This window comes from Photobacterium rosenbergii (genome assembly GCF_003026455.1).
Taxonomy (GTDB): Bacteria; Pseudomonadota; Gammaproteobacteria; order Enterobacterales; family Vibrionaceae; genus Photobacterium; species Photobacterium rosenbergii.
The window spans coordinates 1-57,671 of sequence record NZ_PYMB01000020.1; the positions used below are offsets into that span (position 1 = coordinate 1).

A 57,671-nucleotide genomic window follows, 5' to 3' on the forward strand; every position below is an offset into this window, starting at 1 on the left:
ACTCCGGGTCAGCGCAATATCGTTAAAGTGTCTGACATCATGAAGCTAGAGAAAGCGGGCTACAAGGTAGATGTTGATGCCAAAGGCAATGCGCAAGTATTGGATAAAGACGGTAACGTTGCAGGTGTTGTGACTAAGAACGGCAAAGGCGGCTATAGCTTTGTAGATGCCAAAACAGGTGAGCGCGGCGGCTTTGTTATTGCAGACGATACAGTTAAGCCTATTGACCCGGATACACCGAATAACGGTAAGAAGCCAACCCCGATTAAGCCGGACGACAAGAATGGTAATGGGGGCTCAAACCTGACTCCGGGTCAGCGCAATATCGTTAAGGCATCTGAAATCAAGAAACTTGCTGAAGCTGGTTACTCTGCAAAGATTGACGCTAAAGGCAATGCTCAAGTGTTTGATAAGAGTGGAAAGCTTGCTGGTGTTGTGGTTAACGATGGTAAAGGTGGTTACCAAGCAGTAGATACAAATACAGGTGAGCGAGGCAATTTCACTATCGTTGATGATACAAACAGCGATGTGCCTAATCCGAACCCAATAATTGATGACAAAGAGATTATTACACCAATCGTTGATGAAATTGAGCAAATCCGTGATGTAGCAAATCGCACTGTAGAAGACATTTACAGCAATGGCTCTGCAGTAGCCGCTAAATCAGTTGCTAACGAAAACCGCATCAACAAGCTAGAAGATAGCTTCAAAGATATGGCAGCCCGTCAGGATAAGTTCGAAGACAAATTAAACAAAATGGACAAGAAAATGGACGGCGTTATGGCGGGTACCCATGCGGTAACTAACGCCCGTCCAATGGTTGCGGGTGGTCAAACTGCCTTTGGTGTTGGTACTGGTTTCGCTGGTTCAGCACAAGCGGTAGCGGTAGGTGTTGCCCACAATTTCAAAGACTCTGCATGGTCAGTTTCTGCAACTACTAACGTTTCTACCGGTAGCGGCGTGAAGACCCAGGTATCGGGCGGCGTTGGCGCACACTACGTGTTCTAAGCATTCCCACATCCTGTTTAAGGCTGCTACAGGCAAAAGAGGCAGCCCATTTACCAGTAACTTAGTCATGGGGTGACTCGTTACTGTTAAGTGTCTCCACACTTACCAGTTGATGCCTGGTTAAAAGCATCACACCAAGTTCGCTAGGCTTGGTGGATGGTTATAGAAAAGTAGCCGGTCCCTAGCCACCGGCTTAAAGCTCAAGGCTAGGGCACTTAATTAATGGATAGTGGCAGATTCCAGACTCCATTAGATAAGTGTTGTCCCTATGCGACGCTGAACGGGCGGGGCCCCGTATAAACAGCCTCCTGGTCGAGCAATCTGCCAGCTGCAACTCACCCGCTGGTATATCGGGCAATATATACCGAATGTTCATGTTATGTATTGTGTTGATACTACTTTTCTAGGTATGTCTTTGACTGTTCGGCCACTCTATTATTTAGAGTGGCTTTTTTTTTAATCGAACTATATGATCCATCGCGTATAGTGATTAAGGGTTAAATCATGACAAAAGACATCAAGGCACATGAGACTGCAAGCGGCCTGGCGTGGGTTGCAACACGACTTCTCAACAATAAGATTCAACTTGCAATCTCTGAGCGTTATAACGAAATCAACGTTGAACAATTAACTATGCTGATGGAGTTGGCATACGAAGATGGGATCAGGCCAACCACTTTGGCTAAGCGTATGACACGCAGCAAAGGGACTATCTCTAGCCTTATTCGTCATGCGACCAAAAATGGCTATATTGCTTCAGCGCCGGATCCAGCAAACAAAAATGCCAAGCGTATTCACTTGACGATCAAAGGCAAGGAAGTTCACGATGAGTTGATGCCGATTCTGATGGATATATTGATTGGTTCTACCGAAGGCATTGATCCTGCCGATTTGGAAGCCACCCAGCGAGTGATGACCAAAATCATCAAAACCGAGTATCCCGAGTACTTCGAATATTAAAAAGAAGGTCGCCACTTAGGCGGCCTTTTTTTCACCCTTTTCACTGCTATTGACATGCCCCTTTTTGTTGCCCGCCTTTTCCAACATATTGTTTTTTGCCGAATACGGCTCTTGTTATGAGTCTAAAGCCAATGCTCTCGAGTTTGGTGTTATCTAATAGCTCCCATTAGGCCTTATTGAACAATTGATTTGTTGATATGATTACTGTCAATATGTTTAATATTGAATTTAAGTAATTAACACTTTGAGGAGTACCTATGGCTCATTTATCAATGCCTGCCTTAATTGCCATGTTTTCCGCTGCCTGTACGACAACGGATTCATTTTCCGTGATGTCCGTTAATGAGCCGGAATGCATACAGAAAACAGTGAAGATGCCTTGTGATAGACAGCCTATAGACGCGTACCTTGATGAAGCGACCGGGGAGGCGGTTTTGGTAGGGGAACGCAATGATGATTCAAATGGTTAGCGGAGAAGGCTGTATACATCCTGAATTTTGGTTCGATATGAAGCCTTTTCTATTGATAAGGTTTAATGTTGAATCTATTATCTCCGCAACAACATGAGTGACGGATGTAGAAGATATGTTCAAACAATCAAAATTTGCTGCAGTGATGACAATTACCGCTTTGGGGATGGCTTCCATGCTGGCTCCGGTTCAAGCTGCCGAGCAAGACCCTAACCCCGCCGATCTGACCCAAACCAACACCTTTGTGTGGATGAGTGCAGATAACAAAGGCAATACCAAGGTAAATCTCGGCCTTGCCGGGCAATACAGTGAGGGGAACACCTTCCTCGGCCTTATCGAGCATGGTGTGAAGTTCCAGAACAACTTCAAGGGGACCGATGGGCAAAACTCCCGCCTGCGCTACTTCCAGGTTTTGGATACCGGTTCGAGTCTGGCACCCAAAGCCGGTGCCAGTGTGGACTACATGAAAGGCTGGAAGCACAAAGGTGTGGAGAGTGACATTGTGGCACTGGGCGGTATTGCCAAAGTGAATACCCCGATGGACGCATTAACCATTTATCCCAACCTGGCTTATGTGACGGGTGACATTAAAGCGGGTGGGGTAAAGAAAAGCGTGAGTGGTTATCAGGCCAATCTGTTTGCTTCTCTGGCGCTGAGTGAAAGTGGGAACTACGCCATCTTCCAGCCGCAGTGGATGGACACCAATATCGGTTCGAAGTTTGAAATGAAGACCGGTTTCGGCGCGCCGGTGACAGACAGCGGCAAGCTTTGGATGAATGTCGACCATGTATTCACCAGTGTGGATCTGAAAGGTGTCAATGGCGGTATGGGCCGTGATAACGACAACAAATTTGAAGTCGGTATTTCTTACTATTTTTGATAATTGCAGGATAGTCACTATGAATAGCCACCGAACACGGTGGCTTTTTTGTGCTTGGCGTTTAAATATGGCCAGCAGTGGCATTAACTTAATCTAGATTAAGTTTTGCTGTCAGGATCCCCGTTATTATCGGCCCCCGCTTTTTGCTGTACCGAACGATATTTGTAGAGGATTGGACTTGAGCACTTTGTTTACTGAAACCCGCATTGGCAAGATGACGCTAAAAAACCGCTTCATGCGCAGTGCGACGTGGGAAAATATGGCAACCGAAGATGGCCATATGACAGACAAGCTATACGCTATCTATGAAGAGCTTGCCCAAGGTGAAGTCGGCCTGATCGTGACCGGTTATGCAAACATTGTTGAAGAAGAGAAGCCCAATGCCGGGATGATGGGGATCTACAATGACTCCTTTATTGATGAGTATCAGAAACTGACCGAACTGGTACACCGGAATGATTCCAAAATCGTAATGCAACTGGCCTATGGTGGCACCAAAACCACTTTTGACCTTGGCGAAAGGGTCATCTTCGCACCAAGCGAAGTGCCGGAAAAAGGCACCCAAACCTTGGGCAAGGCGATGACCAAAGAAGAAATTGATTACATCGTCAAGGCATTTGCCGAGGCCAGTTTGCGGGCACAGAAGTCAGGTTTTGATGGGGTTGAAATCCATGCTGCCCACACTTACCTGATCAACCAGTTCCTCAGTCCCTACTACAACCGTCGCGAAGACGAGTACGGCGGCAGTCTGGAAAACCGCATGCGCTTTTTGATGGAGATCTACGCCGAAACCAGAAAGTTGGTCGGCGACGATTTCCCTATTCTGGTAAAGCTGACGGCGACTGAGTTTTTTGACGGTGGTGTGAGCTTTGACGAGACCCGCATTGTTTGCCAGAAACTCGCTGAGGTTGGGGTGGATGCCATCATCATCTCGGGCAATATCCACGGCAAGGCAAACACCATGGTTGGCCAGTCATTCGATGGCTATACCATCCAAGAAGAAGGTTACTTTCACGAATATGGCCATGTTATCAGCCAGGAAGTTAACGTGCCTGTTATTACCGTTGGTGGCCTGACGGATATTGCTGCGATAGAGAAAATTGCTGATAGCACAGGTATTCAATACTTCGCACTATCACGCCCATTGCTGTCCGAACCACATTTGATCAAGCGATGGAAGGAAGGGGATAGAACGCCAGTTGAGTGTGAGCGCTGCTCGAAGTGCCGCACCAAACGCGGAAATTTCTGCGTAGTGAACAAGGAAAGAAAAACCCAGCTTGCGCAAATGTAATTTGAGCGGGTTTGAATCTTGTTGAACGTAAAGCCAGCAAAATGTTGCTGGCTTTTTTGATCTTGCTTGCTGCCGTGGAATACTGACCTTGCCATGACCCTATACGTGCAGGAATGGTGTATTGATGACTTTAATAAAAAGCGCCGGTAAACGTAGGCGTGAAACACTTTTTAATTGTTGTGCTAACAATTGAAGGGTAGACAGTAAAGAGTAGTGAATGATGATAAAAACAAAAGCCAAATTACTTTCGGTGGCATTGGCTGCCGCATTGCTTGGGGGCTGCGCCAGTTACAGCATTTCAGAGCAGGACATGACCAATTACCTGCAAGACTCGGTTAGCCTGGACCAATCGGTCGGGGTGGAAAATGTCATGTATGCCGAAGTGGCGGTAGATGATTTGGAAGTCAAAATTGGCCGGGCCGATGCCGACAGGGTGTCAGTATTTGCCAGTACCAATGCCCAAGTGCAGATGCTTAGTATGAAGAATGTGGGATTAGATCTAGACGTAGAGTTCAGTGCTGTACCTGAATATGACAAAGACACGGGTGAAGTTTATTTGAAATCGCTGCGGCTTGAGCGCTTTGACGAGAGTAGCCAGCAGCTAACCCCTGAGGTTAAGAAGTTATTGAAGCCTGCGGTGTCGATGATCGGCTATGCTTTATCCAAACAGCCGGTTTATAAGTTGGATAGCTCAAAGGTACAGGAAGCCTTGATCAAATCGGCCGAGCCGAACCTGGTTATCAAAAACAACAAGCTGGTTATCGAACTGTTTGATTAAGCTCAACTTTGTGCTGAGGCATGAAGAGAAAAGGATTAGCGACAAAGCTAATCCTTTTTTTTTGATTCCAACTTTAATCACTTCACTAAAACATATCCGTTTGTGTCTCGCACGCTATGACTATTATCGCAATCGTTGTTTGGGCTTTCAGCTAGGCATTTTTGAGTGGCTGACAAATCAAGCTGTACGCTATTGCGCGACTTTATGTGTGTCGCAATAGCTGAGCCTAGCAATATTACCGAAATAGCTAGAAAAGGCTTAACAAATCGTTGTGAAAATACCATGCGTGTTTTTCCTTGTTTTTTTTAAAATTTCAAATTTCCTTTGGATATATTATAAGACAAATTGATGGATTAAGTTGAGTTCGATCAATTTTTATTATGCTGGTTATTGTTGTGCTACTAGGTGTTTATTCTTTTCATGAAAGGATGTGTGGAATTAGCTTGGTATTATGGGCCAGTAAGTGCCATGTGATGCTGTCGTTACTGACTGAGGCAAACAGGTTTGTCGCAATTACCTGTCAAACAGCCTTCTTGCCATAATCTGTAGGTTGGCATCGTACATTGCTGGATACTTCATCGTGTTCTATTTCTCTGTCGACCAGTTTGCGGATGGTAAACCGGGCAATATCAAGTTCTTGGTTGAGTTGGATGAGCTTGTAGTGGACAGCCTCATACTGCCTACGGACTTTTCGGTAGCGTTTGGAAAGGAAAAAGACGGCACTTAGCACCGCAGTGTTCGTCAGTATTATGATACCAATCATGAGTCCCAGCATGGTGTTACCCCTTAGTTTTATTTATTGATACAAATTTGTCTATTTGAGGGCATCCATGCCAATTATCGTCGTTAACGATAACCTTTTGGTTTGTTGTTGAACCTGCTTTCAGGTACCTATTTATCTAATAGTGCTATTACAGTGGAGGCGATATCCTCTTCACTCTTATGTGCTTGGAACAGAACGACATACTTGCTGTTGATGACCAGTGAAGGGACAGCATTGACTTCATAGGCCGTGCTGATGTGCTTGGCCCTGTCTACCTCTGCCTTGATTGCCTTGACGTTTCGTTTTGCCGTTTTTGCATCATCGCCCTTGCTGTAACGCTTGATTGTCTTCATGGCTTCATTGAGCCTGACTTCAGCACTACCGCCACTTTGCATCGCATCAAATAAATCTGCTGTGAAGGCGTCGAGCTTGTCCGGCGTAACCATTAATCGTCCCGTATAGTATAGGGAAGCTTGCATTTCAGTCGGACGGTTGTAGACAACATGGACTTTGTCTATCGGTTGTTCGATGCGTTTGGCTAACCGGGCAAAGATCTGCTCCAGCGAATGACAGGCATGGCAGCCGAGTGCAAAAATCTCGGTGACGGGTGCCAGTTTAATATCACCCGTGGTATCTACCGTTTCGTAGTGGATCCCCTCTATCGGTTTGGTTGCGGCATTGACCTGGGCAGCAAGAAGCATCCAGAACACCATGGTTATCAGGCTGTTTGTTTTCACGGTTGTACCCCTCCTATTTCGTGGTGGTGATTATACATATTTAGGTTTGATGTAAAACCTAAATATTTTGTGGTGTTTTTTTGCTCTTTGTTAAGGTGAATAGTTTGGCCCTGGATAGTGTTAATCTGGCGCGAATTTCCTTAAGATCAGAGATTAGGGATAGATGAGGATGTGTGGCTGAAGATGGGGTTATCGTTCGCTGGCAAAAGCATTATTGCCATTTGTGCAGTGCCGGGGTTGTTAGCTGATGCTTTTGCATCAGGACAACCAAAAGAAATCACGCTTTGGCGCCATCAGACGGGGACTAGCGAGATGCGTGCCAGCGCAGATCAGGTAGCTCGTTTTAACCAGTCCCAGCAGCAATGGAAAGTGGTGGTTGAGTCACTGCCGCAGGCGTCATACACCGAGTCAATTACCGCAGCAGCCCTGGCCCGTCAGCTGCCCTGTATTTTGGGGGTCGATCAACCGACCGTTCCCAACTTTGCTTGGTCTGGTTTTCTGCAGCCTTTATTCCCTTTGTTGGCTCCATCTACTTATCAAGGTCTCAGTGTTGGCGGTCGCGGGATGTATCAAAATCAGCTGTATTCCGTTGGCCCCTTTGATGTTGCATTGACGCTTTTTACCCGCTATTCCATCTTGGAGCGTTTTCAAATCCGGGTGCCTAGCTTGTCTTCGCCTTGGACAAAAGAAGAGTTTGATTCCGCTTTACAGAAGCTGAAAGCGTCAGGGGAGTTTTCATACCCGCTGGATATCAATGCCGCATGGGGGGATGAGTGGCCAAGTTATGGTTGGGCGCCATTAATGCAGAGCTTTGGAGCTGATCTGATTGACCGCGCAACCTATGTTGAAGCAGAGGGCATCTTGAACTCACCTGAAGCGGTTGAGTTTGCTGATTGGCTCTCCCAGCTGGTTGAATTTGGCATGATTGATCGCCGCCCGGCAGATAGCCAAGGATTTATTAATGGCCGTACGGCGATTCACTATACCGGCAGCTGGTCAGTCAGGGATTATCAGCAGGCGTTTGGTGAGGATCTGGCTATTTTACCAGTGCCGGATATGGGGCAAGGACCGGTGATTGGCGGTGGCTCTTGGCAATGGGCGATAACCACCAGTTGTAAGGTACCCGACGGGGCTGCAGCCTTCATTGATTTCGTGATGCAACCGGAAGAAATTGCCCTTTTTTCCAAGACTACGGGCTTCATACCGACAAAATCCTCTGCTGCCGAGCTGACTGCGAACTACAACATAGAAGGCCAGTGGCGAGTATTTTACGAGTTTACAAAGCGATATACTGTAAACAGGCCGGCGACACCCGCGTATGCCATAATTTCAGCTTCTTTTGCCAAAGCAATGCGCGATACCTTAGATGGCGGCGAGCCGCAGGAAGAGTTGGATATGGCGGTCGATAATATTGAACGCAGTATTTACAACAACCGTGGCTTTGGCTTTTCACTGCCTCAGGAATAATGACGGATTAGAAGATTAGTAAGACATGTTGCTCAAAGGAATGACATTAGAAAAAAGACAGCGAGCTTGGGGCTGGATGATGGGGGGACCGGCGTTTTTTGGCCTGACTTTCTTTGTCATTCTGCCTTTTATCATGGCAATTGCCATGACCTTTACTAACCAGCGCCTGCTGTCTCCGTATCCGACCGAGTTTGTTGGCATGCAAAACTATGAGCGACTGCTGGGGATCAATTACGTTGTCCTTTCACCCTTGGAAGATAAGGCTGGTGAGCTGATTTTGGATGAGGATGATGAGCCAATATACCCCCGGCTACGGACGGTGCTGAGAGCCGATTATCCCAAACTGCGTTACTACTACGAACTTGCCAGTATTAAAGTCTGGGATGACAAAGAATTTGTTTTGCTGGCACGCGACCCCGTTTTTTGGCGCTCGTTATGGAATACCCTAAGTTTTGTTTTGCTGGTGGTACCGCTGCAAGGGTGTGTGGCCCTAGGGCTGGCGCTGCTGGTGAACCAAGGGCTCAAAGGGACACTTTTTTTCCGGACGGTATTTTTTGCTCCGGTCGTAACCTCTATGGTGGTGGTATCGATTGTCTGGACCTTCCTCTACCATAAGGACTTGGGCGCAATAAATGTCTATTTGCACTGGTTTTCGTTAGGGCTTTTGGGCCCTGTGGACTGGCTGGGCGATAAAGCCTGGGCAATGCCCTCTATAGTCATGATGTCGGCATGGCAAGGGGCCGGTGTACAGATGCTGATTTTCCTTGCCGGGTTGCAATCGATCCCCAAAGAGCTTTATGAAGCGGCCAGTATTGATGGTGCCAACCGCTGGCAGCGCTTTCGATATATTACCTTGCCGGGTCTCAAGAACACTTTGGTGTTTATTGTTATTTCAACCACCATTGCGGCATTTGGTTTGTTTACCCAGGTCGATGTCATGACTCAGGGCGGTCCGCAGGATTCAACTTCAACCGTAATGTATCACGCGATTACCCAGGGGTACCGGCAGATGGATATCGCCTACGGGGCGACCATTAGTGTGGTGTACTTTGTTGTTATCTTCGTTATTGCCCTATTGCAGAAGCGTTTTATGAGCCGGAGGCAGAAGTAATTATGGCTTTACGTTTGCATTTCAATAACCGGTACCAGCGACTCATGATGTACGCGCTGATGCTTTTCCTCGCTTATATCTTCGCTTTTCCTCTGCTGTTTATGCTGGTGTCATCGTTCAAGCCGGATGCGCAGATTTTCAAAGATCTCTATTCGCTGCGGGCGATATTGCCAAGCGGCGAATTGTCCTTGGATAACTATCATGCGGTGTTTGAGAAAAGTAATATTGTACGCTTCTTCTACAACTCGATGTTCATTACCGGCGTCAGTGTGCTGCTGGGGTTATTGATTAACTCTATGGCGGCGTTTGCCTTGGCGAGGCTGCGCTGGAAGGGGCAGGCGTGGATATTGGCCGGCATCATCGCTTTGCTGATTGTCCCTTTCGAAGCCATCGTGATCCCGCTATTGATGCTGGTGGCTAAATTGCCATGGATAGAGTGGCATGATGGGCAACTGATCCTTGCCCAGTCGTGGCTCAATAGCTACCACGTACAGATTTTGCCCGGTGTCGCCAACGCGTTTTCCATCTTCCTGTTCTACCAGTTCTTCAAAGATATCCCGAAGGATTTCGATGAAGCTGCAGCCGTCGATGGCGCGAGCCCATTGCAGATTTATTGGTGGATCATCGTGCCGATGTCGAAGCCGGTATTTGCGACGGTGGCGATATTGCAGTTCCTGACCAACTGGAACCAGTACCTGTGGCCGGTCATGGTGGTACAGAGTGAAGATGTCAGGCCGGTGATGGTGGGTATGCAGCAGTTCTTTGGCGTTGATACCTCATGGGGCGAGGTTATGGCATACGCTACCTTGATCACGCTTCCGGTATTAGTGGTGTTTTTGTTGTTCCAACGCCGGTTTGTCCAGTCGATGGCAGGCGCGGGGATCAAAGGCTGATACCTTCTAATATGGTGAAAGGCGGGGAGTAACGTTGGACATAGTTGCAGGCTGAATGTTTCACATAAAACCATATAAATATTCGATTAGACGGTTTTTTGACGGCTGGTAATATGCGCTGAAGGAATTTTGACGCATATGATAAAGGTCTGAAATGAAAGGAAGTAAAGGGTTTACGCTAATCGAACTTGTGGTGGTTATCGTAATCTTGGGGATATTATCGGTAACGGCTGCACCGCGTTTCCTGAACCTGCAGTCTGATGCGCGTATCGCGACGTTGCAAGGGGCAAAAGGGGCTGTGGAAGGTGCCAATGGCATTGTGTACGGCAAGGCTGCGATTCAGGGGCTGGAGTCGAATCCCACCGGAGAGCTTGATTTAGGTGGAGATGAACCTGTTGCTTTGGTTTACGGTAATCTGAAAATGAAAAAGTCTTATCTAGAGCAAGCGATGAATACCGATATGATCATCGAAGATGAAGTTGATACCTCTGGTGGGGAAGATAAGGTTTTCGGAGTTCTAATTTATAATCCACCAAAGCGAACCAAAGCAACTGATGTTCAATGCTATTTATCAGTTCGAAATACTAATGAGACAGGGGAGTTGAATTTCTTTTTAGAAGATTCTGAGTGTTGATCTCGCTTGTTGTATTGAGTTTAGAGGCCACCCAGTGGCCTTTTTTGATCCCTTAACAGAACGTAAAGGCGAAATGGCGCAGAAAACCGGTAAGAGCTCTTTACTAGCAACCATTTTAGGAAAGTGAGTTTTCAAAATATCTTCCTAGGCCAAGCTTGACCTTGATGGGCACATCATTATGATTGCCCCCAGACCAATACCCAAACCCATTATTACGGAGGTGCACAATATGACTAAGCTGACTAGCAAGCATTCATGCGTCTTCGTTACCAAAATTGCTTACCTCAAGCAGCCCCAAATCGCTTAGTGCAGGCAGTAAATAATACTCACTTATTTACTGCCGAAGAATGATGCGAGACCATGCCCAACACTATGCGCACTCTAGCTTGCCGATAAAAAGATAATGCAAGTAGTTTGCTGTGGCTTACTCCGCTCTTCCGTCGGCTTTCAGTTTTTCTTTTTATGAGAACGAAACGATGATGAATAACAAGCACTGGACGAAAATGGAAATGCTCCATGAAACCGTCAACAACAAGAATATTTCCATCAAGGGCACCCATAGCTATTACAGTGATGCCTACGACAATGGTTTCGAGCGTTCAGTGGTGCGCTACCTCCATGGTGATGAGCAGACCTGTCACCGCGAGCCGCGTTGGGAAATCGACAAGCTACATATAGGCGATTACGTCTGCATCGGTGCCGAAGCGGTCATTCTGATGGGGGGCAACCATACCCACCGCGCCGATTGGTTTTCGCTCTACCCATTTATGGACAAGATAGACGAAGCCTACCAAGCCAAGGGCGATACCTGTCTTGGTGATGGCTGCTGGATTGGTATGCGTGCGATGATCATGCCGGGGGTTACCATTGGCGAAGGGGCGGTTGTCGCTGCCAATAGCGTGATCACCAAAGATGTCGAGCCGTATTCCATTGTTGGCGGCAGTCCGGCGAAAACTATTCGTAAACGTTTTTCTCAAAAGACGATCGAACGCTTGCTAGCCCTGAAAATCTACGATTGGCCCGAGAGCAAGTTCGAGGCCCTTAGAGCAGTGATATGCAGCGACGATATTGATGCATTGGAACTTGCTCACCGCAATTACCCAAGCTGATCAGCGGATAGCAGCCTTTAGGGGCTTCTATAGGCTGCTATTTACTTCTGTTGCGTCGTTATTTTCATCAGTAACTTAATAAACCAAATTTAATTTTGGGGTTTCTTTTATTTACGTAAAGGCGAAAGCGTGATGTAAGTACCTAAAAGTTGGTAAAAAGTTAAGTTGTTAATGTTGTTTTGTGTGATTTCGAGGCGTAAAGTGTCCAGCAGTTTGAGAAAATTGACCTTGAGTATTTACGTAAACTTTACGAAAATAGTTAAGTGATTTGTTATGGGGAAGAAAATGAACGTCATGGAACCAGTCGAAATTCCAAAAGCGACCATCAAAGAAGCGGCAGAAAGAGCTGGCGTTTCGATTGCATCGGTTAGCCGGGCTTTGAACAACAAGCCGGGAATTAGCGAAAAAACACGTAAACGCATTTTAGATATCTGCGCTGAGCTTAACTACATCCCGAATACCTCGGCGAGGGAATTGACCGCTGGGCATAGCAATACCATTGCTATTTCTATGGGCCCGCATGACTTCGTGGCCTCGCGATACCTAGGTATGCTTTGGCCTGCATTATCTTCAGCTATCCGTAAGAAGGGCCAGAACCTATTACCGGTTGAGCAAGATACCGATATCAGCCAGATCACAGGGGCTATTTTGCTCGGGGTCGAAGATAATGACGCCCGTGCCAAGTACCTGAAAGAGACTGGGGTTCCTTTTGTTTCAATAGGTTGCAGTGATGGCGTGTTCTGGGTTGCCCCTGATGATTTCAATGGTGCCCGTCAAGCAACCGAGCATTTATTGGAGCGAGGACGCAAGCAAATCGCTTTTGTTACCCCGACGGTTTACGGTGGCGGTTACCAATTCCGCTACCAGGGTTATATGTCGGCAATGGCGAGCAAGGGCCTGCCGGTGAGGGAAATCCGCACAACTAGCCAGCCACTGGGGGAGATTGCCGCTTACCGTTACTTCCTCAATATGGACGAAAAACAGCTGGAATCCCTAGATGGTTTCGTTTGTGAATGTGACGAGACGGCGATTGGTTTGATTGCGGCATTGAGGGATAGGGGCTATCAAGTCCCGCAAGACTTCTCTGTCGTCGGTTACGATGGGTTGCCTGGTGTTTCGAAAGACCTGACGACCATTGTTCAGGACCCGCACGATATTGCCGATAAGGTTTCCGAATTGCTTGAATCGGCGATTGCCGGTGAAATGCCCCGTGGTGCCGTGATCCCTGTCACGTTAAAAGTCGGCGAAACCAGCTGATTTAGTCAAATCTATACCTTCCCCAAATAAATCAACGTAAAAGCGTGACGAAAGTCGCGCTTTTTTTATCTCTACAGCAAATTCCTCCTGCCTATTACGTTTTTGTGATCGCGTTAACGTAAGCGTTTACGTTAAGATCGTAAACTCACCTCAGATTTTACGGATTGGACGAAAAGGTGAGGACAACAATGAAGAAAAAAGCATTGGCGTTATCTCTGCTGTTAGCGGGCATGGCTTCCCACACAATGGCTGCAACTGAAGTGACGATTGCGGGTTGGGGCGGCAATGATGTCGTTGCCATGAACAAACTGGTGAATGATGTCCTGGTTGAGGACTTCAAGGCGGCGGGTATTGCTATCAAATACATGCCGGTTGAAAGTGACTTCGGGCAGTACATCATCAATGGTTTGTCTGCGGGTACGGCGCCGGATGCGTTTTACATTGATGTCTTGATGGCTCAGGCATTGGTGAACTCTGGCAAGGTTGCCGCAAACGACAAGAGCCTGGATAAGGTCTCAGAGCAAATCCTTCCTAACCTGAACCTAGCGTTCACCCTAGAAGATAAGCAGTATGGTGTTGCTAAAGATTTCAATACCTTAGCGCTGCAATTCAACAAAGATATCTTCGATGATGCCGGTGTTGACTACCCAACTAACAAAGACTCCTGGGCTGATCTGCTGACTAAGCTAAAAGCTATCAAAACAGAGCTGGGTGATGAAGTCTCTGGTATCTGTGTGATGCCTGACTACGCACGTTTCGCACCATTTGCGCTATCAACCGGCTGGAAGCCATTTAACGAAAATGGCCAAACCATTTTGGATGATGATTTCCGTCGTGCATTTGAGTTCTACACTTCGCTTAAATCCGAGGGCGTAGGCATCCTGGCCTCTGATATCGGCCAAAGCTGGGGTGGCGGTTGTCTGGGTACCGAAGAGACGGCTGTTGCCATCGAAGGTAACTGGATTAGCGGCTACTTGCGCGATAAAGCGCCGAACATGCAGTACGGCTCAACGATGATGCCAATTGACAGTAAGACTGGCGAGCGTGGCAACCTGCTGTTTACGGTGGCATGGGGTATCAATGGTGACGGTGCCAATGTTGAAGCGACCCGCAAAGCTGTCGATATTCTGACGAGCCAAAAAGCGCAGAACTGGGTGCTGGATTCGGGCCTTGCCCTGCCAAGCCGTGCAGACCTGTCAGAGGCAGAATACTTTGCCCAGCCTGATCAGGAAAACCAGCTAGCGAAAACCATTTTCGATGGTGCTTCAAGCGGTAACGTGATGCCATTTGCCTTCGGTCAGCATGGCTCGAACTGGATGCAACCAGTGAACGAAGCCCTGAATGCCGTATTGCTTGAGCAAATGACCGCTGATGAAGCGATCAAGATGGCTCAGGCGAAATACGACGCCATGACTGGCAAGTAAGCGAGGTTTGCAATGAATTCCCTTCGCTTACGCGAACAGGTTTACGGGTGGCTCCTAGCTGGGCCATTCGTTCTGACCCTGGTTGTTTTCTTCTTATATGCCTTGGTTCGTACCGTTTACTTCAGTTTTACGGAATACGATCTGTTTTCTGAGGCGGTCTGGGTTGGCCTGAACAACTTTGTTGCCCTGTTCAAGGATGATTTGTTCTTGTTGGCACTGGGTAACACCGTGGCTTTCTCGGTGATAGTGACGGTTATCCAGACGGTATTGGCATTGGGTTTGGCGATTTTGGTCAATTCCAAAATTCGCGGTAAGTCTTTCTTCCGTACTGCCTTTTACCTGCCGAGTATTTTGTCGAGTGCTGCCGTTACCCTGATTTTCATTTGGTTCTACCAAAAGAACGGTTACCTCAATGGCTTTTTGACTTCGGTTGCCGCCAACTCCCCGTACCTGACGTGTTTTGTAATCACTGCCGTTATTTGTCAGCTGGTGCTGGTATGGCGTGACCGCATCCGTGGCTTGCCGGCAAGCTGGTTTGACCCTGCATGGGCCATCCTGTCTTGCATGATTGCTGCTGTGATCACCCTGGTTGGCTCTATGACCGGTTTGGTTGAAGCTTCTAGCCATGTGGTGGAAGTGAACTGGCTCAACACCCGTGAAGATGTGGGCCCGATGCCGCTGACACTATGGGCGATTGTTATCCAGAACATCTACACCACGATCCCGACTTTCATGCTGCTGTTTTTAGCTGGCTTGCAGGGGATCCCTGAGGAATTGTACGAAGCAACCCGCATCGACGGTGCGAAGAAGTGGCAACAGCACTGGCACATTACGATTCCACAGCTAGCTCCGGTGACCTTTGTCGTTATCACCTTCGGCATCATCGGTACGCTGCAGATGTTTGACCAGGTTGCGCTGCTAGGAGCTGCTGCACCGCTGGAGTCTCGCATTACCCTGGCTTACTACGTTTACCACAATGCTTTCCCACCGGGCGGTACACCGCAAATCGGTATGGCAAGTGCTGCATCACTGGTACTGGCGTTCATTACCCTGGTCGTGGTTTACATTCAGAAAATTTTCGGTGTGAAGGAGAAAGCAGATGTCTGATTTGGCACTGGCACAACCGGCTGAAAAACCTGCGGTTAGCATGGAGCAAATCAGTAAGTTCCACGCCCGCCGCCGCTGGGCCAAGGTGGCCTGGGTTTACGGTTCGCTGATGATGATTGCGACCGTGATGCTGGGTACGTTTGTGGTCGCTTTCATGGCTAGCCTCAAAGATGACCCGTTGGAGCAGCCGTTTAAATTCAACTTTGCCCAAGTACAGCCTGCCAACTGGTCAGCGGCTTACCAGTTGGGTAATGACGGCAACAATGCACCTTGGTTCGGTGGTTTTGCTCCGGGTGCGGATATTACTTTCCAAGTGACTTATGCGGTCGAAGCAGGTGACGAACTCGCTATCCCGGTGATTGATGTACCTCGCCGCCGTCCGGGTACCGGTATGGCTGCGGCTATTACCACTGAGTTTGCGGCAGATTACGCCGTAGTCTCTGAGCCTAAGCTGATTGGCGAAGCCAGCGACGTGACTTTTGTCGAGCAGCGCGGCAAGCGTGAAATCACCCGCCAGGGCAACAGCGCGACATGGGAATTCACTGTCCGCTACGAAGGTGATGGTCCGGTAGTCGATACCCTGCCACTTAACATCACCGCCCCTCGTGGCCAGGTACTGGTGGATAGCACCCTGTCACCGAATCGTATGGAGCGTCGTGGCCGCGTGGCCGCATGGGACAACCTCGCACCGGGTGTGATTGGTTATGTGTTCAAAAGCTACGTAAGGGTTTACACCGAGTCAGTCAGCCTTGAAACCGGCAAGAGCCTGTTTATGAGCTGGACCATGAACTCATTCTTCATCGCCTTCGGCAAGGTACTGCTGACCCTGTTCTTTGCATGTACAGCCGGTTACGCCCTGGCGCGATTGAAGTTTACCGGTGCGCGCTTTGTGTTTGCGTTCATGCTGCTGAGCATGATGGTACCGGGTCAGGTGACCTTCATTTCGAACTACCTGATCTACCGTGACATTGGCTTGCTCAACACCCCATGGGCTGTGATAACCGCCATTGTCGCCTCGGGGCAGGTACTGATTATGAAGCAGTTCTTCGAGAGTGTACCCAAGGAGTTGGAAGAGGCCGCGATTGTCGACGGTGCCAACCCAGCCACTATTTTGTTCCGCATTTTCATGCCATTGGCGAAGCCGGCCATCATGTCGGTCACCATCCTGGGCTTCCAGGGCGCATGGAATGATTTCTTCTGGCCGCTGGTGGTTATCAACAGCCCGACAGATGCCTACACGCTTCCTGTTGGTCTATTGAGCCTACGTAACGCTTACGGTGTTGCAGGCGACTGGAACCTGATCCTGGCCGGGGCCTTCCTGTCCACGATCCCTGTACTGATTGTTTTCATTATTTTCCAACGTTACTTCGTTGGTAACGATATTTCTTCCGCTGTTAAAGGTTAATTAGGAAATTTTACGATGTTTATGAACTACAACGCTGGTCAAGGCGAACTGAAAAACTGGATCGTTGAGGAAACCGCGTTTGACTCAGCATTCCAAGGCAAATGTGAAGTTGTTATGAGCCAAGGTAACGGCTACATGGGTGCGCGTAGTGCAACGGAAGAAAAATACGTTGGCCAGACCCGCAACCTGTTCGTTGCCGGTACGTACAACAAGTTCGATGAAGAAGAAGTGACTGAACTGCCAAACGCAGCTGACATGAGTGCGATTGAAATCTTCATCGACGGTCGCCGCTTCCACCTTGAAGCGGGCAAAGTGAGCAACTACTCACGTCGTTTGAACGTTAAAAACGGTGAGCTGACTCGTGAGTTCACATGGAAAAATACCGAAGGCAAGAGCTTCGAGATGCGCTTCCGTCGCTTCTTCTCGCAGGCCAACCTTCACCTGATGGCATTTGATGTGCAGGTTAAAGCCCTGGACAGCGATGCGAAAATTGAAATCCGCTCGGGTGTTGATGCCCAGCTTTCTAACTCTGGTGCCCAGCACTTCCACGAAGGCGAAAAACGTATTTACGACAAGCGTTTCATCGAGCTTCTGCAGCACACCACTGAAAGCAAGGTAGATTTCGTCTTCCTGACGTCACACCGCTACTTCGTAAACGGTCAAGAGACTGAAATCGACCCATCGCTAGCTATGGACCGCCGTAAAGTATGGGTAAACATCAACTACGACCTGGAAGCGGGTGAAACGTTCGGTACCGAAAAAGTGGGTGTGGTACACACATCTCGCGACAAGCAGTTCGATGTTGAAGGCTACGAGCTACAGTCACTGCGTGACCACGCGCTGACTAACCTTAAGACCAACGCTGACCGCAGCTTCGATGAGCTACTTGAAGAAAGTGCGGCTGAGTGGGACAAGCGCTGGGCAGGCATGAACATCACTATCGGTGGTTCTGACTTTGACCAGTTGGCAATCCGTTTTGCCCAGTACCAGCTAAACATCTTTACCCCAATGCACGACTCTCGCTTCGGTATCGGCGCGAAAGGTCTGTCTGGCGAAGGCTACAAAGGCCACTCGTTCTGGGATACAGAAGTATTCATGCTGCCGTTCTTCATCTACACCATGCCAGAAGTTGCTCGCAGCCTGCTTGAGTACCGTTTCAAGACCCTAGATGGTGCGCGTAAGAAAGCGAAAGACAACGGCTATATTGGTGCTCAGTTCCCATGGGAATCAGCACTAACTGGTGAAGAAGTAACGCCTGTATGGGGTGCTGTCGACATCATCACAGGTAAATCAACCAAGATCTGGTCTGGCTTTATCGAACAGCACATCACTTGTGACATCACTTACGCCCTATGGCAGTACTACCAGATCACTGGTGACCAGAAGTTCATGGATGACATGGGCTACGAGATCATGTTCGATACCGCGACTTTCTGGACGAGCCGTCTGGAGTGGTTGGAAGACCGCAACATGTGGGGTATTTGTAACGTCATCGGTCCTGATGAGTACAAAGAGCACATTGATAACAACGCCTTCACCAACTACATGGCGGTGGAAAACATCAAGCTGGCGATCCGCTACTACGAAGATCTTGAGCAGTCTAACCCTGAGCTACTGGCGAAACTGTCTGACAAGCTGAACCTAGTAGAAGCACGCAAGATGTGGCTTGAGCGCGTAGATAACGTTTACCTGCCACAACCGCGCCCTGAAGATAAGGTAATCCCGCAGGATGACACTTACCTACAGAAAGAAATCATTGACCTGACCAAGTACAAAGAGCAGCCATTCGTTGGTGGTCTGTTCCAGGACTACAACCTTGAGCAGGTTAACGAGATGCAGGTTTCCAAGCAGGCCGACATCATGGTGCTGTTCCTGCAGCAGGAAGACAAGTTCGACCTGGAAACCAAGCTGGCGAACTGGAACTACTACGAGCCGAAGACACTGCATGACTCATCATTGAGCCTATCTACCCACTCGGTATTGGCATCGGATGTAGGTAACGCAGAGCTTTCTTACGACCTATACCAGCAAGCTGCTGGCATCGATATCGGCCAGAACATGAAGAGTTCTGATCACGGTATCCACGCGGCGTCTATCGGCGGTATGTGGCAGTGTGTGGTGTACGGCTTCGGTGGTGTTCGTATGCTGGGCGGCAAGCTTCGCATCAACCCTAACCTGCCTAAGCAGTGGGATAGCCTGAACTTCCCAATCTACTGGAAAGGTGAGCGTCTGGAAGTCACTGTCGACCAGGAAACAGTACAAATCGCCCGTCCTGAATTCACAGGTCAGGCACTGGAAATCGAAGTGGCCGGTGAGCCACGTGTTATCGAGTCAACTGAGGTAACTTTCAATGTGTAAGGCATTTATTTTCGACCTGGACGGTGTGATCACCGATACCGCTGAGCTTCACTACCAAGCCTGGCAGCGTATGGCCGACGAAGAAGGTTACTACTTCGACCGTGAAATCAATGAACAGCTGCGCGGCGTTTCTCGCCGTGCATCACTGGAAATTATCCTTAATGGCCGTGAGATCAGCGAGGAAAAAATCGCTGACCTGATGGAACGTAAGAACAACTACTACGTTGAGCTGCTTAGCACTATTACCGCAGAGGATGTCCTGCCGGGTATCGAGCAGTTCCTGCTTGAGCTTAATGCGCGCGGTATCAAGGTTGCGCTGGCATCGGCGAGCAAGAATGCCCGCCCAATCCTGCACCGCTTAGGCCTGACACCATTGTTCGATGCAATTGGTGATGGCTGGTCGGTGAACCGCTCAAAGCCTGCACCGGATGTATTCATCCACGCAGCGGGCCAGGTGGGTGTTAACGCCGATGAGTGTATCGTAGTGGAAGATGCTGAAGCCGGTGTTGATGCTGCGAAAGAAGCGGGCATGAAGGTTGTTGGCATCGGGCCGAAAGAGCGTGTTGGCCATGCGGACTGGGTCTGTTCAGACACCAGCAAGCTAGTGGTATCGCAGATTTTGGCGTAACGAGTAGGGATTCAGAGGTAAAAAAATGGCGCGTTTAGAACTTAAGAACATCAACAAAATCTATCCTGATGGTGCCCACATCATCAAGGATGCCAACCTGGTAATCGAAGATGGCGAATTTACGGTTTTCGTCGGCCCATCAGGCTGTGGTAAATCGACCATGCTGCGAATGGTGGCAGGCCTTGAGGAAATATCATCAGGCGATATGCTGATCGACGGTGACGTGGTCAACACCCTATCACCGACAGATCGCGGTATCGGCATGGTGTTCCAGTCTTACGCGCTATATCCGCACATGACAGTGTTCGAGAACATTGCCTTCGGCCTTAAATTGGCGAAGAAGCCAAAAGAGGAAATCGAGCAGGCTGTGAAGAATGTGGCTGAGATGCTGGAGCTGACCAAGCTGCTTACCCAGCGTCCGAGCCAGCTTTCCGGTGGCCAGCGCCAGCGTGTGGCGATTGGCCGTGCCATTGTCCGTGACCCGAAGGTGTTCTTGCTTGATGAGCCACTGTCTAACTTGGATGCGGCGCTGCGTGTTCGTATGCGTCTGCAACTGGCGGATTACCACAAGAAACTTAAATCGACCGTGATTTACGTAACCCACGATCAGGTGGAAGCCATGACGTTGGCTGACAAAATCGTGGTACTGAAAGACGGTTTGGTTGAGCAGGTGGGTTCACCACTGGATCTTTACTACTTCCCGAAAACCCTGTTTGTCGCAGGCTTCATCGGTTCACCGAAGATGAACCTGATCCCGGCAACACTCAAGCATGCCACAGAGGATCGCGCCACTGTTGAAGTCGGCGATTACACCTTTGAGGCCGAAGTGAATGCCGAGGCGGCAACACAAGGCGCTTTGATGACATTGGGTATTCGTCCGGAAGATATTCACCTGGCTGAGAGCGGGGTTGGTGTTCGCGTTGAGGGTATGGAACGCCTTGGCACCGAGTCTTTGCTTTACACCACACTGCTGCGCGGTGGGCAGGAGGTTCTGGTACGTGTACCGGGCACCGTGCATGTAGAAGTGGGCCAGCACCTGAATATTCATATTCCAGCGGAAAAATGCCATTTGTTTGACAGCAAGGGCAAGGCATTTGCCCGTAGCTTTACGCTAGACGATTTAATTACCTTACCACCACAAGTTCGTCAGGCCAGCTAATTAGGTTCTGACGAAGAGCGTCTGAAAGTCAAAATAAAAAGCCCGCTTGGCGGCGGGCTTAATATCCAACGTCTGAGTTAACTCATTGACGTTTAAGTATTCCTCAACCTGTTGGCGCAGGTTGAAAAAATTGTCCTGACAGCATGCGAGTCTGTTTGCAGGACAACAATACTCTGCCCGTTGGCGCGGGCAAAACATCTACTGTACGCAAAATTATAATAGGGAAATATTATGAATAAAACAGTCGTGGCAATGAGCTTGGCACTCATTTTCTCTGGACAAGCCTTAGCGGAAACTGAACAGGAAGCAGAAAACCAATCAACGCTAGTCCGTTTGGAGAACGAGGCTTCTAAAGCAGAGCTGCTGACGGCGACTAACGCACCGGCGAAAGAAGAGGGTCGCCTCCATGGTACGTTAGGCACCAACATTGAAGTAGAACGAGTGATCCGTGATGACGGTGTAAACGAAGGTAAACTGAAATATACCTTGGCACAGGGTAGCTTCCGTCATGACGACCTTCCTGGCTGGGACTTTGGTTTCTACTCTGCACGCGAAGAGCTGTTCAACGGTAACTTGAAACACGCTGATTATGACCGTGGTGTTAACTCAATCCAGGAAATCTGGGCAAACCGCAGTTACGGTCAAGCATGGGGTAGCGTTGGCTGGGGGGTTAAACTAGCCGGTGAATCCATCGATAAGCGTACTACGCCAGAAGTTAAAGTGTTCGGTAACTACAACATTACTGATCGCCTAGATATTCATGGTTATGCGATGTACCACGTGGAATATAACCGTGGTAGCAGTGAGTTCCCATACTGGGAAATCGAACCGGGTTTCGGCTATAAAATTGCCGACAACATGGGTGCATGGCTGAATTTCCGTTACCAGGAAGGTACACTTAAACCAAAATCAGGTGATAACTTTGTTGAAACAGAGACCATCATCAAGCCGGGTATTTGGTACAGCTGGGGCGACTTGAGTGCCTCACTCTGGGGTGAGTTCGGTAAATTCGAAAAAGAAAATGACCAGACAGGTGCCCATGAGTGGTCGGAAGACTACTGGAAGCTAGGTATTTCAGCTAACTATGCACTAAACAGCAGCTGGCGTGTCTTTGGTGAAGTGAGCTATAAAGACATCAAGTTCGAAGATAACAGTAATTCAGAGTTCGATGGTTACATCCCGCTATTTATTGCCGGTATTAACTACAGCTTCTAATTTTCCTTCGTTTACTATCGATGTATCCAGGCCGTTTTCGCGGCCTGGAATAACAAAATCAATAAATATAATAAGTTACTATTAAATTTATTAAGAAAACAATAATAAGCCATGTGTATTGGACGTAAATTGAACCTTACGGCAAGCTGAACTTTACGCGAATATGCATGGATTTACGTATATCACACATCTTTTTATTCGCTACACTCATTGTGTAGGCAATAATGCCGCTATATACGGATGTGAGGTATAGGATGAAAAAACTATTATTGGCGTTAGTTTTAGTGGTACCAGCATTTGGGGTTTTGGCTTCATCAACAAGCTCTCCTTCAAGCTCATCTTCAAATAATGGCAGCCTCTCCGGTAGGCATTCAGAGTCTTATCAAGTTTGCTATATCGATGGCAAAGCTATCATGCTTCAACAAAACATGTGTTATGCCAAAGGCGGCAGTCTAGTAAAACCAAATTAATTAGGTTTAAATTTTCCTTTTAAAAATGCACTTATAATGCAAGCGATATTAAATTAAGCAGGCTTTTTATTTTATATAAAAAGTCTGTTTGACTATTATTTCAATTGTAATGTAAGACACTTCTTCATAGCATTATTGCCTATTGCCTATTGCCTATTGCCTATTGCCTATTGCCTATTGCCTATTGCCTATTGCCTATTGCCTATTGCCTATTGCCTATTGCCTATTGCCTATTGCCTATTGCCTATTTAAACCATAAATTAAAGACTCAACCTAAGGAATAGGGTAACGGCAGTGTTAGACATGAAAGAACTCCCCTCGATAAGAGCACTTCGGACTTTTGTTGCTGTAGCCAATCATTTGAGCTTTTCCAAAGCCGCCAGAGAACTATCCCTTACCCAAGGGGCCGTCAGTAAGCAAATTGCTCAATTAGAACAGCAACTTGGTCAGCCTTTGTTTGAACGCCACCTTAATGGTATCCGGTTATCCAGTGTTGGGTTGCGGTATTTACCCCAGATAGCGGAATCGCTCGAAGCCTTGCAAAACGCCACAGCCAGTCTGCGTCAGTTGGAACAGGTTGATGAAGTACTGACGGTCAATGTGACCCCATCCTTCGCTAGCCTTTGGCTAATTCCGAAGATAAATAGTTTTGCTAAAGCTTTCCCTCATCTTCAAGTCCAACTGAAGACCGGGGATGGGATGGTCAATGACATTAGCACTGACAACGACATCATCATTCGCTGTCTCCCCCTTGCTAACCATTACGAAAATGCCACTCTTTTGTGTCGTGAAAACCTTCGGCTGGTGGCATCCGCCAAGTTGTTACAGCAAAGGCCAATCCGACACCTTGATGATTTAGCTGATCATCTTTACCTGCCTCAGGTTACCCGGCCACAGTTGTGGGAGCAGTTCAAAACCCATCACGGCATTGACTTCCCAATGGCTTTCTATGGTGTTGGGTTTGAGCATTTCTATCTGTCGTTAGAGGCGGTAAGAAACCAGTTGGGCTTGGCATTGCTACCTGACTTTATGGTCGATGATTTAATTGCTGAACAAACATTATTTAACCCACTCAACTCTTTTCTGAACAGCCATTATGGTTATTACACGATTGTGCCCCATTATAAGCGCCATACCCGCAAGGTATGTGTTTTTACCCAGTGGTTGACCGAAATGATGGTCAATAGCCAAGATCAAATTTCCGAGCATTAATTATCTCGTAAATCCTTATTCGTGATCTTATCAGCAAATATTCTCTTTGATTGTGTTTACACTGACTTTTGATTAATGAGTCGACCTTTATGCTGATTTAATCAAAATAAAAAGAATAAATGAATAATATTTCATTGTTTCAATAGGTGTTATCACCATAGGAGAGATACGATGACAAAAATGTCTATTACGCTTCTAAGTGCTGCCGTAATGTCTGCACTTAGCATGAGTGCCAATGCTTGTACGGGATTGATTGTCGGTAAAGGCGCGTCGGTTGACGGCAGTATTATGATTGCCCGTAACGAGGACTTTGGCATAAATAACTGGAACAAGCACCTCGCTTACCGCCCTGAACAGATCAACGAAGCGGGCGATTGGACCTTAGGCAATGGGCTGGTTGTGCCAATGCCGACCCAGTTCTATGCCTATTCGGCCATTCCTGACTGGGACGCCCTGACGGTCGACAAAGACGGCAAGTATTACGAAGAGCGCGGTATCAACCAGTACAATGTGGCTGTTTCAGCCACCACCAGTGCCGAGGTCAATGACAAAGCAGCCAAGGCTGACCCATTGGTAAAACCCGGCATCATCGAAGCGGTGATCCCAACCCTTATTTTGCCGCAGGTGAAAACAGCCAAGGAAGGGGTTGAACTGCTAGGTCAGTATATTGAAGAGTACGGCGCCGGAGAAGGTAACAGCTTGTATATTGCCGATGTCAATGAAGCTTGGTTGTTTGAAATCGGTTCTGGGCACCACTGGATTGCCGTTAAAGTGCCAGATGATAGCTATGCGATGATTGCTAATGGCTTGCGTATCCATGGAGTCGATTTGGATGCGCCGGATGTGATGCACTCAAAAGGGCTGCTGGACTTCGTCAAGCAGCACAAGTTGCTGGAAAAGCCAGACGCCAACTCATTCAACTTTGCCAAGGCCTTCGGGGTGATTGGCGATGTCTACAACGTGGACCGCGAATGGTTAGGGCAGTCGATGCTGACGCCTTCGCAGGTGCAGGATACCCGCGAGCAGCAATATCCGTTGTTCATGAAGCCTGATGATAAGATTTCGGTCGGCGATGTGGCTAGCGTTTTGGGTTCAACCTATGAAGGCACCAAGTTGGCTGACAAAGGAGAGCGACCTATCCGGGTAGAACGCCAACTTGAGTCGCATATTATTCAGCTTCGCCCTGATATGCCTGAAGAGTTCCAGGGCATCATCTGGCAGAGCTATGGTGTATTGTCTGAATCTGTGTTGGTGCCGCTATACACTAGCTTGCAAGAGTACCCAACACCTTACACGGTTGGTACCGATACCTACAGTGATGACTCGGCTTACTGGCAGTTCCGAAGCCTGACGGCACTGGCAACTGCCAATCCGGACAAGTACCTGCCAATGCTAAAAGCGACCTGGGACAAGGAAGAGAGCAAGCTTTACAAGCAAGTGAGCAATATGGATATGCTGCTCAAAGATATGTACAACCAGGATAAGGCGACCGCAGTCGAAATGGCATCGGATTTCTCTTACGGCCAGTTGCAGCGCACCTTGAGCATGGCAACGGAGATCCGCTACAAGATGATGACGGACCTGACCAAGAGCACCGAGAAAAAATATAGCGAAGAAGAGTTCAAGAAGATCATGAGTCTTTAACTAATCATTGTTTGGTGTAGGTCTGCTGCACTAAACCTTATTTTTTCTGAAATGTTTGCCATCAATAAAAAGAGCGCGTATGCGCTCTTTTTAGTTCAAGTATGACTTGCAGATAACTCAGTTACATCAAGCCGACTTCTTTGTAGTATTTTGCTGCACCTGGGTGAAGCGGAGCAGAAAGACCGTCTCGGATCATCTCTTCTTTCTTCAGGTGGGCAAAGGCTGGATGAAGTTTCTTGAAGTCATCGAAGTTTTCAAATACTGATTTGACGATGCTGTATACCACGTCATCTGGTACTGAGGTTGAAGAGACAAAGGTGGCACCGACACCGAAGGTGGTGACGTCAATAGCGTTGCCTTTGTACATACCACCTGGAACTGTTGCGACACGGTAGAAGCTGTTGTCTTCAATCAGCTTATTCACCTTGTCGCCGGCGACAGTAATGATTTTGCTATCACAAGATGTTGTGGCTTCTTTGATGGCACCGCTTGGATGGCCAACGGTGTAGATCATCGCATCGATTTTGTTGTCACAAAGGGCTTTTGATTGCTCTGAGGCTTTTAGCTCAGAGGCTAACTTGAAGTCCTTCATTGACCAGTCATACCTGTCCATCAGCACTTCCATGGTACCGCGCTGGCCGGAGCCAGGGTTACCTATGTTGACGCGCTTGCCTTTGAGATCTTCGAAGGTTTTGATCCCCGAATCGGCACGGGCAACGATGGTGAACGGTTCTGGGTGGATGGAGAACACAGCACGCAAATCTTTGTATGCCCCGTTGTCGGCAAACTTGCTGGTACCATTGTAGGCATGGTATTGCCAGTCAGATTGGGCGATACCCAGATCGAGCTCACCGGCACGGATAGTATTGATGTTGTAGATAGAACCGCCGGTACTTTCGACCGAACAGCGGATGTTGTGATCTTGTCTGTCTTTATTGACCAAGCGGCAGATTGCCCCACCTGTTGGATAATACACCCCAGTAACCCCACCTGTACCGATGGTAACAAAACGGTTTTCGGCGAAAGATAGCGTCGAGGTACCCAGTAAAACGGCGGCACCGGTGTAGGCAAGAAGCTTGTTGATAGATCCCATAGAAGTCCCTTTTGATGAGTTTTACGCAAAAAGCAAAGCCAATGGATACTGCTGCTGGCTAAGCAGTGAGGAGCTGGCGAAAATGGTTAGCATCAAGGGTTGCGAGACCTAAATGCTTGGCGGTTTCGGCAAGGTAAGCCACTTGTTCTGCGTTAGTTGAGGCTACTGTACCTTGATGATTAACATGGTTATTTTCAAAGCCAACCCGAATATCTCCACCCATAATCATAGACGCTGTCAGGCAAAGGTGTTCATATTTTCCAAAAGCACAAACTGCCCAACGTTTATCATGATTAAACAATCGCTGTTGCAAGAAAGGTGAGAGGTCTCGCGGTGAGGCGGTTTGGTGTTGGTCGTAGCGACCAAGCACTAGCAATATATGGTGGTTATAGGCAGGTAATAGTCCTTTTTCCAACAACGAAAAGTATCGTTCGAGATCTTGCGGGCTGTAGAGAATATATTGGGCGATGATCCCCTGCTCGGCGATACCATGGAAAAAGCCGCTCGCTGTATCAAGGTAGGCCGTATCTGAATATTGGCTTTCGGGGATTAATTCACTGAGGGCCAAGGAGGCCGCTTCCGGTATTACTTCGTTGATTAAAGCCATTTGTTGGCTAGGGGAATACTGCCCGACGGCCTCTGTGGTTAACTGGACAATAATGCTGTCACCCACTTGTTCTTTCAGGGCGTGGTAAAGGTGGAGGTTATCGTCGACTTTCAGAGAGTGCTTGCCATTTTGGTCCCTGGCATGGAGGTGTACCATCGCCGCCCCCGCATCGCGGCAGGCGATAACCTCATCAATGATTTCCTGCCGAAGCATCGGCAGGGCAGGGTGATCGGCTTTGGTTTTCCTAGCCCCGTTGGGGGCCACAATAATGGCTGCTTGACCGACTGACTGTATTGGCTGCATTTTTATTCCTTATCAAGCTGAGAGTTTCTACAATTCCCAGTTCCCAGTTCCCAGTTCCCAGTTCCTAGCTCCATAGAGAAGATGCTTGCAACAGGGAGGTATGTAATTTGCTGACCAGTTCATCTAGCTGGTGCTCTTCAATAATAAAAGGCGGCGCAAGCAGTATGTGATGACCCGCTTTTCCATCTAGCGTGCCTGACATGGGATAGCACATCAGCCCGTTGCACATGGCGGCTGACTTTATGGCCTTGTGAGCCTGTGAATGGCTAGGCAGCGGAGTTTTCGATTGTTTGTCAGCGACTAATTCTATGCCGATAAACAGCCCCTTGCCCCGGATATCCCCGATGTAAGGTAACTCCCCGAAGCTCTTGTTGAGTTTGGCCATGAGTTGGCTACCACGGAGTTTGACGTTGTCGAGTAGGCTGTCATCGACGATGGTATCAACGGTTGCGAGGGCCGCGGCACATGCCATCGGATGGCCCATAAATGTATGGCCATGCTGGAAAAAACCGCTACCTTCGGCGATAGCTTGATAGATCTTGTCGTGGACGATGGCTGCGCCGATAGGCTGGTAGCCAGCGCCAAGCCCTTTGGCAACAGTAACAATGTCAGGCACAATGCCTTCTTGTTCATAGGCGAAAAAGGTGCCGGTACGCCCTATCCCGCACATCACCTCATCAAGGATCAGCAATACATCATAGGTATCGCAAATCTCCCTGATCCGTTTGAAATAGCCTGCCGTTGCCGGAAGGGCACCAGCGGTAGCACCTACTACAGGTTCGGCAATGAATGCCATCACGTTTTCGGCACCCAGCTCGAGGATCTTATGCTCTAGCTCATTGGCAACTCTGAGGCTGTAGTCCAGTTCTGTTTCTCCCTGTTGCTGGTCACGGTAGGCATAGCAAGGAGCAATATGGTGGGCAGCCGAGAGTATCGGCCTGAAAGGTTCACGCCGCCACTCATTACCACCTACCGAAAGTGCGCCGAGGGTATTACCGTGATAGCTCTGTCGCCGGGCGATGAATTGGCTTTTCGTTGGTTTACCCTTTTCGACAAAGTACTGCCGCGCCAATTTCAGGGCCGCTTCCACCGCTTCTGAGCCGCCGCTGACAAAGTAGGTGTGGTTCAAAGCGCCGGGTGCAATTTCTGCCAGTCGTTTGGCCAGTTGCTCACTGCTGTTGCTGGTGAAAAAACCGGAATGGGCATAGGGAATGGCTTCTAGTTGTTGGCAAATGGCTGATTTTATCCTTTGGTGGTTGTGGCCCAAATTTGATACTGCTGCGCCGCCGCAACCATCGAGGTATTGCTTTCCCTCGCTATCAGTTAGGTAGATCCCTTGCCCGCTAACCACTGTGGGGAGGGATGTATGGCAATGGCGATGGAAAACATGGCTCATTATTAGATTCCTTGCATATAGGTGATGGCTAGATTGTTGTGCTAACCCACGCCCTGAGCAAACGAATAAAAGTGTAGGGGTATGAGTAAAAGGAATAGGGTGGGGATAACGGCTGGTTTCGCTAAAAAATGAGGGTTGTTTTCGTAATTTTTACGTCAATGTGGATTGAGTGGACGAAAGAATAGTGAATTTATTCGCTTTAACAACAGAGAAAATAACTAAAATCAGCATCTTTAGCGTTTTGTTGATACTCTTGTTTTCTTTAATGTGATCGAGTTAACGTAAGCGTTTACGTTAATGGTGCATAATCCGCTGCATTGAGATGGATTGATACGGAAGAAGAGCAAGACATGGCAGAGGCTTACCGCCCTAAACTTCATATGACGCCGGATCAGGGATGGATGAACGATCCGAACGGTTTGGTTTTTTTCAACGGGCACTATCACCAATTTTACCAGTATTACCCACATGACACGGTGTGGGGACCGATGCATTGGGGGCACAAAATCAGCCAGGATTTGATCAACTGGCAGGAGTTGCCGCCGGCACTCTATCCTGATGAGTCGGGGATGTGTTTCTCTGGCAGTGCGATTGTTGATTGGAACAACACATCTGGTTTGTTCGAAAATGGTAAGCCGGGCTTGTTGGCCTTCTATACCTCATTTATCCAGCCGGAAGTGACTTTGGCTGATGGCCGCAAGGTTGAAGATCCTATCCAGCAACAGTCTCTGGCATATAGTCAGGATGGGATGACATGGAAAAAGTACCAGGACGGTGAGCCAATCATCCCTGCCCGAGGCAACCCTGACTTCCGTGATCCAAAGGTTATTTGGCACCCAGCCAGCCAAGCCTGGGTGATGGTGGTGTCTTGCGGTCAGCATATTGAATTCTACCGCTCCAGCAATTTGCTCGACTGGCAGTTGGTCAGTGAGTTCGGCTACCGCCATGGCGCCCACAGCAAAGGGCCGTGGGAGTGCCCCGACTTGTTCGAACTTCAAATAGAAGGCAGCGATGAGACCCGCTGGGTATTGGTTGTTGGTATTGGTGAAGGTGCCCATTGTGGTGGTGCAGGTACCCAATACTTTATCGGTGATTTCGACGGTAAGACCTTTACTAACCATAACCATCCAGAAGAAATCCTATGGCTCGACTTTGGCCGTGACTATTACGCGACCCAGTCATTTTCTGATCTTCCGAGCGAAGATGGTCGCCGGATCGTCAGTACCTGGATGAGCAATCATCAATACTCTCTGGAATTGCCAACACAGGCTTTCCGTAGCTCGATGGCAATGCCGCGTGAACTTTTCTTGTTTGAGAGCAAAGCTGGCTTGCGGGTCGGACAGCGTTTTGTCCGTGAACTCGACAGTGTGCTGGGCTGTGAAACGAAGATTGAGGGCGAACTCTCTGCCTTTGAGGGGATAAGCAAGGAGGGGAAAAGCTCGGTGATGAAGTGTGAGTTTGCGGCTGCGCTATCTCAAGGCCAAACCCTCTCACTGGCGCTGTTTGAAGATAGTGATATCGAGTTCCAGTTCAAGTACCTCGAGGCAGGGCTTGAGGTCCGCTCGTTGCGAAAAGGGCAATTCGGTCATGCGCGTATTGATGAGCACTACCCCCATGATTACTCAGTCGTTCTTCCTGTCGGTCCTGAGTTTTCACTCTCTGTCTTAGTGGACAACGGCTCGGTCGAATTGTTGATCAACGGCGGTGAGTTTAGCTTTACCAATTTGGCCTTCGCCAGCAATACCGACGCGATGTATGCAATCAGTGTTGATAACGGCGAGTTACCTATCTTGAAAAGTGCCATCAAAATGTTAGTGCAAGGAGAGCAGGCATGCTAACGCTTCAACAGGCTGAAAAAGCCCTAGCCCAGGTGCTCGATTCTATCGAACTGCCGAAATTGACCAAGAAAGACGAGCAGGCTTTTTTAAAACGTCTGGATGAACACTTCCCGGCCTTGGTGATCAAGCTGCACCAACTATACGGTGAGCGTTATGATTTTTTTCTCCACTTACAACAGTTGGTGGTGGTATTGGCCAAGGCGTTTGCTGCCCGCAAGCGAAAGTGGAAGAACCTGGATGAACGCCGCCTTAAATCACCGGCATGGTATCGCGACGAGAAAATGCTCGGAATGGCGGTATATGTTGACCTGTTTGCTGGCGATCTGAAAAAGCTCAAAGCCAAGATCCCATATCTAAAATCAATGGGGATCACCTACCTGCATTTAATGCCTTTGTATAAGGCCCCGGAAGGCGACAGTGACGGCGGCTATGCCGTGTCTGATTATCGTTTGGTCGACCCGAAGCTGGGTTCAGAAAAAGACTTGGTTGCCCTTGCCGATGCTTTGTCAGCAGAAGGGAGCAGCTTGGTACTGGATTTTGTATTCAACCATACCTCAGACGAGCACCGCTGGGCGGAAGCGGCAAAAGCTGGCGATCCTGAATTCAAAGACTTCTACTACTTCTTCGAAGACAAGCAAGAAGTGGATGACTATAACCAGACCTGCCGTGAGATTTTCCCGACAGTGCGGCGCGGAAGCTTTACTTTCCTCGAGCCTCAGCAAGAGTGGGTATGGACAACGTTCAACAGTTTCCAGTGGGATCTGAATTATGCCAATCCGGCTGTGTTCAATGCCATTACCGATGAGATGTTGTTCCTCGCTAATATTGGTTGTGAGGGGCTACGCTTGGATGCATTGGCGTTTATCTGGAAGGAAAAGTGGACCCAGTGCGAGAGCCTGCCAAAAGCCCATACTTTGATTCAGGCATTCAATAGCTGTCTGCAAATTGTCGCGCCTGCGGTGTTGTTCAAGTCGGAAGCGATCGTTCATCCAGATGAAGTGGCGCAATACATCGGCAAAGATGAGTGTCAGCTGTCCTACAACCCGCTAATGATGGCTTTGATGTGGGAGAGTTTGGCTACCCGAGAAACCAAATTGCTGACCGCATCAATGAAGAAGAGCTTTGATATATCTCCAGACTGTAGCTGGGTCAACTATATTCGTTGCCACGACGATATTGGCTGGACATTTGATGACACCATCGCTGATCAGTTGGGTATCAACGGCTTCGATCACCGTCGCTTCCTCAACCAGTTCTACACGGGGCGTTTTGATGGCTCGTTTGCCGAAGGGGTGCCGTTCCAGGAAAACCCGACTACCGGTGATTGCAGGGTCTGTGGTTCGCTGGCATCACTTGCTGGCCTCGAGCGTGGCCTAGAACAAGATGACAACCAGTTGATTGAACTGGCACTCAAGCGCATTCGCTTGCTCAATAGTATCAACCTGAGTATTGGTGGTATCCCGCTGATTTACCAAGGCGATGAGCTGGGTATTCTCAACGATCACAGCTACCTGGAAGATAGCAGCAAAGCCGATGATGCCCGTTGGGTAAACCGGCCTGCAGTTACCGATGACGCGATTGGCAAAGCGCAACTGCCGGGGTCATTCGAGGCGTCGGTCAACCAGTCGCTAAAAGCAATGATCAAGCTTCGTCAGAACCATGAAGTATTTGGTGCTTCCCGAACCGAGATTCTGGAAACCTATAATCCACACTTGTTTGCTTATGCCCGCCTGAATGACAACGGCCAGAAAATGCTGGCTATCTGTAACTTCAGCGAGCAAGAGCAACAGGTTCCGTTTTCAATCACCGATATTTTAGCCACTGCATCTGTGCTAGATATTTTGAATCACTCCCCTTTGCAACCTACGGATCAGATTACGCTGGGGGCGTATGACGTGAAATGGTTGGTACCTGCCTAACTGGTAAATAGGGATACCCCGTAACATTGTGTTCTTTGGCCGGTATGCGTTGAGTGACTCGCTTCCGGCCTTTTTTTATTTATGCGACGGCCAATGCTTTATCTTGGGAGATGAATGATAAATCCAAGCTGTTGGCAACACTTTCGTTGGTCACCTTGCCATGGATGACATTCAGACCATTCTTGAGATGCTGATCAGATTGTAGTGCCCGCTTGTAGCCTAGGTTGGCCAATCGTAGGATATACGGCAGGGTCGCATTGTTTAGGGCAAATGCCGAGGTACGGGCGAGGGCGCCAGGCATATTCCCCACACAATAGTGCACCACATCGTCAACAATGTAGGTAGGTTCATCGTGGGTGGTGACCCTTGAGGTGGCAAAACAGCCCCCTTGGTCAATGGCGACATCAACCAATGCTGAGCCTGGACGCATTGCCTTTACCATGGCTTCGGTGACCAACTTGGGCGCTGCTGCTCCTGGTATCAACACCCCGCCAATGACTAAATCCGCTCCAACAACCGCATCTTCAAGGTTCTGCTGGTTTGAGTAGACAGTTTTCACACTGGAACCAAACTGGACATTGAGTTTACGTAGGGTATCGATATTGTTGTCCAAAATGGTGGTGTCTGCGCCGAGGCCAACAGCCATCTGGGCGGCATTGGAACCTACCACGCCGCCACCGATAATGGTTACTTTTGCTGGGGCGACACCAGCAACACCACCGAGCAGCAGGCCGATCCCGCCTTGTGACTTCTCCAAGCAGGCTGCGCCGGCCTGAATGGACATTCGGCCTGCTACCTCTGACATTGGGGCCAATAACGGTAGGCTGTTATTCGGACCCGTTACCGTCTCATAAGCAATGCAGACGGCATCGCTAGCAAGCAGGTCTTCAGTTTGCGCCATATCAGGGGCAAGGTGCAGGTAGGTGAAGAGCAGTTGTCCCGGGCGAAGGCGGGCGCGCTCTACGGCCAAAGGTTCCTTGACCTTGACTATCATCTCAGCAGCATCGAATACCGCATCGGCATCGGGCACAATCAGTGCCCCTGCTTTTTGGTACTCTTCATCACTACAGCCAATCCCCATGCCGGCAGTGCTTTCAACGAAAACCGTATGGCCCTGGGCGCAAACCTCACGCACGCTTGCTGGCGTCATGCCGACACGGTATTCATGAACTTTAATTTCCTTAGGTACGCCAATTTTCATGGTTAACTCCTTTTATGCAATATCGTTTGAATCTTGTTTGATGACCTTGAAGTTGTCCCAAGCCTGTGACGTTGGCATGACTTCAAGGCTATTGATGTTGATATGGGCAGGTTGCTGGGCAATCCAACCAATAATCTCTGCAATATCTTCTGGCTGCAGTGGGTTGGTTTGCTCATAGATTGCGTTGTATTTGGCTTGGTCACCATCGAAACGGACCAGGCTAAACTCGCTTTCGGACAATCCCGGCTCCAAACTGGTGACCCGAACCCCAGTACCTGCAAAATCACTGCGGAGATTACGACTGAACTGGGCGACAAAGGCTTTGCTTGCGCCGTAAACATGGCTGCCGGGATAGGCCCAATTGGCCGCAATGCTGGCTAGGTTGATGATGCTTGCCTTGGGTTGCTGCTTGAGAATTGGCAGCAACGCATGGGTGACATTGACTAGACCGGTTACGTTGGTCTCAATCATGGTATGCCAGTCACTGAGTTTGGCTTGGTCGGCGGGTGATGCCCCCAAAGCTAGGCCGGCGTTGTTGACTAAAATCTCAATGTTTTTGAATGGGGCGGGAAGCGCTTCGATAGTTTGCTGGATCTGCTGGGTATCCCGTACATCCATTGCAGCAAAATGAACCGGGGCTAAGTGAAAGAGCTCGTCGGCCAGTTTTCTAAGCCGCTCTTCACGGCGCCCGGTAATGATTAAGGCGTAACCCTCGCGGGCAAAATAGCGTGCGGTAGCAAGGCCGAACCCTGAGGTTGCCCCAGTTATCAAGACGGTTGGTTGAGCCATGGTTAATCTCCTTATAAACCAAAAGCAAAGAAATGTCGGAATGCTGCATGTAACAGCAACCAGCCCGAGAGTGAAATAAGCAGGTAGTACGCACCATGGTGGATGGCGGCAATGTGCCGGCGAATAAATAACTGCTGGCCCATCAGTACACCGAACAGCGCAATGACCAGTGAGGCAAGCGAGGCATCGGGCAACAGGGAAAATGATTGATTGAGCCCATATCCCAAACCGACAGCCATACAAGTCGTGAGAAAGAAATAGCAAATCAATGTATCTCGCTGCTTACTTGCAGGTAGGCCGCTATAGCGTAAGTGAATCACTACTGGGGCACCGCCTGCCGATACTGCGCTGGTTGTCCAGCCGGACATGACGCCGCACAAAACCGGTGAGGCAATGGCCTTTTTTGCCAGTGCAAGCTTCAGTTTGGGCATCAGTGCCATCGCAAGGATTGTTGCTGGAACCAATAGCTGTAAACTACTTTCTGGCAACCAATGCAGTAAAGCTAGGCCAGCAGGTATTCCTGCCATCGTCGCCAGTAAAATTTGGCGCAAGGCATGAAAATCGGTGTTGTCCCAACTTTTAGCGACCAAGGGTAAGCTGATCAGCAAGTCCATGAGTAAAACTGCCGGGACGGTTTCCGCAACCGGGTAGTAAAGCGTTAGCACCAATATCGCGATGGCAGAAAAGCCAAAACCGGTATAACCGCGGATAAAGGCAGCGATAAAGAGTACTAAAGGTATGCTAATTGAGATAAACACACTGCCATCCTTGCCTGTTGCCAATCATTCATAGCTTCAGATTAAGAATTAGCAGTGTGGTTGATTAGAGCCAGTTCGTTATTTTTGTGGGGACAGTTGCGAAATAACTTCAGCCAGTTTGCGGATCCCCGGCTCAATTTTACTTTCTGGAATAGCAAAGAAACCCAGACGGATAAAGCCCCGGTTCTGGTTATGTGGCGAGGAAAAATGCACATCCCCAACCTCAATCAAAACGCCAGCCTGCATAGCTTGTTGCTGCAGTTCTCGGCTACAGACTCCATCGGGGAGCTTGAGCCAGAAAGCACTTCCTCCCAATGTTTGACTGGTCATACATTGGGGCAGGTAAGCTTCTATGCATTGACGCATGGCTTGCCATTTTTCGCTGTAATGGCTGCGAAGTTTTCGCAGGTAGGTATCGTAATAGCCCATTGATATAAACAGTGCGCAGGTACGCTGGTTATTGGCTGGAGGATGTCGGTACATCAGACGCCTAAGTTGCCTAGCGGCAGTGATCAAGGTTTCATCGGCGACCATAAAGCCAACCCTCAAACCCGGTGACAGGGATTTGGATAAGCTGCCAACGTAAATGACCCTGCCACTCTCATCGAGGCTTTTCAGTGATGGCAGTGGCTCGGCGATAAGGTTAACTTCACTGTCGTAATCGTCCTCGATAACAATGAAATCATGGCTTTCAGCGGCATCCAAAAGTGCTTTTCGTCTAGTCATGGACATGGTGACATTCGTCGGTACCTGATGGCTCGGCGTGGTATAAACATAGTCACAGCGATATAGGCTGGGGTTGAGAGCCAAGCCCTGCTGGTCGATGGGCAGAGGTTGGATATCTGCCCCGTGACTGGCGAAGATATTCCGTGCATCCGGGTAACCCGGATCCTCCACGCCGATGGTTGTGGTGCCATTTGAGAGCAAGTTTGCCAGCAAGTAGAGAGAGTTCTGGGTTCCTATCGTGATAAGGATTTGCTCTGGCCTGGCATGGATGCCCCGTTTGCTCAGTACATTGCTTTGTATCTGCTTCACCAGCGCAGGATCGTCACTGTCTATTGAGTCGGAAATCCAGTCTTTGATGACACTGGCGCGCTGGGCCAAACGGCCACACTCCCGCCAGTGGTTAAGTGGAAATAGCGAGTGGTCTGGCTGGCCGAAAATAAATGGGTAAGGGTATTGCTGCCAGTCGCTGGGCTTTTCGATATTGCGCTGCTGACTGAGTCCCGGCTTTATCCGGTTGTACCAAAATTGTGCAGGGCGCGATCCTATTGTGGGCAGCGAAGACGAAGGTACCGGTGTCATGGTTGAACTTGCCGGATTGACAAAATACCCGCTGCGCTGGTGGGATAACAGGTAACCCTCATCAACCAGTCGATCGTAGACCAGTACAACTGTATTGCGTGAAACCCTCAGCATCGTTGCCAGTTTTCGGCAAGACGGCAGGGCTTTGTCGCTGAAAACCCCGTCATTGATTTTCTCCAGCAAGTGCTCGCGAATTTGTTCCTGGAGGCTGCGTTCTGGCGAAAATTGAATATGGATTAAGTGCTCACTTTTCATTGCATCATCCTTGATATCAAAACATCTTCCCTGTTTTCAGCACGATATGTGCCAAAGTGCATTGGTGCTGGCTCTGCTGCCCCTACAAAAATTTCAAACTGGCGCTATGGGGCAGGAACAAGCTTGCCTAATTTGGGGGTATGTAAAGACAGGGAGTGATCGATATGCATTTGCACAGCCAGCATTTTACCGCCACTGATTTATTGGCTATGGACAAAGACGCCGTTTGGCACCATATGACGCAGCATGCTACCCAAACCGTTCCAATGATGGTGCGAGGGCAGGGGAGTTATGTCTGGGATATTCACGGCAATCAGTATTTGGACGCCTCATCCGGAGGCGTATGGTGCGTCAATGTTGGGTATGGGCGCGAGAGCATTGCAGAAGCCATCAAGGAGCAACTGGTGAGCCTCAACTATTTTGCAGGTACGGCGGCTACCCCCGTTGCTGCGCAATTTGCGGCTAAATTGCTCGAGCTGATGCCCGGAATGGGCAAGGTGTATTTCTCGAATTCAGGCTCAGAGGCCAATGAGAAGGCGTATAAAATCGTCCGCCAGATAGCGGCGAAAAAATACGGGGGGAAAAAGCATAAGATCCTCTACCGTGAGCGGGATTACCATGGCACGACGATTACCTGCCTCAGTTCCACAGGTCAGGAAGAGCGTCGAAACCAGTATGGGCCGTTTACACCGGGGTTTGTCGAGTTTCCCCATTGCTGTGAATACCGTAGCCAGTTTGGTGATGTGGACAATTACGGGGAATTGGCTGCAAAAGCCTTTGAAGATGTGATTTTACAAGAAGGACCGGATACCGTGGGTGCCGTTGTCATTGAACCTATCACGGCTGGTGGCGGGGTGATCACGCCGCCCGAGGGCTACCTACCAGCGGTAGAAGCGATCTGCCGCAAATACGACATCTTACTCCATCTTGATGAAGTGGTGTGCGGAGTTGGCCGGACAGGTGCTTGGTTTGGTTACCAGCATTACGGGATCAAGCCTGATATTGTCACCATGGCAAAGGGGGTTGCCTCGGCCTATGCTGCTATATCCTGTACCGTGGTGACCGAAGAGGTATTCAATCAATTTGCCGACGAGCCTCTGGAGCGCGAGAGCTTTTTCCGTGATATCAGTACCTATGGGGGCTGTACTGCAGGGCCTGCCGCAGCATTGGAAAACTTGAATATCATTGAGCAGGAAAGTCTGGTCGAGAATGCTGCCCATATGGGGGAATACCTTCGTGCCAGGTTGGATGAACTTAAAGCTCGTTATCCGTTGATTGGTGATGTCAGGGGGAAAGGATTATTTCTCGGGCTCGAGCTGGTTGAAGACCCTGTCACCAAGCAGCCGGTGGATGAGAAGGTGGCCATGCAGGTCGTCGGCCTGTGTGCTAAGCATGGGGTCTTGATCGGTAGGACGAACCGTTCATTCCGAAATTATAACAATACTTTGTGCCTAAGCCCGATGCTGACCCTTACCCGTGATGAAGCCGACGACATCATATTGGCACTGGATAGGGCATTCACTGAATTGACCCTATAAAACCTAATCAATGGGTAAAAGGCTGCTTCGGCAGCCTTTTTTGATCGTATTTAGCACTGGCTAGAAATATTTCCCTTTATACGCTGGATTTGCCGGGATTTTGATTTGCACGTTTTATGAGCATGGTCATGGTGCAAATCTGGACCAATTAACCTCTGAACTGGCACTACCGAAAAGCAGGTGAGATTCGTAGTGTAATCACTAATCCATCGACAAAAGGAAGTGACTATGACTCGTAACACGACATTTTTCGGGATGAAAGAATTGGCTTTGGCTGGCGTTATGGCGGCAACATTTTCTAGCCCTGTAATGGCAGCGAAGGAGGTAACGATTGGCTATCAGGGGATGTTCAACCCGATGAAATATGCCATTGACCAGAAGTTATTTGAAGACGCAACCGGCTACTCAATTAAATGGCGTAAGTTCGATTCGGGGGCCCGTGCAATTACGGCAATGGCTTCGGGAGCGGTGGATATGACCGTTGCTGGTTCTAGCCCTATCGCCAGTGCGGCCAGTAATGGTATTGAGATGGAACTGGTTTGGGTGATGGAAAACATCGCCGATGCCGAGGCTCTGGTTGTTAGAAAAGGAAGCGGTATCGCTTCGCCTTCCGACCTCAAGGGAAAAACATTGGGTGTCCCTTTCGTCTCAACTACCCACTTCCACATGCTGTTCGCTCTTGAGCAATTTGGCTTGACCGAAAAGGATGTCAAGCTGATCAACATGCAGCCCGGTGCGATAGTGGCCGCCTGGCAGCGCGGCGATATTGACGGTGCATTTATCTGGGACCCTGCGCTTGGCACCATCAAACAAGATGGCGAGGTGTTGATCACTTCCAAGCAGTTGAGTGCATGGGGTAAGCCAACCTTTGACGGTCTGATTGCCAGTAAGTCCTTTACCCAAAGCCATGGCGACTTTGTGACAGAGTTCCTGACCGTTCTTGCCAAGACTGATGAGGAGTACCGTTCTAACAAAGAAGGCTTTTCTGCTGACCACCCAATTGCAGTTTCGGTTGCCAAGTTGACTGGTGGGGAAGCAAGCACTGTACCCGAGGCGATGAGCCTGTACGAATTCCCAAATGTCGACGCTCAGTTGTCATGCCAGTGGTTAGGTTGTGAAGTTAAGGGCGGGGCCGTTAAAGCACTGGAGGCGACTTCGCAATTCCTGTTGCAGGAGAAAAAAATCTCTGGCCTACAGCCTGATTACAGTGTTTTCGTCAATCCGAGTTATGCCGCGCAAATAGAGCTATAACCTGCCACCTGGCAACAAGGAGGGAAAGTATGGACAAGGATAAAGTGCTGGAAATCCATGATGTGTCTGTCATTTACGATGACCGCAACGGAGGAGAGGCTGTTACCGCATTATCGGGCGTGAATTTGAAAATCGAGCAGGGCGATCTGGTTGTTGCATTGGGGGCTTCTGGGTGCGGCAAAACCACCTTGCTTAACCTGATGGCTGGTTTCATCCAGCCATCGGCAGGTTACCTGACTCTGGGCAATTCTGAAGTAAAGGGGCTACCGCGCGTTACCATGGGGCGGGAAATTGGTGACCAAATTATTGGCCCCGGTGCCGAACGGGGGGTGGTATTCCAAAAACATGCACTTTTCCCTTGGTTAGATGTGATTGAAAACACGGCATTTGGCCTGAAATTGCAAGGTGTACCTGAAGAAGAACGCCTGGAGCGTGCAGCGAAATACCTTAAGTTAGTTGGGTTGGAAGATTTCCATCAGCACAAGGTATATCAACTGTCCGGCGGTATGCAACAGCGTGTGGGGATAGCAAGGGCGCTGACAAACGACCCCAGTATCCTGCTGCTTGATGAACCCTTGGGGGCGCTGGATGCATTGACCCGTGAAACCTTGCAGGAGCTACTGCTTGATGCCTGGCAGGCGACCAACAAGATGATGTTCTTCATTACCCACAGTGTGGAGGAGGCATTGTTTATGGCATCGAGGCTGATTGTTATGTCTCCCCGTCCTGGAAGGATCACCCATAGCTTTGAATTGGACTTTAACCGCCGTTTCTTGGAATGCCGTGATGCGCGTGCCGTCAAATCAATGCCGGATTTTATCGAGATGCGGGAAAAAATCCTCTCGATCATTCACCAAGATGAAAAGCCGGAGGTTGCAGCATGAGTAACACCAACACCGTTGAACAAATTGATGTACTGAACCCGGTAGAAGTCACTGGCGATGCCCAAGACATGTTGCATGAGGTTGTGCCTGCCACAAAACCAACAAGGCTACAGCCACATTACAGGGATACCGTTGGCCAAGATGGCAAACTACCGTTAGGTCCAAGGCTTATCCGCGCATTGAAACAACGTACAGAGAAAGCCCCGAATTATTATGGTGAACCGGGGCAAGGGGACGCGAGACTGGTCTCGGTGATTTCTGTCATTGGTTTTATCTGCCTATGGGCATTGGTCACCGAGGCGGGATGGATTAAGCCGCTGTTTTTGCCTTCACCGATTGCGGTGGTGGAACGACTGGGTGATCTGGTGGTTAATGGATTCTCCGGCGTGTCGCTGGGCGAGCACCTGCTGGCAAGCCTGACCCGGGTGTTTGGGGCGTTTGCCTTGGCGGCGGTAACAGCCATTCCGTTAGGGATATTGATTGGTACTAATGTATGGGTGAGAGGTGTGTTGGACCCTTTAATCGAGTTCTATCGTCCTTTACCTCCACTTGCTTACCTACCGTTGGTGATTATCTGGTTGGGGATTGATGAGACCAGTAAAATCACCCTTATCTTCCTTGCGATGTTTGCACCGATTGCCTTGAGTGCCAGGGCTGGGGTGTCGTCTGCCAAAAGCGAGCAAATCCAGGCGGCATACTCGATGGGCGCCAGCAAATTTCAGGTCCTTTACCATGTCATTATAAAGAGTGCGATGCCGGAAATCCTGACCGGCTTGCGTATCGGGATCGGCTTTGGTTGGACAACCCTTGTTGCCAGTGAAATGGTCGCAGCCCAAGCGGGTATCGGTTATATGGTGCTAAATGCGGCGGAGTTTTTGGTGACGGATGTCGTGATTGCTGGGATTATGATAATTGGCCTGATTGCCTACTCTTTTGATCTGTTCATGCGCTGGCTGGAAAAGAAACTGGTGCCGTGGAAGGGGTATTAATCTCGCTAGTTTCCTTTAGCGGGCGGTAAGGGACTGTTAGGCCTGGACATTCTTCTCTATTGATACCTGGGTAGTAAAAACGACACCAAAGCGTCCTAAATCGGTCATTTTAGCCTGCCATGATGAAGAGGCTAAGAACCAGTGCCGACTTGCGGCGCATAACGAAGACTCATAACGTTAGGTTCCTTTCCGTTGGCCACCTTAGGGTGGCCTCTTTTCTTTGAAATGCAATATCAATGACTTAATTGCTTAACCTTAGTAGCACATACTCATCCCCGCTTTTTGCACTAAGGCCAGTTGATATCAGCAGGCCATGAGAACTTTCACTATTTTCGCGTTTTTCGAGCCAGTTGTTCGCCGTTTCAATCATTTATTGTTGTTGGTCATTAACAATTAATGATTGGAGCGGTTTTTATTTTTCGTACCGCTTCATGATCATTGTCGAGGCATCTACTTTAGCCATAAACCCTTTTGCGGCATCGGCTGTCATGAAAGAGTCCATTGATGCTTGAGCATCTTCTGTGCTTTCCCAGTGAACAATGACCAGCCATTCTCCATTTTCTCCCTTTGCACTCTCACGGGAGATGAAGCCTGGTTGTTTTGATACATGCTCAACTTCAACTGCCTTGTCTAAAGGAACAAACTCTTCGTAACTAACGCCGTTATTGAGAGTGAATGTCGCGACTTCGATGACTTCGGCATGGGCAAAAAAGGCAGAGATACAACATACTGCTGTACTTAGGTATTTCATTTTCATGATTAGACCTGTTTATTGATGTGAAGTTATTTTCGCTGAATGTTAACGTAAATAATAATATAGCTGGCAGAGCGAAATGGATGGGCCTAATTATAAGAGTTGCTGTATTTAACTGAGACCATTTGTGATGCAGAAATGCTAGTAGGAATTATGCTTGGTAGGTAATTGAGCAAAATAAAAACAAAGCTTGGCGGTGAAGAGATTCTTCTACCTTTTTACCTGATAAAGAAAGGCTTAAAACCAAAGCAAGTTAGCTTTTGTTTTGTCGTTTGAAATTAGCGGGCCTCGATAACTGCTAAGGCCCGCGGCAAACCTGGAGTAAAAATTGAAAATTAGTTCTGGTGCGCCGGTAAGGTTTTGCTCTCATAAGCATCGGCAAAACCGTGGTTCCTGTCGCGGTGACCGGCTTCGTCTTCGCGGATACGCAAGACAACATCCCTTAGCTTGGCATTGGCTGGGAGCTGGTAGTATTCAATCGCAATGTCCGGTGCATTGATGTTTTCAACTTCACCAGCATCAATCTTTTCGAGGTACTCAGTGTAGCTTTTGCAGGCTTCTTCCTCAAAGTATCCGACCACCCGGTGGGCGATACGCGATGACAACAAATAGATAAAGCTGTACACCACAAGAAAGACACCTTGTCCGAGCAATACCAATAGCCTTTCTATCCAGCTCGGCTTAGCAATATCAAGGAAGATCATTAAATGCATCCGCTCGTTCTGCGCTTCATCCAGCAGCTCTTTGATCCAGCCTGCGTCATCTCTCATCCTGCGCAGAGATTTAAGGTGGTTGAACATACCGGCAACCATACCCGGTACGGCGGCAATGGTCTCAAGGATAACAGCACGTTTGGCGTATTTTTTACCATAGAACAGGTTCAGGGAGAATTTAAGGAACTGCGTGATTTGATAGGCAACTCGCTCTGAAAGCTTGGTGGCGCTGCGGTGGGTAATTTTAAAGCCTGACATAATAAATCCCCTATTTATAGTAGTGTTTCTAATGCTTTAGCATTGAAATCTGTCACCAATATATAAAACCGCTTTGTAACCAACTGTATTGTTCAGGTAGGGACTGTTGTACCGGGTAAATAGTTATTTCATCTGTAAACAACCTTTGTATTTGCAAGGTTAAATTTTCAGCTAACTATAAGTTCAGGCTAGATATTATTTCTAATGAGTTGTAACTGTGAAATGAGGAATTCTTTATCATCACACTATGATGAGCAAATAACCGTAAGAAAGCTAAGGTTATTATAAGAAGAATCTCGGTAATGGTAAATACAATATAAAAATTGAGCTTATTATGATATCTAAAGCATAAAAAGATGTAAGCAATAAAACTGAGCATCTCATCACTAAACGTAACTGAAAAATGCCATTAAGGTCTGTGGGGAATATCTGTGGTACATTTTATTCTCATATGGTTTGTATTCGTTGGCGTATATTTTGAACACTCCTTTTCCCATCACCCAGTTAGATACCCCGGCTTTGATTGCTGATCTTGATAAGATGACCCAAAATATCAAAGAGATGCAACAGCAAATAGATTTGCTGGGCTTAACCCTTCGTCCCCATACCAAGGCGCATAAAATTCCGGCATTGGCACAGATGCAAATTGATGCCGGTGCTGTTGGCATTTGTACATCCAAACTCGGTGAAGCAGAAGTTATGGCCAAGGGGGGAATCCATGATGTGTTGATCACAACCCCCATTGCAGGTGCGGTCAAATACCATCGCCTAATTGCCTTGTGTAAAGAGCACCCCAAAACAGTAATACGCCAAGTAATCGACCACCCTGAACATGTGAAGGCTATTGCTCGCTTAGCAACCGAGACAGGAATTGAAGTAGGTTTGCTGGTCGAGGTCGAAAGTGGCCAGATGCGCTGTGGGGTAATGCCTGATGAGTCTCTGGTTGAACTTATTGAGCTAATTAATCGCACAGAAGGTGTCCGTTATGATGGCATCCAAGCATACAGTGGGCACTTGCAGTTGGTTAAAGGCTATCAAGTCCGGCAGCAGACTGCTTTTGATGCTGTACGTGATGTGTTCGCTTTTATTGATACTACGCTTGCTCCTCGTGACTTGAAGCCAGGGATCGTCTCTGGTGGCGGTACCGGGACGTTTGCTGCTTATCCGGGGCTTGGCTATACCGAAATCCAGTCTGGTTCATATATATTTATGGACGCAACTTATGCCGCTATTGGTGATGAGTTATGTGATGTCACGAACCGCCAGTTTAGCCCTGCCCTCAAGGTGCTGACGACCGTTATCAGCCATCCTGCTGCGAATCGTGCCGTTGTTGATGCGGGTATGAAATCACTTTCGATTGACTTGGGCATGCCGAAGGTGACGACCTACCCGGAAGTGACTTACCAATGTGGCGGTGATGAGCATGGGATCCTGCACCTGCCTGAAGGCCACCGACAATTGAAGGTTGGGGAGGTGCTAACTATGCTTCCTAGCCATTGCGACACAACCTTGCATAATTTTGATGTGCTTTATGGTGTCCGTGACGGTATGGTTGTCGAGCAGTGGGCTATTGAAGGGCGGGGCCGTTCGGATTAATCCCAGTCTTGAATTGCAGATGGCTGGCAGAAAGAGACTGACATTGTCATTTTGGGATAGCGTTATAGTTGTTACAGTGATATGTTACTGTAACATTTAAAACCTAGCAGTAACTTATCCTATTGTTATGACACAAGAACAACGAAAAGCGCGTCCTACCCTGCAAGATATTGCTGACCGTGTCGGCATCACCAAAATGACTGTCAGCCGCTACATGCGCAACCCTGAATCAGTGTCAGCCAAGACAAGGGATAAGATCGCCGAAGTGGTGGAAGAGCTGGGGTATATCCAAAACCGCGCCCCAGCCATGCTGTCGAAGTCTTCCAGCAAAGCAATAGGGGTATTGCTGCCTTCCTTGTCTAACCAGGTCTTTGCCAGTTTTGCCCAAGGTATTGAAGCGGTTACCAATGCTAACGGCTACGAAATCCTTATTGCCCACTTTAGTTACGATGAAGAAATTGAAGAGCGCAAAATTGCCTCCTTGCTTTCTTATCAGGTCGACGGGCTTATCTTGACCGGTACGTCCCATACCGAGCGTACGCTACAGATGATAAAAACTGCCGGGGTGCCGGTGGTTGAAGCGATGGAGCTACCGAGTCACCCTGTCGATATGGTGGTGGGGCTGGATCATATCCATGCATCTTATACGGCGGTGAAAACTATGCTCGATAAGGGCAAGCGCCATATTGCCTACTTTGGTGCCCGCTTGGATACCCGTACCAAACTGCGTATGGAAGGCTATGACAAGGCGATGGAAGAGGCTGGTTTGCCGAAATACCATATCCTGACCCATGAACACTCCAGCTTCACCCTCGGTGGAGAATTGCTGAGCCGTGCCTTGGCAGAGTGCCCGGAGTTAGATGGTGTGTTCTGTACTAATGATGATATCGCTATCGGTACTATCCTTGCCTGTAATGAGCGGGGTATTGAAGTGCCTAAGACAATCAGTGTCGTTGGTTACAACGCCCTGGATATCGGCCAGGCTATTACGCCACGCCTAACCAGTATTTATACCCCGCGATACCAAATCGGCGAGAAGAGTGCGGAGCTTCTGCTCCAGGCGCTTGACGGCAAGCGCAGCGAGCGCAATGTCTTTGATATGGGCTTCACGATTAGCAGGGGCGAAAGCTTGTAGAGAAGGGCCAATAAAAAATGGGAGCAAGTGCTCCCATTTTTGTTTGTGCTGCTGCTCGCTTAGAACAAGAAGCTCGCGCCTTCGTCGGCACCGCCAACATTTTCACGCATCACCTTGAAGATATCTCGGCCCCAGGTGATCTGGCTGGCTTCGGTATCAAGTTGGACTGGCTGGCGCTGATCAAAATCAACCGCGACTTCCAGCAGGCCGGTGCTACAGTCGAGTTTCACGATATCGCCATCTTTAATCATGCCGATGGCACCGCCGCGTAGCGCTTCCGGTGATACATGGATAGCTGCTGGGATCTTACCTGATGCGCCAGACAAGCGGCCGTCAGTAACCAAAGCGACCTGGTGGCCGGCTTTTTGGATATTGCCAAGGATTGGCATCAGCTTGTGTAGTTCCGGCATACCATTGGCGGCAGGGCCATTGTGGCTGACGACAATAACGCAGTCCCCGGTGAACTCACCGGCCTTATAGGCCGCTTCAACATCATGCTGGCAGCGGAAGACCTTCGCAGGGGCTTCAATAAACTGGTGTTCTTGCTTGACCGCAGAGACCTTGATAACGGCCTGTCCCAAATTCCCCTTGAGGACTTTGGTCCCGCCAGTTTGGTTGAATGCCTGGCCAATGGTCGCGATCACTTCAGCGTTGCTGCTCTCGCCAACAGGTTGCCATACCAGCTTGCTATCAGTGATAGCTGGCTGGGTAAGCTGATCGGCAAACTCGCCAAACACCGTTTTCACGTCTGAGTTCAGCAGACCGCGTTCATGCAGTGTTTTCATCAGTGCCGGTACACCGCCCGCTTGCTCGAAGGCGTTGATATCCGCAGGGCCGTTAGGGTACATCTTGGCTAGTAGCGGCACGATGTCAGATAGCTCGCTGATATCATCCCAGGTAAGGATGAGGCCGCCTGCGCGGGCAATAGCCAGCATATGGATAGTGTGGTTGGTACTGCCGCCTGAGGCTAGCAGGGCGACCACGCCATTGACCAAGTTTTCAGCTGTGAATACGTCAACAAGAGGGCGGTAGTTAGGGGAGTCCGCAGTCATGGATGCCAATGCAAGACTGGCGTGTTCTGTAAGGGCTGAGCGTAATTCGGTATTCGGTGCCACAAAAGCCGAGCCAGGCAGCATCAATCCCATGGCTTCGAACACTAGCTGGTTGGTATTGGCTGTGCCGTAGAACGTGCAGGTACCACCGGAATGGTAGGCTTGGCACTCCATCTCTAGCAACGCATCCTTGCCCACTTCTCCAGCGACATATTGCTGGCGTACAGCCACTTTCTTATCGTTGGTAATACCTGTTGGCATTGGACCAGCTGGAATGAAGGCGGTAGGCAAATGAGCGTAGCTAAGTGCTCCCATTAACTGGCCAGGGGCAATTTTGTCGCAAATGCCCAGTAGCAAGGTGGCATCGAATACATTGTGGCTCAGCGAGAAGGCCGTTGACTGGGCAATTAAGTCACGCGAGAACAGTGACATATCCATACCCGGCTGGCCCTGGGTTACCCCGTCGCACATCGCGGGTACACAACCGGCGATTTGCGCCGTGTGTCCCAGCGACTGCAGCGCCGACTTGATTTGGTCCGGATAGTTTTTGTAGAGCTGGTGGGCGCTCAGCATGTCATTGTAAGACGAGACAATAGCAAGGTTGGCACGGGTGAAATCGAGGATCTGCTGCTTCTCTTGCTGGCACGAGGCCGCTACTGCGTGGGCAAGGTTGCCACAGGACAGGCTGGCTCGACCTTTTCCTTGCTCAGCCTGATACGCTGTTTTGTCTTCAAAGTTCGCACGGATAACTTGGCTGCGGGCTTTGATACGTTCGGTGATCAAGGTAATGGTTGGGTGGATCATGCGGTGATCTCCTGGGCGGTTGCAGGCATTGACATCGCTTGTTCTGTTTCAGTTTGCTCTGTCAGTTGGGCAACTGCGTTGTCCAAAATGGCTTCGATACTTTGGTCAATGTCCACGGTGATGACATCTGCCTCGTTGACAGGTGTTTCCAGTACCGCAAACTGGCTGGCAATCATATTCTCTTTCATGAAATGCCCTTGGCGAAGCCGGATACGCTCCCTGATCACTTCTTGAGATCCAGACAGGTACAAGAAGGCCAAATTGTGATTCCCCTCACGAATCTGTTCCCGGTAACATTTTTTCAGTGCCGAACAAACAATGACGCCAGTTTCGTTTTTGCTTTCGATGCTGAATGCGGCATCACGGACCCGCTCAAGCCAAGGCTCACGGTCGTGGTCGTTCAGTGGTTCCCCTTGGGCCATTTTCAGGATGTTGGCTTTCGGGTGCAGGTCATCACCATCGATAAACTTACCCCCAATGCGCTGGGCAAGCTCAAAACCGATAGTACTTTTCCCTGATGCCGATACCCCCATCACTATGATGCTTTTCCCCACCATATAAGCTCCTTGAATCTTTTTCTGATCTGGATCTCATTTTTCAGATGATCTTCAAAATCGGGTTTATTTTACGAATGTTATTGGTAACATGTTACCCGTAACTTGAATGGTTGTGAACCACTGAATCAAGAATTCATCAAAACACCATGTTCAGCACAGCAACAATTTTGTTCCGGATTTAGAGAACGGTTGTGCCATGGAGAGGGGGAGAGAAATGGAACAGACGATTGAAAGCAAACTCAGTGCGATGAAGGTCGTGCCAGTCATTGCTATCAAACAGGCTGACAAAGCAAAACCACTAGCGAAGGTGTTGGTAGAGAACGGTTTGCCGTGTGCCGAAATTACTTTTCGCACCGAAGCGGCGGCGGAATCTATCCGCCTGATGCGCGAAGCCTACCCGGACATGCTAATCGGGGCCGGTACAGTTTTGACAACCGAGCAGGTTGATCAGGCAGTTGAAGCGGGTGCTGATTTCATTGTTAGTCCAGGCTTGAACCCGACAACAGTGGCGTACTGCCAGCAGAAGAATGTGGCCGTTATCCCGGGTGTCAACAATCCGAGTCTAGTGGAACAGGCGATGTCGCTTGGCCTGAAAACATTGAAGTTCTTCCCGGCGGAGCCTTCAGGTGGCATTGGCATGCTAAAAGCACTATCGGCGGTTTATCCGGTTGAGTTTATGCCAACAGGTGGGATTAGCCCAGCCAATGTGGCGGACTATCTGGCACTGGAAAAAGTCATTGCTTGTGGTGGCACCTGGATGGTTCCGAACGATTTAATTGACCAAGGCGATTGGCAAGCCATTGGTCAACTGGTGAGTGAAATCAACCAGTAAGCAAAATAACAAATTGATGGTCACCAGAATTTACATTTTATCGGGTGACATTTAACGCATTTTATTGGGGAATAGGCCGCAATTTACGCTAGCCAACTATTCTCCGTACACGCAGGAGTTGAGAAAATGTCGAAAGAATTCAGCGCGGTAGCCCGCTCGGTCGTTGAAAAATTGGGGGGCGCCAATAACGTTGTTGCTCTTACCCATTGTATGACCCGCCTACGTTTCGTATTGAAAGATGAAGCGAAAATTGATGCCGCAGCCATTAAAGGCGTGAAGGGTGTCATGGGTGTCGTGCACAATGGTGATCAATGTCAGGTGATCATTGGTAACAATGTAGCTGCTGCCTATAAAGAAGTGATGAAACTGCTAAACTTTGACGGCGCATCTTCTGAAGATATTCCGGCACCAAAAGTTAAGCTGACGCCAAAAGTGATTGGCGCCAAAATGCTTGACGCACTAGTAGGCACCATGTCGCCACTGATCCCTGCGATTATCGGTGGCTCGATGGTTAAACTGGCTGCGATGCTACTATTGATGTTCAACATCTACGAAGCCGATCACTCGACGATCATTTTGCTAAACACTATTGGTGACGGCGCATTCTTCTTCCTGCCTATCATGGTAGCGGCATCGGCTGCGATTAAATTCAAAACCAATATGTCACTGGCAATCGGTATTGCCGGTGTGTTGGTTCACCCGAACTTTATTGATTTGATGGCTCAGGCTGCTGATGGTCGTGCGGTTGAATTGTTCGGTATCCCAGTAACGTCAGTACGTTACACCTACACGGTTATTCCAGTCCTTATCATGACTTGGATCCAGTCGTACATCGAGCGTTGGGTAGATAGCATCACACCTGCTGTGACGAAGAACTTCCTGAAACCTATGCTGATCGTATTGATTGCCGCGCCAATCGGTATCCTACTTGTTGGTCCTATGGGTATCTGGATCGGTACTGCAATTTCGGCGCTGGTATACACAATCCACGGCGCGTTGGGTCCACTGGCTGTTGCTATCATGGGTGCACTATGGCCGCTATTGGTACTTACCGGTATGCACCGCGTATTTACCCCAACAATCATCCAGACCATTGCTGAAACCGGAACTGAAGCCATGGTAATGCCATCTGAAATCGGCGCGAACATCGGTATGGGTGGTGCGTGTCTGGCAGTAGCATGGAAAACTAAGAACATTGCACTTAAGCAAACTTCTATGGCGGCAGGTGCCTCTGCACTGATGGCTGGTATCTCTGAGCCTGCACTATACGGTGTATTGGTTCGCCTGAAACGCCCTCTAATCGCTACGCTTATCACTGGCTTTATCGTTGGTGGCCTTGCGGGTATGGCGGGAATTGCAAGTCACTCGATGGCAGCACCTAGCCTGTTCACAAGTGTCCAGTTTATCGACGTCAACGACCCGATGAGCCTTGTATGGGTACTTGGCTTGATGGCACTGTCAGTAGTTCTATCTTTCGTACTGACGCTTGTCCTAGGCTTTGAAGATATTCCTAACGACGAAGATGAAGCAAACCCGACGGCAGCTAAAGAATCAGCGAAAGAAAGCGCTGAAGAAGCTGAAACACCAGTGACAGCAAAACCTGCCACGGCATAGTGTTCACTGAAGAGTAAAATGAGCCACCTCTAAACGAGGTGGCTTTGTAACAATTCGCGGTAACGTGCGGTAATTAGCGAAAATACAAGAGGCAAACCATGTCTGATATTAAATTCCCGGAAGGGTTTCTATGGGGCGGCGCGATTGCGGCAAACCAATCTGAAGGTGCTTACCGTGAAGGCGGCAAGGGGCTAACCACAGTAGATATGATCCCTTACGGTGAAAACCGGATGCCGGTTAAGCTGGGTCAGGTTGATAAAGTGGAATTAGACGCGGACGAATTCTACCCAAGCCATCAGGCTATTGATTTCTACCACCGTTACAAAGAAGACATTGCGATGCTGGCCGAGATGGGCTTCAAGGTTTTCCGCATGTCAATTGCCTGGGCGCGTATCTTCCCTAATGGCGACGAAGAAACCCCGAACCAAGCGGGTATTGATTTCTACCGCTCGGTCTTCGAAGAGTGTAAAAAATACGGCATCGAGCCGTTGGTGACCCTTTGCCACTTCGATGTGCCTATGCACCTAGTCAACGAGTATGGCTCTTGGCGTAACCGCAAGATGATCACTTTCTTTGAGCGCTATGCCCGTACCTGCTTCGAAGCCTTTGATGGCTTGGTTAAATACTGGCTGACGTTCAACGAGATCAATATCCTGCTGGCTAGCCCGTTCTCCGGTGCCGGTATCGCTTTCCAGGAAGGCGAGAACCACGATCAAGTCAAATATCAAGCGGCACACCACGAGTTGGTAGCTAGCGCACTGGTGACCAAGATCGCCCATGAGATTAACCCAGAAAACCAAGTGGGTTGTATGTTGGCTGGTGGCCAGTTCTACCCGTATTCATGCAAGCCGGAAGATGTTTTCACGGCGATGCAAAAAGATCGCGAAAACCTGTTCTTTATTGATGTTCAGTCACGCGGCTACTACCCGTCTTATGCCCAGAAAGTGTTTGATGAGAAAGGCGTGAAGCTGGAAATCCATGAAGAAGACTTCGAGATCTTGAAAAATACCGTCGACTTCATTTCATTTAGCTACTATGCGTCTCGCTGTGCTTCTGCCGATATGAACGACGGCAACACCAGCGCGGCGAACGTGGTGAAGTCGATTAAAAACCCGCACTTGGAAGCCAGTGACTGGGGATGGGTTATTGACCCACTTGGCCTGCGTATCACCATGAACTCGCTGTATGACCGTTACCAAAAGCCATTGTTCTTGGTAGAGAACGGCCTAGGTGCCAAAGACACTATCGATGAGAACGGTGAGATCAACGATGACTACCGTATCGACTACCTGCGCTCCCACGTTGAAGCGATGAAGGATGCAATTGCTGACGGTGTGCCGTTGATGGGTTACACACCTTGGGGCTGTATTGATTTGGTTGCGGCGTCGACGGGTGAAATGAGCAAGCGTTATGGCTTTATCTATGTCGACCGCGATAACGAAGGCAACGGTAGTTTGGATCGTACCCCCAAGAAATCCTTCTACTGGTATAAAAAAGTCATTGCGAGCAATGGCGAAGATCTAGCTTAAAACCAAATGGAGAAAATCCATTTAGGTTAGATGTGTTCTGTTGTCTGAGGGGAACTCTGACAGTTTGCCGGTAAGGCCCATAGGGACTTACCGGCTTTTTTGTGTTTGTTGTTGATAGATAAATTTATGATTGGAAAGCCAGTATGCTACCAAAGGCAATCAAGCCTACCCCACAGGCTTGGTTGAGTCGTTTCTTCAGCCGCTGCATAGTCGATTGTAGTGATGCAGACGTGAAGATAATGGCCACTAGGCAAAACCAGATACCGTGCAGCGCAACCATGTAACCACCGTAAAAGAAAGCCGGTGAGTTCTGAGCATTGTCTGGAGCAACGAGTTGACTGAAGATACTCAAGAAGAACAGCATTGTTTTTGGGTTGAGTACATTACATAGGAAACCCTGCAGGAAATATCGGCTTGCTCGCTTTTTAACAGTATCCGTTTCAATCTTCGCCAAGCCTTCATTGGCCGTCATTAACCCTTTTATGCCGAGGTAGATCAAGTAGCCTGAGCAGGCATAGCGGATGGCATTGAACAGCATCTCATTCTGTGAGATTAGGTAACTCATTCCCAGCATCGAGTAGCTGATGTGGATAAAGATGGCAGCACTGATCCCCGCTGCGGTCCACAACCCGGCTTGGCGCCCTTTTCCGATACTGTTTTTAAGCACTAAAACAAAGTCAGCACCGGGGCTTATCACAATTAAAATACCCAATAACGCTAAGCTAATTAATTCCACGTCGACTCCTAAAACTATTTAAAACCTTGGACTACGGTTAAGACTGCGTATTTGATAGTCCCGATTGTAGAGTAGATTTGTGCTCGCTATAATCGAAATACGCTCTCCTAACCTGTGAGAAAAAATCACATATGCGACACCTAAAAGCTTTCCACATTTTCCATGTCGCGGCCTCATCACCGAGTTTGAGTGAAGCGGCAAACCGGCTAAATATTACCCATGGGGCGGTAAGTAAGCAGATAAAGGTGCTGGAAGGTTTTCTTGGCCATGCGCTGTTCTATAAACAGGGGCGTCATCTTTATTTGACCCAAGAAGGGGAACTGCTCAAGCAGCATACTCAGACTGCATTTTCCGCCCTTGAAGACGGTGTGGGCCAATTAATGCAAAACCAGCAGCAGTGCCTCGAGATATCTTGTGAGCCGACGCTGACCATGCGCTGGTTAATGCCGCGCTTGGCTGACTTTCATAATGAGGTAGAGGGCGCTGATATTCGTCTCTCGACAGCCGGTGGGGCAGTCACACTTGGAACGACAGGGCTATCTTTGGCGATCCGCCGTGACGATTTTAGGGTTGAACATGACTACAACACACTCAACCTAGTTGATGAATGGGTTGGGCCTGTTTTCTCTCCGGATTATTGGCAGCAGGTTAAGCATGATTTGGCCGGTATAAAACGGCTACATAGTCAGACAAGACAATCAGCTTGGGATGATTGGATTAATGCTTCGGGTCATCACGGATTGGTTGGTAATAGCCACCAAACATTCGCTCATTTCTATTTTTGCTTTCAGGCGGCGGTGGATGGTTTGGGGGCTGCACTGGGGTCTTATCCCTTGGTGGTGGATGACATCAAGCGAGGAAATTTGATAGCGCCATTTGGGTTTATCCGGTCTGGTCATAAATACATTTTGCTATCCCAAAAGCGCACGCCCAGTGATTTGGAATATCGTTTTAGCCAATGGCTTCAGGGGTGTTTGGTAGATTGTGTTCCGACTGAAAATGAAGTTGCAGAACTTACTATTTAGTGTTGCCTAACTCCGTATGGTGTGGAGTTAGGCATTCCTGATGTTTTAGCTCGTTGGCTCAAGCGCCCAGAACATTAGCCCAGTTACCAGTGGAATGTTCAGGTGGCTGAAGTCGAACTTGTCGGTGAGGTAAGTTGGCTCAATATCGGTACTTAGGTTCGTTTGGCCATCTATAAAAATGACCTCGCCATTAATCTTTTCTGCATAAATATAATGGCTGTTATCTCTGATCAAATCATCCATTAGCCCTATGCCGACGACAAAACGGGTACCGTCCTGATATTGGTCCATTGCCTGCCAACCTTCAGAGCTTTTTACTTCTTCCTGCTCTAGATCAAACCACTGGCTACCGTTAGGTGTAGCAAGCGACAAGCCTGATTGAGGGGCTTTGATAGAGAGGTACTTTGAAATACCAACCAGTTGTTGTTCTACTGTTGGACTGTAACTGCCCCAGAAATGATATTGGGTGTCTGACATAAGCTGTTCGGCATCGAGGGCGACATCTGCAGTGGTCTGACGGGTTGCAATGCCTGTTGCGTTAAGTGAGCAGTTTGACAGCATACGGCTTTGGTTACCCGTAATGACAGCGGTGTTGATCATTTCACCAATACTGCTGCCGATGCTTTCTACATCGGCCAGTAGTGGTGAATAAGCTTGGCTGAATTCTGCATTGTAGGCTTCGACCGCTGTTTTGATACCCGGGATACGAGCGTCGTTGATCTCGCTGTGCTCTAAGGCGTGGGCATTGATTGATAAAACTGAAATTATTGATACTAAAAGCTTTTTCATGCTTACCTCTCCTTTAAAAAGAAAAGTTAGCATGATTCGTGCCAGAGGGGTGGTTGCTTTGGGTAAGTCAATTATCTTGAACTAATCTGGATTTGTCACGCCCCATATTGGTGCAGCTGACCCAATATGGATCGCCGATATGGGGCAATGATATAAGCGTTATTTCACATCATCATACGTCGCGCTTTCTAGCAACGCGGCGATGGTGTCTTCGAAGCTCATGCCGGCTTCTTTAGTTGCCATCGGGAAGACACTGCGGGTCGTCATGCCCGGTACCGTGTTCATCTCGATCAGCCAGATTTTCCCTTGGTTATCAAGGAATGTATCAACCCGTCCCCATCCTCGACAGCCCAACGTTTTGTAGGCGGTAAGCGCCGCTTCCTGCATGGCTTTTTCTTGTTCCGCCGTCAAATCTGATGGGCAATGGTAAGTCGCAGTTTGATTACCGAATTTTGCATCCCAATCGAAGAAGCTGTCGGATTTTATCTGAACAACAGGGAGCGCTTTACCATCAAGAATCGCGCAGGTGTATTCTCGGCCAGTGATGAATTGCTCGACCAGAATCTCATCATCGTATTCAAACGCATCAATCAGCGCATTATAAAGCTCATCAGACGAAGAAGCTTTAGATACACCGATACTGCAACCTTGGTTCACCGGTTTGACGACGACGGGGTAAGTTAGATCGGCCAGGGTAGTTTTGATGGTGTCGGTCGGCGTGTGCTTGTTGACCTTGATCCAGTTCGCGGTTTGCAGACCATTAGAGCGCCAGATCTCTTTGGTCTTGAGCTTGTTGAGTGAAATGGACGAGGCCAAAAGGCCACTTCCGGTATAGGGGATTTTGAGCAAATCTAGCAGGGCTTGTAGGTGCCCGCTTTCACCCATACCGCCATGAAGGGCAATGAAAACTTTGTCGAGGTTGAAGAAGCCTTGCAGGGTGATATCAATGTGGCGGGGATCAATCTTGATAGCTTCATAACCCAGTGATTCAACGGCATCAGCAATACAGTTGCCCGATTTTAAAGAGACTTCGCGCTCGCTTGACTCTCCGCCGTATAAAATTCCAATTCTCATGGTCGTGTTCCGATTAAGCTTTGCTGTGTGAAAATCATCAATAAAAATACAAACGATTGTTTAATTTGGAACAATCGCAGTAAATAAGAATATAAAAGTGCTTGTATAGTGTTCAGTAGCTTATTGTAATGATTTGTACTTCATATTGGATTGAGATGCCTAAAAAGTATGACATTGTGCATAACTTTATTTTCATCACAGAGAATGTTGTCTTATTTTTGAGCAAAGGGTGAATTTCTTTTCAGCTAACTTGAAATAAATATCCTGCTAGGTATATGGCTATGAACAGACAAGTACAGCGAACGAATGTATTGAGCATGTGGTTGATTTCATTGTCTATGGGGCTGTTTGCGACGGTAGCGTTGGCATTGGAGTTTGAAGAGTACCCTCTCGATACCTTGGATAAAACGACGGCGCAAGGCGTGAAGGCCGAAGTGGTTGATTACCATGGTCAGAAAGGCATACATGTGGCGGTGTCACCTGAACATAAGTCTGCTGAGCAAGGGGGATGTGATCACTGTACATATCTTGCCCTAGAAACCATTCCGTTCCGAGACGGTACGATTGAAATCAATTTGGCCGGTGAGTCGCAGCAGGATGCAGAAGCAACGGCAAATGGCTTTGTGGGTATTGTCTTTAGGGTTAGTGAAGATTTGTCTAAATATGAAGGCGTCTATTTCCGTCCTACCAATGCAGTCTCAGAGGATGAAGCGCAGCGCGAAATGACGGTGCAGTATTTTTCTTACCCTGACTATACGGCAGAGCAATTGCGAGAGTCAGACCCGGGCAAATTTGAAAGTGCGGCCAATATTCGTCCCGGCCAGTGGTTTAACCTGAAAGCCGAAATCAATAATAACCAAGCGATTTTCTATATCGATGGCGAAAAAGTATTGGTGGTGGATCGCCTATTTCACGGCTCTGAGCATAAAGGGGTTATTGGGTTTATTACCGAGCCCGGCAATGATGCTTATTTTTCCGATTTGAAGATAAAACACAGCCAGTAGTTGTGAGTTTGATAAAAAAAGAGCAAGGCTTTTGCCTTGCTCTTTTTTGACGCTAGTCGTTAATTCAGTCGAATACTTAGTTAGTAACAGGCT

Annotated in this window: 52 protein-coding genes (1 of these 52 running past the window's edge); 35 read left to right on the forward strand and 17 right to left on the reverse strand. The window is 48.7% G+C overall.

Annotated features, from left to right (window positions below; translation table 11 throughout):
• From C9J01_RS23075 to C9J01_RS23100, 6 genes are all read left to right on the forward strand, one after another.
• On the forward strand, positions 1 to 1,008 hold a 1,008-nt coding region (locus tag C9J01_RS23075; RefSeq protein WP_170114929.1), incomplete at its 5' end, for a YadA C-terminal domain-containing protein.
• A 504-nt stretch (positions 1,009 to 1,512) separates the two neighbouring features.
• The gene (locus C9J01_RS23080) at positions 1,513 to 1,968 is read left to right on the forward strand and encodes a MarR family winged helix-turn-helix transcriptional regulator (RefSeq protein WP_107300487.1); all 456 of its coding nucleotides are present in this window, start codon (positions 1,513 to 1,515) and stop codon (positions 1,966 to 1,968) included.
• Positions 1,969 to 2,225: 257 nt separating this feature from the next.
• Entirely contained in the window at positions 2,226 to 2,438 is a 213-nt protein-coding gene (locus C9J01_RS23085) for a hypothetical protein (RefSeq protein ID WP_107300488.1), read from the forward strand.
• A 115-nt stretch (positions 2,439 to 2,553) separates the two neighbouring features.
• Positions 2,554 to 3,318: a hypothetical protein gene (locus C9J01_RS23090; protein WP_107300489.1), complete on the forward strand. Its 765-nt coding sequence runs from the start codon at positions 2,554 to 2,556 to the stop codon at positions 3,316 to 3,318.
• A 178-nt stretch (positions 3,319 to 3,496) separates the two neighbouring features.
• Positions 3,497 to 4,609: an NADH:flavin oxidoreductase gene (locus tag C9J01_RS23095; protein WP_107300490.1), complete on the forward strand. Its 1,113-nt coding sequence runs from the start codon at positions 3,497 to 3,499 to the stop codon at positions 4,607 to 4,609.
• Positions 4,610 to 4,829: 220 nt separating this feature from the next.
• On the forward strand, positions 4,830 to 5,387 hold the full coding sequence (locus tag C9J01_RS23100; protein ID WP_107300557.1) for a YceB family lipoprotein: 558 nt from the start codon (positions 4,830 to 4,832) through the stop codon (positions 5,385 to 5,387).
• Between the two features lie 520 nt (positions 5,388 to 5,907).
• Here the strand turns inward: C9J01_RS23100 and C9J01_RS23105 are convergent.
• Together C9J01_RS23105 and C9J01_RS23110 are read right to left on the reverse strand one after the other, a co-directional pair.
• Complete coding sequence (locus C9J01_RS23105; RefSeq protein ID WP_107300491.1) at positions 5,908 to 6,162, reverse strand: hypothetical protein; 255 nt, start codon at positions 6,160 to 6,162, stop codon at positions 5,908 to 5,910.
• Positions 6,163 to 6,278: 116 nt separating this feature from the next.
• Positions 6,279 to 6,887 carry a thioredoxin domain-containing protein gene (locus tag C9J01_RS23110; RefSeq protein WP_107300492.1) on the reverse strand — a complete coding sequence of 203 codons (609 nt, stop codon included), beginning with the start codon at positions 6,885 to 6,887 and terminating at the stop codon, positions 6,279 to 6,281.
• Between the two features lie 171 nt (positions 6,888 to 7,058).
• Here C9J01_RS23110 and C9J01_RS23115 point away from each other — a divergent pair, with 171 nt between their 5' ends.
• The 16 genes from C9J01_RS23115 (at position 7,059) to C9J01_RS23185 (ending at position 25,980) form a co-directional block, all read left to right on the forward strand.
• On the forward strand, positions 7,059 to 8,354 hold the full coding sequence (locus C9J01_RS23115) for a sugar ABC transporter substrate-binding protein (protein WP_237157048.1): 1,296 nt from the start codon (positions 7,059 to 7,061) through the stop codon (positions 8,352 to 8,354).
• A gap of 25 nt (positions 8,355 to 8,379) precedes the next feature.
• The gene (locus tag C9J01_RS23120) at positions 8,380 to 9,465 is read left to right on the forward strand and encodes a carbohydrate ABC transporter permease (RefSeq protein ID WP_201797861.1); all 1,086 of its coding nucleotides are present in this window, start codon (positions 8,380 to 8,382) and stop codon (positions 9,463 to 9,465) included.
• A gap of 2 nt (positions 9,466 to 9,467) precedes the next feature.
• Complete coding sequence (locus C9J01_RS23125; protein WP_107300494.1) at positions 9,468 to 10,358, forward strand: carbohydrate ABC transporter permease; 891 nt, start codon at positions 9,468 to 9,470, stop codon at positions 10,356 to 10,358.
• A gap of 154 nt (positions 10,359 to 10,512) precedes the next feature.
• A complete protein-coding gene (locus C9J01_RS30100) occupies positions 10,513 to 10,992 on the forward strand; it encodes a type II secretion system protein (protein WP_107300495.1) in 480 nt (159 codons plus the stop codon).
• Between the two features lie 479 nt (positions 10,993 to 11,471).
• Positions 11,472 to 12,101, forward strand: a complete 630-nt coding sequence (locus tag C9J01_RS23135) for a CatB-related O-acetyltransferase (RefSeq protein ID WP_107300559.1) — start codon at positions 11,472 to 11,474, stop codon at positions 12,099 to 12,101.
• Positions 12,102 to 12,386: 285 nt separating this feature from the next.
• Positions 12,387 to 13,358, forward strand: coding sequence for a LacI family DNA-binding transcriptional regulator (locus C9J01_RS23140; RefSeq protein ID WP_107300496.1), 972 nt, complete (start codon positions 12,387 to 12,389; stop codon positions 13,356 to 13,358).
• A 188-nt stretch (positions 13,359 to 13,546) separates the two neighbouring features.
• On the forward strand, positions 13,547 to 14,782 hold the full coding sequence (locus C9J01_RS23145; protein WP_107300497.1) for a type 2 periplasmic-binding domain-containing protein: 1,236 nt from the start codon (positions 13,547 to 13,549) through the stop codon (positions 14,780 to 14,782).
• 12 nt (positions 14,783 to 14,794) lie between these two features.
• The gene (locus C9J01_RS23150) at positions 14,795 to 15,889 is read left to right on the forward strand and encodes a carbohydrate ABC transporter permease (RefSeq protein WP_107300498.1); all 1,095 of its coding nucleotides are present in this window, start codon (positions 14,795 to 14,797) and stop codon (positions 15,887 to 15,889) included.
• The gene (locus tag C9J01_RS23155; protein ID WP_107300499.1) at positions 15,882 to 17,294 is read left to right on the forward strand and encodes a carbohydrate ABC transporter permease; all 1,413 of its coding nucleotides are present in this window, start codon (positions 15,882 to 15,884) and stop codon (positions 17,292 to 17,294) included. The genes C9J01_RS23150 and C9J01_RS23155 overlap by 8 nt, the downstream gene beginning before the upstream one ends.
• Before the next feature lie 15 nt (positions 17,295 to 17,309).
• Complete coding sequence (locus C9J01_RS23160) at positions 17,310 to 19,652, forward strand: glycoside hydrolase family 65 protein (protein ID WP_107300500.1); 2,343 nt, start codon at positions 17,310 to 17,312, stop codon at positions 19,650 to 19,652.
• Positions 19,645 to 20,280, forward strand: a complete 636-nt coding sequence (gene pgmB / locus C9J01_RS23165; RefSeq protein WP_107300501.1) for a beta-phosphoglucomutase — start codon at positions 19,645 to 19,647, stop codon at positions 20,278 to 20,280. Before C9J01_RS23160 ends, pgmB begins: the two co-directional genes overlap by 8 nt.
• 25 nt (positions 20,281 to 20,305) lie before the next feature.
• Positions 20,306 to 21,439 carry an ABC transporter ATP-binding protein gene (locus C9J01_RS23170; protein ID WP_107300502.1) on the forward strand — a complete coding sequence of 378 codons (1,134 nt, stop codon included), beginning with the start codon at positions 20,306 to 20,308 and terminating at the stop codon, positions 21,437 to 21,439.
• 231 nt (positions 21,440 to 21,670) lie between these two features.
• A complete protein-coding gene (locus tag C9J01_RS23175; RefSeq protein ID WP_107300503.1) occupies positions 21,671 to 22,654 on the forward strand; it encodes an OmpG porin family protein in 984 nt (327 codons plus the stop codon).
• A 254-nt stretch (positions 22,655 to 22,908) separates the two neighbouring features.
• A complete protein-coding gene (locus C9J01_RS29550) occupies positions 22,909 to 23,124 on the forward strand; it encodes a hypothetical protein (protein ID WP_146157109.1) in 216 nt (71 codons plus the stop codon).
• Between the two features lie 294 nt (positions 23,125 to 23,418).
• Positions 23,419 to 24,336, forward strand: a complete 918-nt coding sequence (locus C9J01_RS23180; protein ID WP_107300504.1) for a LysR substrate-binding domain-containing protein — start codon at positions 23,419 to 23,421, stop codon at positions 24,334 to 24,336.
• A gap of 171 nt (positions 24,337 to 24,507) precedes the next feature.
• Positions 24,508 to 25,980 (forward strand): C69 family dipeptidase, encoded by a 1,473-nt coding sequence (locus tag C9J01_RS23185; RefSeq protein WP_107300505.1) that lies wholly within the window; start codon positions 24,508 to 24,510, stop codon positions 25,978 to 25,980.
• Positions 25,981 to 26,101: 121 nt separating this feature from the next.
• Here the strand turns inward: C9J01_RS23185 and C9J01_RS23190 are convergent, their stop codons facing one another.
• From C9J01_RS23190 to C9J01_RS23200, 3 genes are all read right to left on the reverse strand, one after another.
• Positions 26,102 to 27,073, reverse strand: a complete 972-nt coding sequence (locus tag C9J01_RS23190) for a TAXI family TRAP transporter solute-binding subunit (RefSeq protein ID WP_107300506.1) — start codon at positions 27,071 to 27,073, stop codon at positions 26,102 to 26,104.
• 58 nt (positions 27,074 to 27,131) lie between these two features.
• Positions 27,132 to 27,983, reverse strand: coding sequence for a beta-keto acid cleavage family enzyme (locus C9J01_RS23195; protein WP_107300507.1), 852 nt, complete (start codon positions 27,981 to 27,983; stop codon positions 27,132 to 27,134).
• 64 nt (positions 27,984 to 28,047) lie between these two features.
• Complete coding sequence (locus C9J01_RS23200) at positions 28,048 to 29,379, reverse strand: aspartate aminotransferase family protein (RefSeq protein WP_107300508.1); 1,332 nt, start codon at positions 29,377 to 29,379, stop codon at positions 28,048 to 28,050.
• Positions 29,380 to 29,696: 317 nt separating this feature from the next.
• On the opposite strand from C9J01_RS23200, the gene C9J01_RS23205 reads away from it, so the two are divergent.
• Positions 29,697 to 31,217 carry a glycoside hydrolase family 32 protein gene (locus C9J01_RS23205; protein WP_237157049.1) on the forward strand — a complete coding sequence of 507 codons (1,521 nt, stop codon included), beginning with the start codon at positions 29,697 to 29,699 and terminating at the stop codon, positions 31,215 to 31,217.
• Entirely contained in the window at positions 31,211 to 33,136 is a 1,926-nt protein-coding gene (locus tag C9J01_RS23210) for an alpha-amylase family glycosyl hydrolase (protein ID WP_107300510.1), read from the forward strand. Before C9J01_RS23205 ends, C9J01_RS23210 begins: the two co-directional genes overlap by 7 nt.
• Positions 33,137 to 33,215: 79 nt before the next feature.
• On the opposite strand, the gene ald is transcribed toward C9J01_RS23210, so the two are convergent.
• From ald to pdxR, 4 genes are all read right to left on the reverse strand, one after another.
• On the reverse strand, positions 33,216 to 34,337 hold the full coding sequence (gene ald / locus C9J01_RS23215; RefSeq protein ID WP_107300511.1) for an alanine dehydrogenase: 1,122 nt from the start codon (positions 34,335 to 34,337) through the stop codon (positions 33,216 to 33,218).
• 12 nt (positions 34,338 to 34,349) lie between these two features.
• Positions 34,350 to 35,126, reverse strand: coding sequence for an SDR family NAD(P)-dependent oxidoreductase (locus tag C9J01_RS23220; protein WP_107300512.1), 777 nt, complete (start codon positions 35,124 to 35,126; stop codon positions 34,350 to 34,352).
• 11 nt (positions 35,127 to 35,137) lie between these two features.
• Positions 35,138 to 35,884, reverse strand: coding sequence for a sulfite exporter TauE/SafE family protein (locus C9J01_RS23225; RefSeq protein WP_237157050.1), 747 nt, complete (start codon positions 35,882 to 35,884; stop codon positions 35,138 to 35,140).
• Between the two features lie 78 nt (positions 35,885 to 35,962).
• Complete coding sequence (gene pdxR / locus C9J01_RS23230; protein ID WP_107300513.1) at positions 35,963 to 37,444, reverse strand: MocR-like pyridoxine biosynthesis transcription factor PdxR; 1,482 nt, start codon at positions 37,442 to 37,444, stop codon at positions 35,963 to 35,965.
• A 164-nt stretch (positions 37,445 to 37,608) separates the two neighbouring features.
• On the opposite strand from pdxR, the gene C9J01_RS23235 reads away from it, so the two are divergent.
• From C9J01_RS23235 to C9J01_RS23250, 4 genes are all read left to right on the forward strand, one after another.
• Entirely contained in the window at positions 37,609 to 38,982 is a 1,374-nt protein-coding gene (locus C9J01_RS23235) for an aminotransferase family protein (RefSeq protein WP_107300514.1), read from the forward strand.
• 228 nt (positions 38,983 to 39,210) lie between these two features.
• Positions 39,211 to 40,233: a taurine ABC transporter substrate-binding protein gene (gene tauA, locus C9J01_RS23240; RefSeq protein WP_107300515.1), complete on the forward strand. Its 1,023-nt coding sequence runs from the start codon at positions 39,211 to 39,213 to the stop codon at positions 40,231 to 40,233.
• A gap of 29 nt (positions 40,234 to 40,262) precedes the next feature.
• Positions 40,263 to 41,117, forward strand: a complete 855-nt coding sequence (locus C9J01_RS23245) for a taurine ABC transporter ATP-binding protein (protein WP_107300516.1) — start codon at positions 40,263 to 40,265, stop codon at positions 41,115 to 41,117.
• Complete coding sequence (locus tag C9J01_RS23250; RefSeq protein ID WP_237157051.1) at positions 41,114 to 42,106, forward strand: ABC transporter permease subunit; 993 nt, start codon at positions 41,114 to 41,116, stop codon at positions 42,104 to 42,106. Before C9J01_RS23245 ends, C9J01_RS23250 begins: the two co-directional genes overlap by 4 nt.
• Before the next feature lie 412 nt (positions 42,107 to 42,518).
• On the opposite strand, the gene C9J01_RS23255 is transcribed toward C9J01_RS23250, so the two are convergent.
• Both C9J01_RS23255 and C9J01_RS23260 read right to left on the reverse strand, forming a co-directional pair.
• The gene (locus tag C9J01_RS23255) at positions 42,519 to 42,863 is read right to left on the reverse strand and encodes an antibiotic biosynthesis monooxygenase family protein (protein ID WP_107300517.1); all 345 of its coding nucleotides are present in this window, start codon (positions 42,861 to 42,863) and stop codon (positions 42,519 to 42,521) included.
• A gap of 332 nt (positions 42,864 to 43,195) precedes the next feature.
• On the reverse strand, positions 43,196 to 43,831 hold the full coding sequence (locus C9J01_RS23260; protein ID WP_107300518.1) for an alternative oxidase: 636 nt from the start codon (positions 43,829 to 43,831) through the stop codon (positions 43,196 to 43,198).
• 477 nt (positions 43,832 to 44,308) lie between these two features.
• On the opposite strand from C9J01_RS23260, the gene C9J01_RS23265 reads away from it, so the two are divergent.
• Positions 44,309 to 45,427, forward strand: coding sequence for a DSD1 family PLP-dependent enzyme (locus C9J01_RS23265; RefSeq protein ID WP_237157052.1), 1,119 nt, complete (start codon positions 44,309 to 44,311; stop codon positions 45,425 to 45,427).
• Between the two features lie 127 nt (positions 45,428 to 45,554).
• Positions 45,555 to 46,562: a substrate-binding domain-containing protein gene (locus C9J01_RS23270; protein WP_107300519.1), complete on the forward strand. Its 1,008-nt coding sequence runs from the start codon at positions 45,555 to 45,557 to the stop codon at positions 46,560 to 46,562.
• Between the two features lie 59 nt (positions 46,563 to 46,621).
• Here the strand turns inward: C9J01_RS23270 and edd are convergent, their stop codons facing one another.
• Positions 46,622 to 48,418 carry a phosphogluconate dehydratase gene (gene edd, locus C9J01_RS23275; protein WP_107300520.1) on the reverse strand — a complete coding sequence of 599 codons (1,797 nt, stop codon included), beginning with the start codon at positions 48,416 to 48,418 and terminating at the stop codon, positions 46,622 to 46,624.
• The gene (locus C9J01_RS23280) at positions 48,415 to 48,975 is read right to left on the reverse strand and encodes a gluconokinase (RefSeq protein ID WP_107300521.1); all 561 of its coding nucleotides are present in this window, start codon (positions 48,973 to 48,975) and stop codon (positions 48,415 to 48,417) included. Before C9J01_RS23280 ends, edd begins: the two co-directional genes overlap by 4 nt.
• 214 nt (positions 48,976 to 49,189) lie before the next feature.
• On the opposite strand from C9J01_RS23280, the gene C9J01_RS23285 reads away from it, so the two are divergent.
• From C9J01_RS23285 to C9J01_RS23295, 3 genes are all read left to right on the forward strand, one after another.
• A complete protein-coding gene (locus C9J01_RS23285; protein WP_107300522.1) occupies positions 49,190 to 49,807 on the forward strand; it encodes a bifunctional 4-hydroxy-2-oxoglutarate aldolase/2-dehydro-3-deoxy-phosphogluconate aldolase in 618 nt (205 codons plus the stop codon).
• 126 nt (positions 49,808 to 49,933) lie between these two features.
• The gene (ascF, locus tag C9J01_RS23290; protein ID WP_107300523.1) at positions 49,934 to 51,421 is read left to right on the forward strand and encodes a PTS cellobiose/arbutin/salicin transporter subunit IIBC; all 1,488 of its coding nucleotides are present in this window, start codon (positions 49,934 to 49,936) and stop codon (positions 51,419 to 51,421) included.
• Between the two features lie 98 nt (positions 51,422 to 51,519).
• Positions 51,520 to 52,950: a 6-phospho-beta-glucosidase gene (locus tag C9J01_RS23295; RefSeq protein ID WP_107300524.1), complete on the forward strand. Its 1,431-nt coding sequence runs from the start codon at positions 51,520 to 51,522 to the stop codon at positions 52,948 to 52,950.
• 124 nt (positions 52,951 to 53,074) lie between these two features.
• Here C9J01_RS23295 and C9J01_RS23300 read toward each other — a convergent pair whose 3' ends face one another.
• Positions 53,075 to 53,686, reverse strand: coding sequence for a LysE family translocator (locus tag C9J01_RS23300; protein ID WP_107300525.1), 612 nt, complete (start codon positions 53,684 to 53,686; stop codon positions 53,075 to 53,077).
• A gap of 131 nt (positions 53,687 to 53,817) precedes the next feature.
• On the opposite strand from C9J01_RS23300, the gene C9J01_RS23305 reads away from it, so the two are divergent.
• Entirely contained in the window at positions 53,818 to 54,711 is an 894-nt protein-coding gene (locus tag C9J01_RS23305) for a LysR family transcriptional regulator (protein WP_107300526.1), read from the forward strand.
• Positions 54,712 to 54,756: 45 nt separating this feature from the next.
• Here C9J01_RS23305 and C9J01_RS23310 read toward each other — a convergent pair whose 3' ends face one another.
• Both C9J01_RS23310 and C9J01_RS23315 read right to left on the reverse strand, forming a co-directional pair.
• Entirely contained in the window at positions 54,757 to 55,500 is a 744-nt protein-coding gene (locus tag C9J01_RS23310) for a hypothetical protein (RefSeq protein ID WP_107300527.1), read from the reverse strand.
• Positions 55,501 to 55,659: 159 nt separating this feature from the next.
• Positions 55,660 to 56,574 carry a D-alanine--D-alanine ligase gene (locus C9J01_RS23315; RefSeq protein ID WP_107300528.1) on the reverse strand — a complete coding sequence of 305 codons (915 nt, stop codon included), beginning with the start codon at positions 56,572 to 56,574 and terminating at the stop codon, positions 55,660 to 55,662.
• A gap of 281 nt (positions 56,575 to 56,855) precedes the next feature.
• On the opposite strand from C9J01_RS23315, the gene C9J01_RS23320 reads away from it, so the two are divergent.
• The gene (locus tag C9J01_RS23320; RefSeq protein ID WP_146157110.1) at positions 56,856 to 57,578 is read left to right on the forward strand and encodes a LamG domain-containing protein; all 723 of its coding nucleotides are present in this window, start codon (positions 56,856 to 56,858) and stop codon (positions 57,576 to 57,578) included.
• Between the two features lie 76 nt (positions 57,579 to 57,654).
• Here C9J01_RS23320 and C9J01_RS23325 read toward each other — a convergent pair whose 3' ends face one another.
• Positions 57,655 to 57,671: the final stretch of a Na+/H+ antiporter NhaC family protein gene (locus tag C9J01_RS23325; protein WP_107300530.1), read on the reverse strand. 1,570 nt of this gene lie beyond the right edge of the window; the window shows 17 of its 1,587 coding nt (coding positions 1,571–1,587); the start codon falls outside the window, past its right edge — the gene reads right to left on this strand; the stop codon is at positions 57,655 to 57,657.

Excerpts from the sequence above, each read along its gene's own strand:
- C9J01_RS23195 (WP_107300507.1), bottom strand. The coding sequence starts at position 27,983 with ATGCAGCCAATACAGTCAGTCGGTCAAGCAGCCATTATTGTGGCCCCC.
- ald (WP_107300511.1), bottom strand. The coding sequence starts at position 34,337 with ATGAAAATTGGCGTACCTAAGGAAATTAAAGTTCATGAATACCGTGTC.
- C9J01_RS23105 (WP_107300491.1), bottom strand. The coding sequence starts at position 6,162 with ATGCTGGGACTCATGATTGGTATCATAATACTGACGAACACTGCGGTG.
- C9J01_RS23125 (WP_107300494.1), top strand. The coding sequence starts at position 9,468 with ATGGCTTTACGTTTGCATTTCAATAACCGGTACCAGCGACTCATGATG.
- C9J01_RS23310 (WP_107300527.1), bottom strand. The coding sequence starts at position 55,500 with ATGAAAAAGCTTTTAGTATCAATAATTTCAGTTTTATCAATCAATGCC.
- C9J01_RS23295 (WP_107300524.1), top strand. The coding sequence starts at position 51,520 with ATGTCTGATATTAAATTCCCGGAAGGGTTTCTATGGGGCGGCGCGATT.
- C9J01_RS23145 (WP_107300497.1), top strand. The coding sequence starts at position 13,547 with ATGAAGAAAAAAGCATTGGCGTTATCTCTGCTGTTAGCGGGCATGGCT.
- C9J01_RS23170 (WP_107300502.1), top strand. The coding sequence starts at position 20,306 with ATGGCGCGTTTAGAACTTAAGAACATCAACAAAATCTATCCTGATGGT.
- C9J01_RS23210 (WP_107300510.1), top strand. The coding sequence starts at position 31,211 with ATGCTAACGCTTCAACAGGCTGAAAAAGCCCTAGCCCAGGTGCTCGAT.
- tauA (WP_107300515.1), top strand. The coding sequence starts at position 39,211 with ATGACTCGTAACACGACATTTTTCGGGATGAAAGAATTGGCTTTGGCT.
- C9J01_RS23305 (WP_107300526.1), top strand. The coding sequence starts at position 53,818 with ATGCGACACCTAAAAGCTTTCCACATTTTCCATGTCGCGGCCTCATCA.
- C9J01_RS23085 (WP_107300488.1), top strand. The coding sequence starts at position 2,226 with ATGGCTCATTTATCAATGCCTGCCTTAATTGCCATGTTTTCCGCTGCC.
- C9J01_RS23150 (WP_107300498.1), top strand. The coding sequence starts at position 14,795 with ATGAATTCCCTTCGCTTACGCGAACAGGTTTACGGGTGGCTCCTAGCT.
- pdxR (WP_107300513.1), bottom strand. The coding sequence starts at position 37,444 with ATGAAAAGTGAGCACTTAATCCATATTCAATTTTCGCCAGAACGCAGC.
- C9J01_RS23245 (WP_107300516.1), top strand. The coding sequence starts at position 40,263 with ATGGACAAGGATAAAGTGCTGGAAATCCATGATGTGTCTGTCATTTAC.
- C9J01_RS23080 (WP_107300487.1), top strand. The coding sequence starts at position 1,513 with ATGACAAAAGACATCAAGGCACATGAGACTGCAAGCGGCCTGGCGTGG.
- C9J01_RS23155 (WP_107300499.1), top strand. The coding sequence starts at position 15,882 with ATGTCTGATTTGGCACTGGCACAACCGGCTGAAAAACCTGCGGTTAGC.
- C9J01_RS23175 (WP_107300503.1), top strand. The coding sequence starts at position 21,671 with ATGAATAAAACAGTCGTGGCAATGAGCTTGGCACTCATTTTCTCTGGA.
- C9J01_RS23140 (WP_107300496.1), top strand. The coding sequence starts at position 12,387 with ATGAACGTCATGGAACCAGTCGAAATTCCAAAAGCGACCATCAAAGAA.
- C9J01_RS23160 (WP_107300500.1), top strand. The coding sequence starts at position 17,310 with ATGTTTATGAACTACAACGCTGGTCAAGGCGAACTGAAAAACTGGATC.
- C9J01_RS23270 (WP_107300519.1), top strand. The coding sequence starts at position 45,555 with ATGACACAAGAACAACGAAAAGCGCGTCCTACCCTGCAAGATATTGCT.
- C9J01_RS23250 (WP_237157051.1), top strand. The coding sequence starts at position 41,114 with ATGAGTAACACCAACACCGTTGAACAAATTGATGTACTGAACCCGGTA.
- C9J01_RS23255 (WP_107300517.1), bottom strand. The coding sequence starts at position 42,863 with ATGAAAATGAAATACCTAAGTACAGCAGTATGTTGTATCTCTGCCTTT.
- C9J01_RS23220 (WP_107300512.1), bottom strand. The coding sequence starts at position 35,126 with ATGGCTCAACCAACCGTCTTGATAACTGGGGCAACCTCAGGGTTCGGC.
- C9J01_RS23185 (WP_107300505.1), top strand. The coding sequence starts at position 24,508 with ATGACAAAAATGTCTATTACGCTTCTAAGTGCTGCCGTAATGTCTGCA.
- C9J01_RS23090 (WP_107300489.1), top strand. The coding sequence starts at position 2,554 with ATGTTCAAACAATCAAAATTTGCTGCAGTGATGACAATTACCGCTTTG.
- C9J01_RS29550 (WP_146157109.1), top strand. The coding sequence starts at position 22,909 with ATGAAAAAACTATTATTGGCGTTAGTTTTAGTGGTACCAGCATTTGGG.
- C9J01_RS23260 (WP_107300518.1), bottom strand. The coding sequence starts at position 43,831 with ATGTCAGGCTTTAAAATTACCCACCGCAGCGCCACCAAGCTTTCAGAG.
- C9J01_RS30100 (WP_107300495.1), top strand. The coding sequence starts at position 10,513 with ATGAAAGGAAGTAAAGGGTTTACGCTAATCGAACTTGTGGTGGTTATC.
- pgmB (WP_107300501.1), top strand. The coding sequence starts at position 19,645 with ATGTGTAAGGCATTTATTTTCGACCTGGACGGTGTGATCACCGATACC.
- C9J01_RS23190 (WP_107300506.1), bottom strand. The coding sequence starts at position 27,073 with ATGGGATCTATCAACAAGCTTCTTGCCTACACCGGTGCCGCCGTTTTA.
- C9J01_RS23100 (WP_107300557.1), top strand. The coding sequence starts at position 4,830 with ATGATAAAAACAAAAGCCAAATTACTTTCGGTGGCATTGGCTGCCGCA.
- edd (WP_107300520.1), bottom strand. The coding sequence starts at position 48,418 with ATGATCCACCCAACCATTACCTTGATCACCGAACGTATCAAAGCCCGC.
- C9J01_RS23320 (WP_146157110.1), top strand. The coding sequence starts at position 56,856 with ATGAACAGACAAGTACAGCGAACGAATGTATTGAGCATGTGGTTGATT.
- C9J01_RS23235 (WP_107300514.1), top strand. The coding sequence starts at position 37,609 with ATGCATTTGCACAGCCAGCATTTTACCGCCACTGATTTATTGGCTATG.
- C9J01_RS23200 (WP_107300508.1), bottom strand. The coding sequence starts at position 29,379 with ATGAGCCATGTTTTCCATCGCCATTGCCATACATCCCTCCCCACAGTG.
- ascF (WP_107300523.1), top strand. The coding sequence starts at position 49,934 with ATGTCGAAAGAATTCAGCGCGGTAGCCCGCTCGGTCGTTGAAAAATTG.
- C9J01_RS23285 (WP_107300522.1), top strand. The coding sequence starts at position 49,190 with ATGGAACAGACGATTGAAAGCAAACTCAGTGCGATGAAGGTCGTGCCA.
- C9J01_RS23315 (WP_107300528.1), bottom strand. The coding sequence starts at position 56,574 with ATGAGAATTGGAATTTTATACGGCGGAGAGTCAAGCGAGCGCGAAGTC.
- C9J01_RS23120 (WP_201797861.1), top strand. The coding sequence starts at position 8,380 with ATGTTGCTCAAAGGAATGACATTAGAAAAAAGACAGCGAGCTTGGGGC.
- C9J01_RS23280 (WP_107300521.1), bottom strand. The coding sequence starts at position 48,975 with ATGGTGGGGAAAAGCATCATAGTGATGGGGGTATCGGCATCAGGGAAA.
- C9J01_RS23135 (WP_107300559.1), top strand. The coding sequence starts at position 11,472 with ATGAATAACAAGCACTGGACGAAAATGGAAATGCTCCATGAAACCGTC.